The organism is Mycobacterium parascrofulaceum ATCC BAA-614 (assembly GCF_000164135.1).
GTDB lineage: Bacteria > Actinomycetota > Actinomycetes > Mycobacteriales > Mycobacteriaceae > Mycobacterium > Mycobacterium parascrofulaceum.
In genome coordinates this window covers 1031123-1088793 of sequence record NZ_GG770554.1, presented here as the reverse complement: position 1 = coordinate 1088793, position 57671 = coordinate 1031123, and the positions used below count along the sequence as shown (strand labels likewise).

Sequence of the window (57671 nt, the reverse complement as noted above, 5' to 3'; positions counted from 1 at the left end):
CCGCGCCATAGCCGACCAGGGTGGGGACCACCCCGCCCATCGCAGGGGTCTCCCCGTTCGCCGACGCGGTGTCGATGCGCACCAGCACCGCGCCGACCGCGAGCACGTCGCCTTCGGCGCCGTGTGTTTCGACGATCCGGCCCGCATACGGGCTGGGCAACTCCACCTCCGCCTTGGCGGTCTCCACCGAGCACAACACCTGGTTGAGTTCGACGTCGTCCCCCGCGGCGACGTTCCAGCGCGTCACCGTCACTTCCTGTAACCCCTCGCCGAGGTCGGGGACATGGAACGCCTTGACCCGCTCGTCGCCGCTCATGGCTGACCCAGCGCACGCTCGACGCAGTCGAGCAACCGGTCGGGCCCCGGTAGCCACAGTCGCTCCAGCCGCGCCGGGGGGTAGGGCGTGTCGAACCCGCAGGCGCGCAACACCGGCGCCTCCAGCTCGTAGAACATGTCTTCCTGGATCCGGGCGGCCAATCCGGCGCCATACCCCAGGCTGCGGGGCCCTTCGTGCATCACCACACAGCGTCCGGTCCGATGAATCGACGCCGCCACGGTGTCGAAGTCCAGCGGCACCAGTGACCGCAGGTCGATGACCTCCAGGCTCCAGTCATGTTGCCGCTGGGCATCTTCCGCGGCGCCCACCGCCGTGCCGACCAGGCTGCCGTAGGTGACGACGGTGACGTCGGTGCCGGGCCGGCGCACCACCGCCCGCCCGATCGGCGGCTCGGGCCGGCCGGTGTCGACCAGGCCGCGCTCCTGGTAGCGCCGCTTGGGTTCGAGGTACATCACCGGGTCCGGGCAGGCAATCGCGTGACGGAGTAGCCAGTACGCGTCCGCGGGGTTGGACGGAACGACCACCTTCAGGCCGGCGGTATGGGCCCAATACGATTCGGTCGAGTCCGAATGATGTTCGGCCGCACCGATTCCGCCGAACGATGGGATCCGCACCGTCACCGGCATGTTGATCTCGCCACGGGTGCGGGTGCGGTACTTCGCCAGATGGCTGACCACTTGATCGAAGGCCGGATAGGAAAACCCGTCGAACTGGATTTCCGGCACCGGCACGAATCCGCGTAGCGCCAGTCCCACCGCGATCCCGACGATCGCGGATTCGGCCAGCGGCGTGTCGAAACAGCGTTGTTCACCGAACTTACCGGCCAGACCCTCGGTTACCCGGAACACCCCGCCCTCGACCGAGACGTCCTCGCCGAACACCAGCACCCGCTCGTCGACGGTCATCGCGTCGTGCAGGGCGCGGTTGAGCGCCTGGACCATGGTCAGCGGCTGCGCGATCGGTTCCGAAGCGGCGGTGCGGGTTTCGTCGGGACTGGCGGCCCGGTCAGCGAGCTGAGTCATTCAGGCCTCCCGATCGCTTCGTTCGAGTTCGGCCCGCAGTTGTTGCAGCTGCGCCCGCAGCCCGGGCGTCATCTCGGCGTACACCGTGGTGAACACCTCCTCGATGTCGAAGTCGGGGGCGCCGAAGACGGCGTCGCGCAATTCGGCGCGCATCCGCTTCGCGCGGGCCGCGACGCGGTCCTCCAGGCGGTCCGACCACAGGCCCTGCGCCTGAAGGTAAGTGCGGTAGCGCGGGATCGGGTCGAGCGCCGCCCAGCGGTCCACTTCCTCCTGCGTCCGGTAGCGGCTGGGATCGTCGGAGGTGGTGTGCGGGCCCAGCCGGTAGGTGACGGCCTCGATCAGGGTCGGGCCGTCGCCGGCCCGGGCGCGGGCGGCGGCTTCGGCCATCACGGCGTAGCAGGCCAGCACATCGTTGCCGTCCACCCGGATCCCGGGCATGCCGTAGCCGATCGCCTTGTGCGCGATGGACGGCGCCTTGGTCTGTTTGTGGATGGGCACCGAGATGGCCCACTGGTTGTTCTGCACGAAGAACACACAAGGCGTGGCGAACACGGCCGCGAAGTTCAGCGCCTCATGCACGTCGCCCACGCTGGTGGCGCCGTCACCGAGGAAGGCCACCGTCACCGAGTCCTCGCCGAGACGTTGCGCGGCCATCGCCGCACCGACGGCGTGCAGGGCCTGGGTGCCGATCGGAATCGACGTCGGGGCGCAGCATTTCTTGGTGAATTCCAGTCCCCCGTGCCAGGTTCCGCGCCACACGGCGCCGACGTGCCCGGGTGGGATCCCGCGTACCAAATACGCGCCGAGCTCCCGGTATTGGGGGAACAGCCAATCCGTCTTGCGCAGACACGCCACCGCGCCCACCTGGGCGGCTTCCTGACCGCGGCACGACGCGAACAGGCCCAACTCCCCCTGGCGCTTCAGGTTGACGAATTCGGTGTCCAGCTCGCGGGTGACCACCATCATCTCGTAGAGCCAGCACAGCGTCTCCGCGCGAAGGTCGCGGCCATAGCGGTGTTCGGGCGTCGGCGTGCCGTCCGCGGCAACGAGTTGCACCGGCTCGAGGTCGACGGTCATCGGCAGTTGAGGCACCTTCGCCATACCGTCTCCCTACTTCGGTGCCGCAGGGGTCACAGCAAGAGCTCAGCCGGGACCTGCCGCGAGCCGAAGTCGATCGCCAGCTTCACGAAAGACTCCGCTCGCCGCGACACTGGCGTATCCCCATTATGCGCTCAGATGCGAAGAGACCGCGGTGATCGCGAACGTGTCGCGCCCACAGCTGTTCGAGCAAACCCCAGGCGCCGCCCGATTTCGATATCGCGGGTGATATCGCTTCCGCGGATGTCATCCGTCCGCGGACTGCCCCGCCCTGCGCACCAGCATCTCCGCGTGCTTGAGGACCGGGGAATCCACCATCTGTCCCTCGAACGCGAAAACGCCGCGCTCCGTGCGGGCGGCGGCCAATACCCTTCGCGCCCAGTCGACTTTCTCGTCGCTGGGGCGGTAGGCGTCGCGCACGACGGGGATCTGGGTGGGGTGGATGCAGACGGTCCCGTGGAAACCCACCGCGATCGCGTCGTAGGCTTCCGCCCGCAGACCTTCGATGTCGCGGATGTCCAGATGCACCGCGTCGAGCGCGATCCGGCCGAACGTGGACGCCGCCAGCAGCACCGTCGAGCGCACATGGCGGGCGACGTCGCGGTAGGTGCCGTCGGCCAGGCGGCTGGAGCTACCGCCGAGGCTGGCGACCAGGTCCTCGGCGCCCCACATCATCGCGACGGTCCCGTCGGCGGCGGCGATCTCGGTGGCGAAGACGGCGCCGCGGGGCGTCTCGATCAGCGCGATGACGTCGCGCGGCGCCAGCGCGGACACCTGGGCGGCCGATTCGGTCTTGGACAGCATCACCGTGGTGTAGGCCGTGTCGGCCAGGGCATCCAGGTCGCGGCCGTGCTCCTCGGTATCGGCCGCGTTCACGCGCACCACGGTGCGCGCGGGATCCAGCGGGGTTTCCCGTAACGCCTTGCGCGCCGCGGGCTTGTCGGCTTCGGCCACGCCGTCCTCGAGGTCGAGGATCACCACGTCTGCCGCGGCGGCGGCCTTCGCGAAACGCTCGGGACGGTCGGCCGGGCAGAACAACCAACCCGGGCCGGCGGTGTGCAAGTTCACTTGGCCTCCTGGTCGCTGGGGCGCTTCTGGACCAGAGTCGTGCGCACGGCCCGGGCCACGATCTCGCCGTGCTGGTTGCGGCCGGTGTGCCCGAGGGTGACGATCCCTTCGCCCGGCCTGCTCTTCGACTCGCGCTTGGCGGTGCACACCGTCTCCGCGTAGAGGGTGTCGCCGTGGAACACCGGCTTGGGGAACGAGACCTCGGAGAAGCCCAGGTTGGCGACGATGGTGCCCAGCGTCAGCTGCGAGACCGATAGCCCGACCAGCGTGGACAGGGTGAACATCGAGTTGACCAACCGCTCACCCCGAAAGCCCGGCTGTTCGGCGGCCCACGCCGCGTCCAGGTGCAGCGACTGGGTGTTCATCGTCAGCGTGGTGAACAAGACGTTGTCGGCCTCGGTGATGGTGCGGCCCGGCCGGTGCAGATAGGTCGTGCCGATCTCGAACTCCTCGAACCACAGGCCGCGCTGGACAACCGATTTGTCTTCAGCCACGGGCGCCACTCCTCATCGATTCACTCTGCGTTGTCGCGGCGCGGCTCATGACAGCCCCAGTGATCGCGCGATGAGCATCAGCTGGACCTCGGTGGTCCCCTCACCGATCTCCAGGATCTTGCTGTCGCGGTAGTGCCGGGCCACAGGGTACTCGTTCATGAAGCCGTACCCGCCGTGGATCTGGGTGGCGTCACGCGCGTTGTCCATGGCCGCTTCCGACGCGATCATCTTCGCGATGGCGGCCTCCTTCTTGAACGGCTTGTCGGCCAACATCTTTGCGGCCGCATCGTAGTAGGCGGTGCGCGCGACGTGTGCGCGCGCCTCCATCCGCGCGATCTTGAAGCTGATCGCCTGGTAGGAGCCGATCGGCTGACCGAACGACTGCCGTTCCTTCGCGTACTTGACGCTCTCGTCGACGCAGCCCTGCGCGGCGCCGGTCGCCAGCGCGGCGATCGCGATGCGGCCCTCGTCGAGGATCGACAGGAAGTTCGCATAGCCGGTGCCGCGGGGCCCCAGCAGGTGCTCCTCCGGGACGCGGGCGTCGGCGAAGCTCAGCGGGTGGGTGTCCGAGGCGTTCCAGCCGACCTTGCTGTAGACCGGCTCGACGGTGAATCCCGGTGTGCCGTTGGGCACGATGATCGTCGAGATCTCCTTCTTGTCGCCGACCGTGCCGGTGACCGCGGTGACGGTGACCAGCTTCGTGATGTCGGTGCCGGAGTTGGTGATGAACTGCTTGCTGCCGTTGATCACCCACTCGCCGTTGTCGAGCCGGGCCGTGGTCCGGGTGGCGCCCGCGTCGGACCCGGCGCCCGGCTCGGTGAGCCCGAAACCGGCCAGGGCCCGGCCGGCGGTCAGGTCGGGCAGCCACTTGGCTTTCTGTTCCTCGGAACCGAAGCGGTAGATCGGCATGGCGCCCAGGCTGACGCCGGCCTCCAGCGTGATCGCCACCGACTGGTCGACCTTGCCGAGTTCCTCGAGCGCCAGGGACAGCGCGAAGTAGTCGCCGCCCATGCCGCCGTGCTCCTCCGGGAACGGCAGGCCGAACAGCCCCATCTCGCCCATCTTGGCGACGACTTCGTACGGGAAGCTGTGTTCTTCGTCGTGTTTGGCCGATACCGGCGCGACCACGGTGCGCGCGAACTCGGCCACCGTGTCGCGGAGGTCCTGGTATTCCTTGGGTAGCGTTCCCGCGGTGATGGATGTCGTCATGTCTCGTCCTTACTCGAATCTGCTTCTGCGTCAGGCTCTTCGGGCACCAGCCGGGCCAGCACCTGGTCGACCGTGACCTGATCGCCGACGGACACCAAGAGCTCCACTCGTCCCGAAATCGGTGCGGAGAGCGAATGTTCCATCTTCATCGCCTCCACGACCACGACCACGTCACCCTCGGATACCTCGGCGCCGGCGGCGGCCTGGACGGCGATCACGCTGCCGGGCATGGGGCTGAGGATCTCGGCCTGCTGAGCGCCGGCCGCGCGCTGGATCTTGTGCTCCTCGGCCTCGCGCAGGTGCCAGGCTCCCCGGTCGTCGGCGATCCACAGGTGGCGGTCGGCTTCCGCCCATAGGTATTCGCGGCGCACCCCGTCCAGCGTGGCATCCATGCGGGCACCGTCGACTTGCACACTCGCGGTCTGGATCTCGCCCGTGCCGACCTGTACGCGGGCGGCGTCCGGCGGTCCCCACACCGATACGGTCTCGCTGCGCAGGGGGGTCTGCATCTCGGTTCGCACCGGTGCGGGCGCCCCCCCGACCCGCCATCCGGTGGGCACCGCCCAGGGGTTGCCCGCGGCCCGGCGGCCCAGGGCCCATTGGCGGTAGAGGCCCCCGGCGGCGAGCACGTCGTCGGGCGCGGGCAGCGGCGCGAAGTCCGCCACCCGCTCGTCGAGGAGCGCCGTGTCGAGGTCACCGGCTTGCACTCGCTCGTCGGCCAGCAGGAACCGGAGGAATTCGATGTTGTTCTGCACGCCGAGTATTGCGGTGTGTGCCAGCGCTTCGTCGAGTTTCGCCAGCGCCTCGGCGCGGTCCTCGCCGTGCGCGATCACCTTGCTCAACATCGGGTCGTAATCGCTGCCGACCAGCGTGCCCGCCAGCAGCGACGAGTCGACCCGCACACCGGCGCCGGCGGGTTCGGCCACCCGCAGGACGAGGCCGCCGGTGGGCAGGAATCCGCGCGCGGGGTCCTCGGCGTACACCCGCGCCTCGATCGCGTGGCCGTGCAGTTCCACGTCGTCCTGCGCGAAGCCCAGTTTCTCTCCGGCGGCCACGCGGAGCTGCCACTCCACCAGGTCCAGGCCGGTGACCGCCTCGGTGACCGGATGTTCCACCTGTAACCGCGTGTTCATCTCCATGAAGAAGAATTCGTCCGGCCGGTCCGCGGAGACGATGAACTCCACCGTGCCCGCGCCGACGTAATCGACGCTGCGGGCGGTGTTGCACGCGGCCGCACCGATGCGGGCGCGCGTCTGCGGGTCGAGCAACGGCGAGGGCGCCTCCTCGATCACCTTCTGGTGCCGCCGCTGCAGGCTGCACTCGCGCTCGCCGAGATGCACCACGTTGCCGTGGGTGTCGGCGAGCACTTGCACTTCGATGTGCCTGGGACGCAACACGAACCGTTCGAGGAACAGGGTGTCGTCGCCGAACGACGAGGCGGCCTCGCGCCGGGCGCTCAGCAGGGCGTCGCGCAGCCGGCTCGGGTCATCCACCAGGCGCATGCCCTTGCCGCCGCCACCCGCGGACGGCTTGATCAACACCGGATATCCGACCTCGTCGGCGGCCGCAACCAGTTCGTCGTCGCTCAGTCCCGGCTTGGCCACCCCGGGCACCACCGGCACGTCGAAGGCGGCGACGGCGTTCTTGGCGGTGATCTTGTCTCCCATCACCTGGATCGCCCGCGCCGACGGGCCCAGGAACGCCACGCCGGCGCGCTCGCAGGCCGCGGCGAATTCGGCGTTCTCGGAGAGGAATCCGTAGCCCGGATGGATCGCCTGGGCTCCGGTGCGGGCCGCCGCATCGAGTACTTTGCCGATGTCCAGGTAGCTCTCGCGGGCCGCGGCGGGGCCGAGGCGCACGGCGGTGTCTGCCTCCAGGACGTGATGGGCGTTGGCGTCGGGGTCGCTGTACACCGCGACCGACCGGATGCGCAGCCTGCGCAGGGTGCGCATCACCCGGACCGCGATCTCGCCGCGGTTGGCCACCAATACGGTCTCGAACATGGTCATCACATCCGGAAGACGCCGTAGGAGACCGATTCCAGCGGGGCGTGGGCACACACCGAAAGGGCCAGCCCGACAACCGTTCTGGTGTCGGCCGGATCGATGATGCCGTCGTCCCACAGCCGCGCGGTCGAATAGTACGGGTTGCCCTGGTCCTCGTATTGCGCGCGGATGGGCGCCTTGAACGCCTCCTCTTCGTCGGGCGGCCACGGTTTGCCGGCCGCGGCGAGCTGCTCGCCGCGCACCGTGGCCAGCACCGAGGCCGCCTGCTCGCCGCCCATGACCGAGATCCGCGCATTCGGCCACATCCACAGGAAGCGCGGCGAGTACGCCCGCCCGCACATCGAATAGTTGCCGGCCCCATAGGATCCGCCGATCACCACCGTCAGCTTGGGCACCCGGGCACAGGCCACGGCGGTCACCATCTTGGCGCCATGCTTGGCGATGCCGCCGGCCTCGTAATCGCGACCGACCATGAACCCGGCGATGTTCTGCAGAAACAGCAGCGGAATCTTGCGCTTGTCGCAGAGCTCGATGAAATGGGCGCCCTTCAAAGCGGATTCGCTGAACAGGACGCCGTTGTTGGCGACGATCCCGACCGGGTGGCCGTGGATGCGGGCGAAGGCGGTCACCAGCGTCTTGCCGTAATTGGCCTTGAACTCGCTGAATTCGCCGCCGTCGACCAAGCGCACGACGACGTCGTGCACGTCGTAGGGTACCCGCGGATCGGGCGGCACCACATCGTAGAGCTCGCTCTGCGGGTGGTTGGGCTCGACCGTGGGCAACACGTCCCACTGGCTGGGCTCGCGCGGGCCGAAGGTGGCCGCGATGGCGCGCACGATGCGCAGCGCGTGCTCGTCGTCGTCGGCGAGGTGGTCGGTGACACCGGAGACCTTGGAGTGCAGGTCACCGCCGCCGAGGTCCTCGGCCGTGACGATCTCGCCGGTGGCCGCCTTCACCAGCGGCGGGCCGCCGAGGAAGATCGTGCCCTGCTCGCGCACGATGACGGCCTCGTCGCTCATGGCCGGCACGTAGGCGCCGCCCGCCGTGCAGGAACCGAGAACGGCGGCCACCTGAGGAATCTCCCTGGCGCTCATGGTCGCCTGGTTGTAGAAAATCCGGCCGAAATGCTCGCGGTCGGGAAACACCTCGTCCTGACGCGGCAGGAAGGCGCCGCCGGAGTCCACCAGATAGATGCAGGGCAGGCGATTCTGCAGGGCGACTTCCTGTGCGCGCAGGTGCTTCTTGACGGTCATCGGGTAGTAGGTGCCGCCCTTGACGGTGGCGTCGTTGGCGACGACCACGCACTCGCGCCCGGACACCCGGCCGATCCCGGTGATGATCCCGGCCCCCGGGGACTCGTCGTCGTACATGCCGTTGGCGGCCAGCGGGGCGAGCTCCAGGAACGGACTGCCGGGGTCGAGCAGCCGATCCACCCGCTCGCGCGGCAGCAGCTTGCCGCGGCTGACGTGGCGTTCGCGCGCGCGTTCGTTGCCGCCCAGCGCCGCGGCGGCCAGCTTGGCGTTCAACTCGGCTACCAGCCGGCGGTGCTCGTCGGCGAACGACGGCGCGGTCATCAGGGATGAATTCACGAATGCCTCCCGGTTGTCGCCGGCGCAAGCGGCGGTTCGGTCTTGTCGCGAACCTCGTCGACCGAGACGCCGGGGGCGGTCTCGACCAAGTGCAAACCATCGTCGTGAACGTCGATGACGGCCAGGTCGGTGATGATGCGGTCGACACACCCCGCGCCGGTGAGCGGAAGCGAGCATTGCGCAACGATTTTCGGGCTGCCATCGCGCGCGGTGTGTTCCATCATTGCGATCACCTTGCGGGCGCCGTGGACCAGGTCCATCGCACCGCCCATGCCCTTCACCAGCTTGCCGGGAATCACCCAGTTGGCGAGGTCGCCGGCGGCCGAGACCTGCATCGCCCCCAACACGGCGACGTCGAGGTGTCCGCCACGGATGATCCCGAAGGAGGTCGAGGAGCTGAAGAAGGCCGCCCCCGGCATCGTGGTGACCGTCTCCTTGCCCGCGTTGATCAGATCGGCGTCGACCCCCCCGGGCCGGGGATACGGTCCCACGCCCAGGATTCCGTTCTCCGAATGCACGACCACGGTGACGCCGGCCGGGATGTGGTTGGGGACGAGCGTGGGCATCCCGATGCCGAGGTTGACGTACTGGCCGTCCTCGAACTCGGCGGCGACCCGGGCGGCCAAACCGTCTCTGCTCCACGCCATCAGGCGCAACTCTCCCCCGCAAGCGGGTGGGGCCCCCACCTCATCACTTCGTTTCGCATCGTCGTGGCGCGCATCAGCTGACCGTCACCTTCTCGATGGGCTTGACCGGGTCGGGCGCATGCACGACCCGTTGCACGAAGACGCCCGGGGTGTGCACCGCGGCGGGGTCGATCTCGCCCGGCTCGACGAGGTGCTCCACCTCGGCGATGGTGACCCGGCCGGCTTGCGCGCAGTCCGGGTTGAAGTTGGCGGCGGCCCGGCGATAGACGAGGTTGCCATGCCGGTCGCCCTTCCACGCGTGCACGAGCGCGAAGTCCGTGCGGATCGCCCGTTCCAGCACGTAGGTGACGCCGTCGAAATCACGGGTCTCCTTCGGCGGTGACACGACGGCCACCGCGCCCGAGGCGTCGTAGCGCCACGGGAGCCCACCGTTGGCGACGGCGGTCCCGACCCCCGCCGGGGTGTAGAACGCCGGGATCCCCATCCCGCCGGCGCGCAGCCGCTCCGCCAAAGTGCCCTGCGGCGTGAGCTCGACTTCGAGCTCACCGGCGAGAAACTGGCGGGCGAATTCCTTGTTGTCGCCAACGTAGGAGGCGACGGCGCGGCGAATTCGCTTGTGTTCCAGGAGGTGAACCAGCCCGACACCGTTCCCCCCGCAATTGTTGGAGACGGTTTCCAAGTCACGGACCCCGGTGTTCACGAGTGCGGCGATCAACGCCTCGGGGATGCCGCAGAACCCGAAACCCCCGACCGCCAGGGATGACCCGTCGGTTATGTCGGCAATCGCCTCGGCGGCCGTCGCCACCACCTTGTCCATCGCCGCAGCAGCCTCCTTGCCGTCGGGCGGGGCGTTTTGAGTTAATGCTCATTAACTCAGGGCGAGGATACCATCGTCGATCCCGCCGGTCCAGGGACGACGACACCCGGCCGTGGGCCTCCGTCGAGCAAGTTAACTGCGACTAACTCATGCTAAGTTAGTGGCGATTAACCAACCGGACGGGGGTTCGTCATGACAACGTCCACCTCCGACGGCCGGCCCGGCCCCGCCGACACCCCAAATCGCCGCAGCCAGTTGAAGTCCGACCGGCGCCTGCAGCTGCTGTCGGCCGCCGAGCGGCTGTTCGCCGAGCGCGGCTTTCTCGCCGTGCGCCTGGAAGACATCGGCGCCGCCGCCGGTGTCAGCGGTCCGGCGATCTACCGGCACTTCCCCAACAAAGAATCGCTGTTGGTCGAATTGCTCGTCGGCATCAGCGCCCGCCTGCTGGCCGGCGCCCGCGACGTGCGGGCGCACAGCTCCGACGACGCGGCCGCCGCGCTGGACGGCCTGATCGATTTTCACCTGGACTTCGCGCTCGGCGAACCGGACCTGATCCGCATCCAGGATCGTGACCTCGCGCACCTGCCCGAGGCGGCCGAGAAGCAGGTGCGCAAGGCGCAACGCCAATACGTCGAGGTGTGGGTCGGGGTGCTGCGCGAGCTCAACCCCGACCTGGCCGAGGCCGACGCCCGGCTGACCGCCCACGCGGTGTTCGGCCTGCTCAATTCGACGCCGTACAGCATGAAATCCCCCGACACGTCGCGCAGCAAGTCCGCCCGCGCCGCACGATCGCGCGCCGTCATGCGGGCGATGACGGTCGCCGCGCTCGCAGCCGGCAACGAGTGCCCCTGAGCCGCCGCCCTGAGGTGATTCGCCGTTCGGGCCTCCGACGCAGGTACTCTGCAACCCATGAGGTGGACATGAACGATTCACGTCCCACCGACCGGTTCAGTCCCCCGTTGCCGGGCTCGGGGCCGCAGGGTTCGTGGTACCCGCCGGCCGACCCGGCGTACGCGGATCAGGCGGCGTACGCGCCTACCTACGGGAGCCAGCCGCCGCCGTGGGCGCCCGGCATGACCGACGCCAACACGACCAAGGAGCTGCCGGCGTACTGGCAGCACGAGCTTCCAGCGTCGGGCCAGCTGCATCCCCAAGCGGCCCCGCCGCCGCGCGGCCCGAAGCCGCCGCCGCGCTGGCTGTGGATCGTCGCCGGCGCCGCCGTCTTGCTGGTGGTGGCGTTGGTCGTCGCTCTGGTACTGGTGAACGACGCGATCAAGACGCAGACCGCCGTCCCGCCGTTGCCCGCCATGCCCGAGACCACCCCGACCATGCCGACCCCGTCGACACGCACGTCACCGCCGCGCATCCCGGCGCCGGTGCCGCCGACGGGCGGCTCACCGACGCCCACCGAGTCGACCGGCCCGGCCGCGATGCAGGACATCGTCTACAGCGTGGCCGGCGAAGGCCGCGCGATCAGCATCATGTACATCGACACCGGCGGTCTGATCCAAACCGAATTCAACGTCGCGCTGCCCTGGAGCAAAGAGGTCAGCCTGTCCAAATCGGCCACCCACCCGGCCAATGTCACCATCGTCAACATCGGTCACAACGTCACCTGCTCGGTCACCGTCGACGGCGTTCAGATGACCAAGCGCGTCGGCGTGGGCCTGACGATCTGCGACGCGAGGGGTTAGGCGCCTACGACGGTTCGGCCGCCAGGGCGCCCCGCGCCGGGACCCGGACCGCCAGCATGGCCAGCAGCCCGGCGAGCAGCACCAGCGTGATACCGCCCAGCCCGGCGCGCACGGCGCCGAAGATGTCGACGAAAACCGAGAACAGCCAGGGCGCGACGAACGCCACCGCCCGCCCGGTCATCGTGTACAGGCCGAACGCGACGCCTTCCCGGCCGTGCTTGGCCATCTGCAGCAGCAGCGCCCGCGAGGAAGATTGCGACGGCCCGATGAACATGCACAGCAGCAGACCGCAGATCCAGAAGGCCACCGAGCCGGACAGCAGCATCAGGGTGATCCCCAACACGAGGATGGCGGCCAGCGAGCCCACGATGACGGGTTTGGACCCGACCCGGTGATCGACGAAGCCGCCCAGCACCGCACCCACCGCCGCCACCACGCTGGCCACCACCCCGAAGATGAGCACGTCGCCCTGCGAGATGCCGTACACGTTGACGCCGAGGACGGCGCCGAAAGCGAAGATGGCCGCCAGCCCGTCGCGGAAAAGCGCGCTGGCGAACAGGAAGTAGACGAGGTTGCGGTCGCGCCGCCATTCGGCGGAGACCTCCGTCCACAGCTTGCGATACCCGCCGAGCATGCTGGTCGGCGCGTGCACCTCGCCCGAGTCGGGGAGCCGGTGCGCGACGAACAGCAGTGGCAGCGCGAAGATCGCCAGCCACGCGGCCGCGACCAGCATCGCCTCCCGGACGTAGAGGCCGTCGTGAAGGGGCGCCCGGAACCATCCACGCGTCGCGTCCGGCCCGGAGCCCTTGCCGGATATGAATCCGGTATAGACCACGAGCAGGAGCAGCACGCTGCCGACGTAGCCGGCCGCCCAGCCCAGACCGGAAATCCGCCCGGCCGTCTGGGGCGTCGAAAGTTGGCGCAGCATAGCGTTATACGGGACGCTGGCCAGGTCACCGCAGGCCGCCGTGGCGCCCATCAGCACCAGTCCCGCCCACAGGTAGCCGGGGCGGTCGTGGATGAAGAACATCCCGCACGTCAACGCGACGGCCAAGGCGGTCAGCACGCTCAGGGCCACCCGCCTGCGATGCGGTGACTCCACCCAGACGCCGACGGCCGGCGCCAGCAGGGCGACTGTCAATCCGGCGATGGCCGCGGCGCGCCCCAACCAACTCGCCGGGGTGGTGCCGCCCGAGATGCCCACCCCGACGCTGCTCGTCAGGTACACGGCGAAGACGAAGGTCGCCACGATCGCGTTGAGGCCGGTGGAGCCGCAGTCCCACAGCGCCCATGCCACCACCCGGGATGGCACCGGCGTGAGTGAACTCGACGGCTGCCCCATGCCCGGCAGCCTATTTGTTCGGCAGCCGACCCGCCGCGCCCGGCTGCGCCGCGCTCGCGATCGCTGCAGTTTGTTCGGCAGCCGACCCGCCGCGCCCGGCTGCGCCGCGCTCGCGATCGCTGCAGTTTGTTCGGCAGCCGACCCGCCGCGCCCGGCTGCGCCGCGCTCGCGATCGCTGCAGTTTGTTCGGCAGCCGACCCGCCGCGCCCGGCTTCGCCACGCCGGCTGTCTACGATTGGCTCATGCCGATCCCCGCTCCCAGCCCGGACGCGCGCGCCGTCGTGACCGGGGCTTCGCAGAACATCGGTGAAGCTCTGGCCACCGAACTGGCCGCCCGCGGGCACAGCCTGATCGTCACCGCCCGGCGCGAAGACCTGCTCAACCAGCTGGCCGCCCGCCTGACCGACAAGTACCGCGTGGCGGTCGACGTGCGGCCCGCCGACCTCGCCGACCCCGGCGAACGGGCAAAACTGTGCGACGAACTGGTCGCCCGCCCGATCTCGATCCTGTGCGCCAACGCGGGCACCGCGACCTTCGGTCCCGTGGCGACCCTGGACCCGGCCGGCGAGAAGGCCCAGCTCCAACTGAATGTGCTCGGCGTGCACGACCTGACGTTGGCGGTGTTGCCGGGCATGGTCGAGCGCGGGGCCGGTGGCATCCTGATTTCCGGTTCGGCCGCGGGCAATTCGCCGATCCCCTACAACGCGACCTATGCGGCCAGCAAGGCGTTCGCGAATACCTTCAGCGAATCGCTGCGCGGCGAGCTGCGCGGCTCGGGTGTGCACGTCACCCTGCTGGCGCCGGGCCCGGTCCGCACCGACCTCCCCGACGACGCCGAGCGATCGCTGGTCGAACGGCTGGTGCCGGACTTCCTTTGGATCTCCACCGAACACACCGCCCAGGTGTCGCTGGATGCGTTGGCGCGCAACAAGATGCGGGTGGTTCCGGGCCTGACGTCGAAGGCGATGTCGGTGGCCAGCGGGTACGCGCCGCGCGCCATCGTCGCGCCCATCGTGGGCAGCTTCTACAAGAAGCTCGGCGGCAGTTAGCCCTTACTTCCGGCGCCGCCGGCCGGTACCGAAAATGCCTTTCACCGCTTCGCGTATGGCCGTGTTGATTCCACTTTTCACGGTGGGGTTGTTCAGCAGCTCTTCCCACATCGCCGGACCCTTCGGCTCCGCCGGCTCCGGCATCGGCGGCACCGGCTCGTTCGCGGGGACCGGCGGGTAGCCGGGCTGGGCCTGCGGCGGCGAACCGGCTTGTCCGCCGGCGCGGGCGGCCGGCGGCTGCACCGGCCGCTGAACGGTTTGGCCGTACTTGCCCTGCAGCGGACTGGCTTTCGCCGCCTTCGCGATCTCGTCGTCACCGATCGAGGCCATCAGCGAGCGCGGCACCCGCATGCGGGTCCAGGCGACGGGCGTGGGGGCGCCCTTCTCGGACAGCACGGTGACCACGGCCTCCCCGATCCCCAGCGACGTCAACGCCGACTCCAGGTCGTACACATCGGTTTTCGGGTAGGTGCGGACGGTCTTGCTCAGCGCCTGCTGATCGTCGGGGGTGAACGCCCGCAGCGCGTGCTGAATCCGGGCGCCCAGCTGGGAGAGCACGTCGTTGGGCACGTCGGTGGGGAGCTGGGTGCAGAAGAACACCCCGACGCCCTTGGAGCGGATCAGCTTGACGGTCTGTTCGACCTGCTCGAGGAAGGCCTTGGATGCGTCGGCGAACAAGAGGTGCGCCTCGTCGAAAAAGAAGACCAGCTTGGGCTTGTCGACGTCGCCCACCTCCGGCAGCACCGCGAACAGATCGGCCAGCAACCACATCAGGAAGGTGGAGAAGATCACGGGACGCAACGACTGACCGCTGAACTCCAGCAGCGAAACGATTCCGCGGCCCTGGTCGTCGACGCGCAGCAGGTCGTTCGGGTCGAGCTTCGGCTCGCCGAAGAACGTATCCCCGCCCTCGCCCCCCAGGTTCACCAGCGCCCGCAGAATCACACCCGCCGTCGTCGAGGACACCCCGCCCAGGTCTTTGAGGTCGGCCTTGCCCTCGTCGCTCGTCAGGTGGCTGATGACGCCGCGCAGATCCTCCAGCGTCACCAATGGACGGCTATTCTCCTTGGCCCAGTGGAAGATCAGCCCCAGCGTCGACTCCTGAGTGGCGTTGAGCCCCAACACCTTCGACAGCAGAACCGGGCCGAAGCTGGCGACGGTGGCGCGCACCGGCACGCCCACTCCGCCGGTGCCGAGCGACAGGAACTCGACCGGGAATCCGGTCGCCACCCAGTCGTCGCCCGTGTCCTTGATCCGCGCGGCGGTCTTGTCGCCGGCTTCCCCCGGCCGGGCCAGGCCCGACAGGTCGCCCTTGACGTCGGCCATCATCACCGGAACGCCCGCCGCGCTGAGTTGTTCGGCGATCAGCTGCAGCGTCTTGGTTTTGCCGGTTCCGGTCGCACCGGCCACCAGCCCGTGCCGGTTGATGGTGGCGAGCGGGATGCGAATCTGTGCCGTCGGATCTGCCGCGCCGTCGACGACCACCGTGCCCAGTTCGAGTGCCCGCCCGTCGACGGCATACCCACCGGCGATCCGGCGTGCGGGCGTCTCGGCCGATTCGGTGCTCATTGTGCTGCGCCCCCCTGTTCTCCAGTGGTCCGGCAACGCTCACCCTACTTCTCCCGCCGACTCGGGGGCGACGGGCAGCGTGCGCGCCACGTGGGCCTAGTCTGAGCGCTGTGCGAGACGAGTTGGTGTGGATCGACTGCGAGATGACCGGGCTGGACCTCGGCACGGACAAGTTGATCGAGATCGCGGCCCTGGTCACCGACGCCGATTTGAACATTCTCGGCGACGGCGTCGACGTGGTGATCCACGCCGACGACGCGGCGCTGTCGTCGATGATCGACGTGGTCACCGAAATGCATTCGCGTTCAGGGCTGATCGACGAGGTACGGGCGTCCACCGTCGACCTGGCGACCGCCGAGGCCATGGTGCTCGATTACGTCGGCCAGCACGTCAAGCAACCCAAGACGGCGCCGCTGGCGGGCAATTCCATCGCCACCGATCGGGCTTTCATCGCCCGCGACATGCCGGCGCTCGATTCGTTCCTGCACTACCGGATGATCGATGTGAGCTCGATCAAGGAGCTCTGCCGGCGCTGGTACCCGCGGATCTATTTCGGCCAGCCGGTCAAGGGGCTCGCGCACCGGGCGTTGGCCGACATCCACGAATCGATCCGCGAGCTGCAGTTTTACCGCCGCACCGCGTTCGTCCCCCCGCCGGGGCCCGCCACCAGCGAGATCGAGGCCGTCGTCGCCGACCTGGACGGCGGACCGGGCACACCCGGACCAATCGATTCGGTCCCCGAGCCACCGACCGGCTAGTATCGACGACGCCGCTCGTTGGCCTCCCGGCCGGCCGGCGGCGATGGTGGCTGTAGTTCAGTTGGTAGAGCACCAGGTTGTGATCCTGGGTGTCGCGGGTTCGAGTCCCGTCAGCCACCCCAATCGGCGGGAAGGCGTCGCCGCTTCCCGACCGCCCAGGTCGGTGACGACCAGGCAACGCGACTACGCCCGTCAACCGACGGGACGACGGGCGCGCGGCATCAGGCCGACCGGCCGCGCGTCAGGCGTTGGCGTTGCCCGCTTTCCACTCCGCCCAGGGGATGTTCCAGTCGCCGAGCCCCTCGGTGCCCGGCAGCGTCGGTCCCACGGTGTTGATGACCTCGACGATGTCGCCGCTCTTGCTGTGGTCGTAGAACCACTCCGCGTTGCTCGGGCTGACGTTCAGGCACCCATGGCTGGTGTTGGTGTGCCCCTGGGCACCGACCGACCAGGGCGCGGAGTGCACGAAGACGCCGCTGTAGGACATCTGGGTGGCCCAGTCCACTTCGGTGCGATATCCGTTGGGCGAGTTGACCGGAACGCCGTAGGTCGACGAATCCATGATGATGTGCTTGAAGCGGCCGCCGACGATGTAGAAACCGTTGTCCGTCGGCGTGCTGTCCTTGCCCATCGACGTGGGCATCGTCTTGACCACTTCACCGTTGACGCGCACGGTCACCGTCTTGGTGGTGTCGTCGGCCGTCGAAATGACCTCGTCGCCAATGGTGAAGTGCGTCTTGACGTTGTCCTCGCCGAACATCCCGTCACCGAGGTCGACGCCGTAGGTGTTGACGGCCACATCGATGGCCGTCCCCGACTTCCAGAAATGCTCTGGGCGCCAACGCACTTCGCGGTTGTTGAGCCAGTAGAACGCGCCTTCGACGGGCGGGTTGGTGGTGATCTTGATGGCCTTCTGCGCGGCGGCGCGGTCCGCGATGTTTTCGTCGAACCGGATGGCCACCGGCTCACCGATGCCGACGACCTCGCCGTCGCCGGGGGCGACATAAGGCATGGTCAGGTGGGCGGGTGAGCTGGTCTGAAAGGTCATTTGCCGACTCGCCGCGCCGCCCATGCCCAGCGCCTTGACGCTCAGCGTGTAGCGCCTGTTGTAGCCGAGTTGCTCGGTGGTCGACCAGCGCAGTCCGTCGGGGCTGAGTTGGCCGCCGATCGACTTGCCGTTCTCGTTGACCATGCTGACGGACGCCAGAACGCCGTCGGCGACGCTGACGGTCACCGGTGCATCGACGGTGACGCCGACGGCGCCGTCGGTCACCGATGCGGTGAGCTTCGGGACGAGCAGGTCGGCGAACGGGGTGCCCTTGTCGACGATGACCTTCGCCGGTGCCGCGGTGGGGCCGCCGCCGCAGCCGACGCCCAACACAGCAACCGAAGCGATCGCGGCAACCAGCCACGACCGTCTTCTGCGCAAAGGCGTCATCGAGTGACCTTCCGTGAAGCGTGATGCAGTTGGTCACCGCTGACCAGAACAGTGCAAGCATTGTAATGCGTTTTGTGGTGCACGGACGCCGACCTTGACAGGACCGTGATCAGGTGTCACGCCGTTCCGTCCGCGGGCCCACCGAACGGCGCATTCAGACCGGTTGGCCGACCCTGGCGCGGTGCTCGGCCTCGACCCGATCGCGGGTCGTGGCGGCCTCGACACGCGCGAGCTTGACGATGGCCGCCGTCATCACCAGGACCGCCGCCGCCAGGGCGACCATCCCGGCCCGGCCCGCGTCCAACGTCTCGTCCAGCACGAGGACCCCGAGCACCGACCCCACGACCGGCTGCGCTACCTGCAGCGTGGGCATCGACGCGGTGAGGGACCCGGCCCGGAACGCCGCCTGGCTCCACACCACGCCTCCCACCGCGACCACAACGGCGGCATACAGCTCCGGGGCTCGGATCACCGCCCCCCCGCCGTCCGCGACCCGGGCGACGACCTCCTTGGCGAGCACCGCGAACGCCCCCCACAGCGAACCGGAAACGAGGGCGAACATCACCGCGGCCGCCGCGCCGCCCCAGATCCGGCCCGCCGCCACGCAGCCAATCAACACCGGCCCCAGCACGACGGCGACCACGGCCCAGGTCCCAAGCGATGCGGAGGCGCGCCCGGCCTGTGGATTGCCGACGACGACGACCACGACCACCGCCGCGGTGAGCACGCCGGCCCACCTCCACTCGGTCCCGGTCACCCTGCGACGGAACAACCGGGCGTTGATCGGCAACGCGAACAACAGCGAGCACATGAGCAGCGCCTGAACCAGCAACACCGAGCCGTGACCCAACGCGGCGGCCTGCAACGCGATGCTCGCCGCGAGCAACAGCGCGCCCGCCCACCACCGCTTATTGCGCAGCAGGCCGGCGATCAGTTCGACGTTGCCGATCGACCGGTCCTCGATGCAGTGCGCCGCCCGTTGCTGCAGCACGTCGCCGATCGCGACGCAGAGCGCGGAACCGAGTGCGAGCACAATGGCGATATGCGTCATGGGCATGAGCGTTCTCCGTCGATGTCAGACACCGAATTCGAGGCGAATACCGTTGGACGGCAGGTCAACCCGGCGGCTAGCCACGGTATGTCGCCGTTTTGGTCGGCCACCTCCTGATCATGGGCCGCAGCGCCTTCGGCGCATCATCCGCCCAGCGGCGCCGCCCCACCGCCGCAGCCGCGTTTTCACCGGTGACGGAACGATTCCGCAACCGCTCCAACGGTTTCGGCGCCCACCAGGTCCACCGGCCGAGCCAGTGGATGAAGGCGGGAACCAAAACCATCCGGACCAGGGTAGCGTCGGCCAGCACCGCAAGCGTCAGGCCGAGACCGAGCATCCGCATGAACGACACGTGCGCCGGAATCAACGCGGCGAAGGAAATCGACATCACCAGCGCCGCCGTGGTGACCACGCGGCCGATACCGGCGATACCCAGGGCGGTGCTCTCGTCGGTGGCGGCGCGCGCCTCGGCGGCGGTCAGCGGGGTTTCCTCGACGGCCTGCGAGGCCAGCCAGTACTCGTGGATGCGGGATACCAGGAAGACCTCGTAGTCCATCGCCAGCCCGAAGGCGATGCAGAACAACAGCACCGGGATGTTGGCGTTCAGCGTCCCGTTGGGCGTGGTTCCCAGCGCATTGAGGTGTCCGTCCTGGAAGATCCACACCATCGCGCCGAATGCGGCCGTCAGCGACAGCACGTTGCACACCAGCGCCTGCAGCGGCAGCACCGCACTGCCGGTGAGCAGGAACAGCAACGCGAACGTGACGAGGGCGATCAGCACAAGCACCGTGGGCAGCCGCTGGGTGATCGCGTTCACGCTGTCGCGGTTGATTTGGGCCAGCCCGGTCATTTCGACCGACCGCCCCGCCGGTCCGGGAACCTTGTGCAGTCGGTCGAGCTGGACATTCGACGCGTGTGAATACAAGGGCGCGGTGCTGGCCACGCTGAGGAACGCGGCGCCGTTGGCCAGGGCGGTGGCCGCGGCCGGCGGTCCCACCCGATTCCCGGCGACGAACGTTCCGGTCGGCGCGGTCACGGCGGACACGTCGGGCACGCGCGACAGGCTGGACGCGTAGCGCTCCAGGTCGACGGGGGTGACGCCGCGGGCATTCGGGACGACGACGGTCACCCCCGTTCCCAACCCGTTGGCGAAGTCGGTGTCCAACATGTCGGCGACTTGCCGCGCCGACGCCGACCGCGGCAGCACCCGCTCGTCGGGGAAGCCCCACCTCACCCCCAGGAACGGGACCCCGAGCAACAGCAGCAACGCGATGACGCTCAGGCCGACCGGCAGGGAGTGACGCAACACGTACCGGGTCGACCGGTACCAGAACTGCTCCTCGAGCGGCTTGTGCGCGTGGTCGCGAAAAGACCGCTGCCCGTGCAGGATCCGATGCAGGATCGGGCGGGCGTCCAGCGCGTCCAGCCGGGGGCCCAGCAGCGCGATCGCCGCCGGCGTGATGACCACCGCGGCGACCGCCACGATGGCCGCGGTGGCCACGATGGTGTAGGCCGACGATTTCAGGAAGTACATCGGGAAGACGGCCATCACCGCCATCGACAGCCCCACGGTGGTCGCGGAGAACAGCACCGTCCGGCCGGCGGTGGCCATGGTGCGCATCAGCGCCCGCTCGCGGTCACCGCTGCGTGCCAGCTCCTCGCGGTAGCGGCTGATGATCAGCAGGTTGTAGTCGATCGCAAGCGCGAGGCCCATCGCGATGCTCAGGTCCAGCGCGTACGTCGACACGTCGGTGGCGAAGCTGATCAGCCGCAACACCGACATGGTGCAGACGATGGCGAGGGTGCCCAGCACGATCGGCAGCGCCGCCGCCACCACACCGCCCAGCACCCACACCAGGACCGCGAAGCTCAGCGGGATCGCGATCGACTCCATCAACAGCAGGTCGCGCTCGTTCTGGTCGTTGATCTGGGCGTACGCCACGGCCATGCCGCCGGCGCGCACGGTGACACCGTCGCGGTCGTGCACCAGTTGGTCGGTGAGGGTGCTGGCGTACTTCTGGGCGTCGTTCTCGCCGCCTTTCAGGCCGGCCACGATCATCCCGGACTTGTGGTCCTTGCTGACCAGCTGGGCGGCGGCCTGCGGGGACGACGTCCACGCCGAGGACACATTCAAGACCCACGGCGAGGCTTTCAGGCGGTCGACGATGTCGGTTCCGACGTCGCGGGCTCGCTGGCTCTGGACGCCGGCCGGGGCGGTGACGACGATCATCATTTGCTGATCGGTCTGGTTGAACTTGTCGCGAAGCACGCTGGTGGTCCGGGCCGACTCCGAGGTCGGATCCTGAAACCCGCCGCCGGAAAGGTCGTTGATCACCGGCAACCCGAACACCGCGGCGCCGACCAGCAACAAAACCGCGATCGCGATGATGCGCCGCGGCGCCGCGATGGCAAGTCGGGTGAGCGCTTGCAGCATCTTTGGTCCCTCCCTGGCTAGTCCCCGGCGGTATCCCTATACCCGCACGGGGCCGCCCGACCCACATCCCGCCGGACGGGCGAGGACGTTTGGCAATCTGCCACTCGGGTATCGGACGAAGAGGCGCCTCAGTACGCCATTCGTTGCGCGGAGCGCCGGTTTGGCTGGGCTATAAGCGGATTGGATGGGCGATGAACTCGACGGACAACGCCATCAACATGAGGCATCCCACCGACGACGAGCTGCAGGCGGTTTACCTGAATCAGGCACGCACTTTCGGGGATCCGGTCGACCCACGCGGTATCGAAGCCTGGAAACGCCGCGTCGACGTCGAGGACATCCTGGTGGCCGAGGACGTATCCGACCCGCAAGAGCCCTTCCTGGTGGGAACGTCCATCATCTATCCCACGCGGTTGACGGTGCCGGGTGCCGCCGGCCTGCGAGCCGCGTGGCTGACGATGATCGCGGTCGCGTCAACGCATCAAGGATTGGGTGTGTGGGGGCAGCTCAGCGCGAAGGGGCTGGGAATTCTCATCGAACGCGGCTATCCGATCGTCTTCGGGGTGCCGACCCAAACCGCGATGTACGACGGCTTCGGCGCGGGTGTGGCGAGTTACCTCCGCGGTTACTCCATTGACCGGCGCTTCGCGAAGCTGCGGTCCGCGCCGCGCGAGTTACGGGCGCGTGAGGTGACCGCCGCCGAAGCCAGGCCGCGTCTGCCCGAAATCTACGAACGGTGGTGCGCCACAACGGCTGGCGCGGTGACCCGCAACGACGCCTGGTGGGCAGACCATCTGGAAGACCGCCCCACCCAGCGCGGCAGCGGGACCCCGCTCAACTACACGATCCACCCCGAGGGGTTCCTGACCTACCGCGTCGTCGGGGAGTCGGATCACGGCTACCGGCCACCGCTGGGCACCGTGGTGGTTGAGGACTTCTGCCCCATCACGGACGAGGCGCACACCGAGCTCCTGCAGACGCTGTTGGCCCTCGAAATGTTCGACACCATCGAGATCGACGTGCCGGTCGACGACCCCCTGCCGCTCAAGCTCACCGACCTGCGGGCCGCCGAGACCACCGGCGTGAGCGACTTCCTCTGGGTGCGGATCAACGACGTGCCCGAAGTGCTCGGTGTCCGCTCCTACGCCGCCGATATCGAGGTCGCGCTGGACGTCACCGACCCGCTGGGTCTCGCGGGCGGACGGTTCCTCCTGCAGGCCCGCGATGGCGTGGGGAAATGCACCCCGCACGACGGGCAGGTCGACGTCGAGATCGGCCTGGCCGACCTCGCCACGATCTACATGGGCGCGCACGGTGCCTCCGAGCTGCAGCGGGCGGGCCGGATCGCGGAAGTGCGGCCGGGTGCGCTGCGCGGCCTGGATGCCGCCTTCGCCACCGACCGGGCACCGTTCTGCGGGACGCTGTTCTGAGTGCCCTGCGCTGCAGCCCATTTCGTGAGCAGCAGCGCCGATGCGAGCGGGGCGGGTCTGTCGTCCCGCCCGGTCGCTATCCTGGAGGGGATTCCGGGATTTCACTCCGCGGCAGGACGCCTGTTATTGTCGCGTACGCGGTCTCGGCCGTCGAAAGCGCCGTTAGCTCAGTTGGTAGAGCAGCTGACTCTTAATCAGCGGGTCCGGGGTTCGAAACCCTGACGGCGCACCACAGACGTCAACGTTGGCGCCCACATCGTCCCTGACCAGGGGCGACGTTCATCATCGGCGCCCCTCCGGCAGGTCTCGAACCCCCTAACCCCCTCCCGTCGCGGGACGCCGGCCCGCCGCGTTCGGCGCGGGGGCGGCCGGTTGAGCCCAGCTCAGCGGCAACGACTTGAGCGCAAAGCTCTTCGAGGGAAACTTGATCTCCGGGACGTAACCTTGCGGCAGGTCGAAGTCGGGGATCTGCTTGAGCCACTCTTCGACGATCATCGTCAGTTCGATTCGCGCCAAGTGCGAGCCTATGCAGCGGTGCGGTCCGCCGCCGAATCCCCAGTGCCGGTGCACCTTTCCGTCCATCACCAGGTCGTCAGTCGATATCTCATCGCTCCCGTCGCGGTTGATCGCGGCCGTGCACAGCCGTACCGGCGTGCCCGGTGGAAGCGTCATGCCGCCCACTTTGACGAAGTCCGTGGTGACCCGCGCCGCCAGCGGGGCGGCCGGCTCGAGACGGACGATTTCTTCGATGAAGACCCTGATCTGCTCCGGATCGTCGCGCAGTTCCCTGCGAAGCTGCGGCCTGCGCGCCAACTCGAACAGGGAGAACCCGATCGCCGCGGCCACGGTGTCCAGCCCGGACAACACCAGCAGGTGGCTCATCCCGAGGAGCTCGAGGTCGGTCAGGTCCCCGGGCCCGGTCATCACTCCGGACAGCATGTCCGAGCCCGGGTTCTGCCGTCGTTGCACGATGGCGTCGGTGAAATAACCCAGCAGCTCGTTGCCCTCGGGCCCGCCGTCCACCGCGGCGTCCTTCCAGGCGATCACGCGGTCGCGGTCTTCCAGCGGCAGACCGTAGAGGTCCATGAAGACCTGGTAGGGGTAGAGGCGCGCGAAGTCGGCCATCACCTCGCATGCGCCCCGACCGGCAAGGTCGGTGATCATGTCGACGGCGTGGCGCTCCATCACGGGCCGGGATTTGCTCAGGGCGTGCGGGCTGAAGTGCGGCTGCAGGATCTTGCGGTAGCGGGTGTGCTCGGGAGGGTCGAACGCCGACGGCAGCACCGGCACCGGGCTGCCCGGGGGCTGAAGCGCCAAATGCGCCGAGAAGAGGTTGGGCTGGCACAGCGCCGCCAGCACGTCCTCGCGACGGGTCAGGTAGTAGGCACCGTTCATGAAGACGACCGGCCCGGCGTCCCGCAACGCCTTCCATCCGACGCCCCGATCGGCGGCCAGCGGCAGGGTGGAATGCTCCAGGCGCGGTAGATGGAACTTCGCTGACCCCGTCGCGCCGGACGCACCCGCGTGGGCGTGACTGGGATTGCCCTGTTGGGTGCGCGAATTCATCGCCGAACCGCCTGACATATGAGGCCGGGACGGGTGGTGAATGCAAACATGACTGTTCCTCGAGAAGGGGAGGGAGGATGGCGTGCGCTGGGCGTCGCAACGACCGAAAGGCCTGAGTCGCCGCTTTGGTCGCCTTCGCCGTGGCAAGGCAGGCTGTTGCGCGCGTTGACTTCCGGGCCGTGAAGCGGGCACGAATGTCCGGCGCCGGCCTCTCAGCAGCGGATTAGGCAGAGCTCCGTCAGGATGTCTCGGTCGTCGCAACCGAAGGGGTCCACTACCCGCTGGGCGCGACCTGTTGGAAGATGTTGCGGGGCAAATGAAGTCGGCAAAGCAAACCAGTCAGATGGCGGCGACAACGAGGGCCAGCTGGTTGGCCGGTCGCGCGTCATCCACATGCTGTGGAATGGCTTCTTGTCCGTGGTTGTCGAGCCCGCTTCGAGCTCGTGGCCCGGACGGCTGATGACCTGCACCGCGTCGGGGCGCTCCAGGCCGCCGGGCGCCTGCACATTTTGGGTTTGGTGGGTCCACGACGCCGGCTCGGGGAGCGCGTTTGCCGCGAATTGCGGGCGCAGAGAGGATCCCGCGATCAAGGCGATGAACAGGCTGAGCGCGGTGACGACAGCGACGATCGACTCCCGCGGAGTCATAGCGCTCTCACGGCCCACAATGGCAGGACTGTACAAGAAGATACTTGTGCGCTAGCCGTCAGTGAGCTGTGAAAGCGATCAAAGTTGGGAGTGTGTCGCGCTATCTGGGGGGGCGGCGGCCGGCCCTCGCTCGGGCCGCGACGGCGGGCTGATAGCCACCCTGCGCCCGGGCCCTTTGCCAGGTCCGCCAGCCCGGGCGCGATAGTTCCCGCTGGGCGACCGGAATCGGTCCGCGCGCTTGCGGATTCGACCGCATTGACGTCGCCGACGGAACCGCCCGAAATACGTCCATACCGTTGACATGGACTGCGCCGCAGCTTGTTTGGGCCGGCGTCCGGCCCGAGCCTCGGCCCGCCTAGGGGAAATCCACAACTTGATGCCGTCGTATCCGCCCGCGGTAGCTGTCCCTCCAGGTACTTTTTGCTGGCACCATTGGTGCCACGGGCGTCACCGGCGCCCCTGGAACGAGCTGCGTCGAAGGAGCCGCAATGGGGTTCATCCAGCCGAATCTGCCCGTCGTCGACGTGGCCGAATGGAGCAAGTTGAACCGCGCCGAACGGATCGTGCCGATGGTGCGCCACATCGCCGAGAACGGGTTCGGCACGCCGCTGGTGATGCATGTGATGTATGGCGTGAAGATCGCGCTGTACGTCCTCGGCGGCTGGGTGTTCGGTTGGTGTACCACGGGCATCGGCCGCTTCACCGGCGTCGCCGGGTGGTGGTCGGAACCGATCGTGTTCGAGAAGGCCGTTCTGTACACGATGCTGTTCGAAGTCGTCGGCCTGGGTTGCTGCTTCGGACCGCTGGCCGGGCGCTACTTCCCCCCGATGGGCTCCGTCCTGTACTGGCTGCGGCCCGGCACCATCCGGTTGCCGCCGTGGCCCGACCGGGTGCCGCTGACCCAGGGCACCGTCCGAAGCCCGATCGATGCGGCGCTCTACGCCGCGCTGCTGGTGTTGCTCGCGATCGCGCTGGTGTCCGATGGCAGCGGGCCGATTCCGGCCCTCCACACCGAGATCGGTGTGCTGGCACCCTGGCACACCGTCACGATCCTGGCGGTGCTGGCCGTCATGGGCCTGCGTGACAAAGTCATTTTCCTGGCCGCTCGCGGCGAGGTCTACGCGCCGCTGGCGCTGGTCTTTCTGTTCACCGGGGCCGACTCCATCATCGGGGCCAAGGTGGTCTTCATGGTGATCTGGCTCGGCGCCGCCACCTCAAAGCTGAACAGGCACTTCCCGTTCGTGATCTCGACGATGCTGGCGAACAACCCGTTCATCCCGTCGGGTGCGCTCAAACGGTCCATGTTCAAGCGCTATCCCGACGACCTGCGGCCGAGCGCGCTTGCGGGTTTCATCGCACACTTCTCCACCGCCGTGGAAGGCCTGGTGCCGCTGGCGCTGCTGTTCTCCCACGGCGGCTGGCCGACGGCCATCGCCGCGTTCGTGATGGTCGTCTTCCACCTCAACATCCTGCTGGCCTTCCCGATGGGAGTCCCGTTGGAGTGGAACGTGTTCATGATCTTCGGGGTGCTGTCGTTATTCGTCGCGCACGCGGGGCTCGGCTTGTCCGATGTGGCCAACCCGTGGCCGATCGCCATCCTGTTCGCCGTCATGGCCGGCGTGGTGGCCGTCGGGAATCTCTACCCACGCAAGGTGTCCTTCCTGCCGGGCATGCGCTACTACGCGGGCAACTGGGACACCACGGTCTGGTGCGTCAAGCCGTCCGTCGACGAGAAGTTCCGCACCGGCTCCCGCGCGCTCGGGCCGATGCAACACCTGCAGCTCGAGCGGCTCTACGGCTCCAAAGAGCAAACGCTGGTGCCGCTGCACCTCGCCATGGCGTTTCGCGGGATGAACACCCACGGCCGCGCGCTGTTCACGCTGGTGCATCGCGCGCTGGCCGGCTACGACGAGGACGACTACAACCTCTGCGAGGGCGAGGTGCTGTGCTCGATGGTGCTCGGCTGGAACTTCGGCGACGGGCACATGCACAACGAATGCCTCATCGAGGCGCTGCAGCAGCGCTGCGATTTCCAGCCCGGCGAGGTGCGCGTCGTGATCTTGGACGCCCAGCCCATCCACATCCAGCGGCAGGAGTACCGGTTGGTCGACGCGGCTACCGGCGAATTCGAGCGCGGCTACGTCGACGTCGACGACATGGTCACGTCGCAGCCGTGGGCCGACGACATCCCGGTGCACGTCCAGAGCGGCACGGGCGCCGGCATGACCTGAGGCGTCAGCGGTTCCTCACCCGGTGCACCACCACCACGACGACCAGCACACCGACGCCGGCCAGCGACACCGTCACCGCGGGCTTCTTGACGAACTCGATCGCCTTCGCTTTCAGGTCGTCGGCGAGGCGTCGCGGGTTGGCCCGCACGGCGAGCGAGTCGACGGTGGCCGCCAACTGGTCGCGGGCGACGTCGATGTCCCGCTTGATCGCCTCGGGGTCCCGGTCCGCCACGTGTCTGTCCTCCCAGTCGGCCTGATGCACCTGACGCACTACCCTAGATCAGCTGGTGATCACCCCAGCGCTCCGGTGAACAGAAAGGGGCCCCGAAATTGGCCGAGACCACGCGGCTTGCGCCGGGCGACCAAGCCCCCTCCTTCAGCCTGCCCGACGCCGACGGCAAAAAGGTGTCGCTGGCCGACTACAAGGGGCGTCGCGTCATCGTCTACTTCTACCCGGCGGCGTCGACCCCGGGCTGTACCAAACAGGCCTGCGACTTCCGCGACAACCTGCACGAACTCGGTGACGCCGGCCTCGACGTCATCGGCATCTCCCCCGACAAACCGGAGAAATTGGCCAAGTTCCGCGACGCCGAGAAGCTGACGTTCCCGCTGCTGTCGGACCCCGACCGCAAAGTGTTGACGGCCTGGGGCGCCTATGGCGAAAAGCAGATGTACGGCAAGACCGTGCAGGGCGTGATCCGCTCGACCTTCGTGGTCGACGAGAAGGGCAAGATCGCCGTCGCGCAGTACAACGTGAAGGCCACCGGCCACGTCGCCAAGCTGCGCCGCGACCTCTCGGTCTGACGCCTCACACCGCCAGATTCGCCAGCAGCAGCGCCTCGGCGATCGCGGCGCGTTCCAGCACACCCAGGTGCAGGCTCTCGTTGACGCTGTGCGCCTGGGTGCCGGGGTCCTCGACGCCGGTGACCAGGATTTTGGCCTGCGGAAAGGCGGCGGCGAACTCGGCGATGAACGGGATGGAACCGCCCATGCCCATGTCGATCGGGTCGGTGCCCCACGCCCGCCGAAACGCCGCCCGCGCGGCGTCGTACACCGGGCCGCTGGCGTCGATCGCGTACGCCTCGCCGACGTCGCCAGGGCTGACGCTGAGGTGGGCGCCCCACGGGACGTGCTTGTGCAGATGCGCGGTCAACGCATCCAGGTGCGCCTTGGCGTCGCCGCCCGGCGCGACGCGCATGCTGATCTTCGCGCGGGCCCGCGGGATCAGCGTGTTCGACGCCTTGTCGATCGGCGTGGTGTCGATGCCGATCACCGTGATCGCGGGTTTGGCCCACAGTCGCTGCGGTGCCGAGCCCGAACCGATCTCGGACACCCCGTCCAGCAGCCCCGAGTCGGCGCGCACCCGCTCGGGCGGGTAATCCACTGCGGCGGCGGCACTTTCGTGCAACCCGGCCACCGCGACGTTGCCGTCGTCGTCGTGCAGGCTCGCCAGCAGCCGCACCAGGACGCTGAGGGCATCCGGCACCACGCCGCCCCAGATGCCGGAGTGCAGCCCGTGGTCCAGCGTGGCGACCTCGACCACGCAGTCCACCAGGCCCCGCAGCGAAACGGTGAGCGCCGGAACGTCGGTGCTCCAGTTGTCCGAGTCGGCGATGACGATCACGTCGGCCGCCAGGGCGTCGCGGTGGGCGGCCAGCAACCGGCCCAGCGATGGCGAGCCGGATTCCTCCTCGCCCTCGACGAAGACCGTCACGCCGATCGGCGGCTGGCCGCCGTGCGCCCTGAATGCGGCCAAATGCGTTGCGATGCCGGCCTTGTCGTCGGCACTGCCGCGCCCGTAGAGCCGCCCGCCGCTTTCGGTGGGTTCGAAGGGCGGCGAGGCCCACTGGCCGGCGTCGCCTTCGGGCTGCACGTCGTGGTGGGCGTAGAGCAGCACGGTCGGCGCGCCCGGGGGCGCGGGATGGTGTGCGATGACCGCCGGCGCACCGCCCTCGCTGACGATCTGCACGTCGCCAAAACCGGCGTGGGACAACAGGTCCGCCACCGCGCGGGCGCTGCGGTGCACCTGGTCGCGCCGACCGGGGTCGGCCCACACCGATTGGATGCGCACCAGATCCTCGAGGTCGCGGCGCACCGACGGCAACACGTCGCGGACGCGCTCCACAAGATCGCTCATGGCCTCGAGGCTAGTCGGCGGGGCGCCGGGCCGGCGCACCCCCGGCTCGCGCCGAGCGGGCCCCCGGGCTCGCGAGCGTCACGCCAGCGTGGCCCCGAGCGTCGACAGCCACGCTGGCGTGTCCCCCGCAAGCGGGGGTGCCCCCAGCTCGGCGCGGGCGGTTGCTCGGCAACGCTCAGGTCGTCTCCAGGATCGCCACCGCGGCGGCGGTATCCCCCTCGTGCGTCAGGGACACGTGAATCGTGACGTCGGCCAGGTGTTTGGCGATGTCGCCGCTCAGCCGCACCCGGGGCCGCCCCCACATGTCGGTGACCACCTCGATGTCACGGTGAATGTCCTCGGGCAGCACCGGGCGTTGCGCGAAGCGGGAGCCCGACCACGCCTTGATCACCGCCTCCTTCGCCGCCCACCGGGCGGCCAGGTGGCGCGCGGCCGAGGAGCTCTTGTCCGAGGCGTCGCGGCGCTCACCCGGCGTGAACGTCTCGGCGAAGACGGTTCCCGGCTGGTCGACCTGCTCGGCGAAATCGGGGATGGAGACGACGTCGATCCCCACACCGACAATTCCCATGGACGGCCAGGCTAACGGACGGTCGAAGAGGTCATCCGGCCGAGACCTCGTAGGCCTCGCCCTCACCCAGCCGCGACGCCGGGTTCAGCAGCATCGCCGCCTCCTGGCGCTTCTCCGGCGCGTCGTGGTCGAAGCGGCGGTCCGATGGCCGCTCGTACATCGGCGCGCCGCCGGCGATGGCCGACACCAACCGGCGCTGACCGGCCAGCAGCCGGGCCTCCGCGCGCTGCCGGTAGTCCGCGCGCTGCTCGGCGTCCAGCGCGGCGATGAACGCCTGCGGGTGCACCAGCGCCACCAGCCCGGACACGTGGCCGAACCCGAGGCTGGTCAGCATGCCGGCCTTGAGCGGGAACTTCTCGCCCAGGCGCAGCGTCTCACGCACCCACACGAAGTGCGCCGAGGAGGCCAGTTCGTCGTCGACGCAGTCGAGGCTGCGGTTGGGCGGGATCACGCCGTCCCGCAGCATCTGGCACAGGCCCATCATCTGGAAGACGGCCGCGCCGCCCTTGGCGTGCCCGGTCAGGCTCTTCTGCGACACCACGAACAGCGGGGCGCCCTCGGAGCGGCCCAACGAGTCCGCCAGCCGCTCGTGCAGCTCGGTCTCGTTGGGGTCGTTGGCCAGCGTGGAGGTGTCGTGCTTGGAGATGACGGCGATGTCGTCGGCGCCGACACCCAGCTTGGCCAGCGAACGCGCCAACGCCGAGTCCTTGCCGCCACGCCCGGCGCCCAGCGCGCCCAGCCCGGGGGCCGGGATCGAGGAGTGCACCCCGTCGGCGAACGACTGCGCGTAGGCCACCACGGCGAGGACCGGCAGGCCCATCTTGAGCGCCAGGTCGCCGCGCGCGAGCAGGATGGTGCCGCCGCCCTGCGCCTCGACGAAGCCGAGCCGGCGCCGGTCGTTGGGCCGGGAGAACTTCGAGTCGTGGATGCCGCGGCCCCGCATCATGGACGTGTCGGCCGTGGCCGCCATGTCACCGAAGCCGATGATGGCTTCCAGCGTCAGGTCGTCGAATCCGCCGGCCACCACCAGTTCGGCCTTGCCGAGGCGGATCTTGTCGACGCCCTCCTCGACCGACACCGCCGCGGTCGCGCAGGCGCCGACCGGGTGGATCATCGCGCCGTAGCTGCCCACGTAGCTCTGAATGACGTGGGCGGCAACCACATTCGGCAGCACTTCCTGCAGGATGTCGTTCGGCTTGCTGCGGCCCAGCAGGTTGCCGTGATACATCGTCTGCATCGACGTCATCCCGCCCATGCCGGTGCCCTGCGTGCTGGCCACCAGGCCCGGGTGCACCCAGCGCATCAGTTCGGTCGGGGTGAATCCCGATGACAGGAACGCGTCGACGGTCGCGACGATGTTCCACAGCGCCACCCGGTCGGTGGAGCTGGCCATGTCCTGGCTGATGCCGTACACGGTCGGATCGAACCCGGTGGGGATCTGCGCGCCGACGACCCGCGACAGCTTCGTCTTGCGCGGCACCCGGATCTCGGTGCCCGCCTTGCGCGTGACTTGCCAATCGCTCGAATCGGGGACCGGTCGGATCACCGTGTGCTCGGGGTCGAATTCGACGAACCCGCGGGCGTCGGCCTCCGACGAGACGACGAAGGTGAAGTCCTTGTCCAGGAACACCGACACCAGCAGCGGCGACGCGTGATCGGGATCGATGGCGCCGTCGTCGACGAACTCGCGGATGCCGACCCGCTCCACCACCGTGTCGTGGTAGCGCTCGACCAGCTCGGTCTCGTCGACCAGGTCACCGGATTCCGTGTCGTACCAACCCGGGTGGGGGGCGTCCTCCCACCGGATCAGTCCCGTGGTCCAGGCCAGCTCGAGGACACCCGCCGCCGACAGTTCGTTGTCGACCTCCATCTCGAACCGGGTGCGCGAGGAGCCGTACGGCCCGATCTCGGCGCCACCGACGATGACCACCAGGTCGGCCGGGTCGACGTCCAGGTCGTCCCATTCCGGCGGCGGCGCCGGGGTGACGGGGCGCGGGGGCGACGGCAGCGCGGCGATGGTGCCCTCGGCCGCAACGTCTTCCGTGGCGTGCTCGCCCGAAGTGGCTTGCTCGCGCGCCTTGGCGGCCAGTTCGGCCATGTCGAGGTTGGCCTCGGCGAGGCCGCCGGTCAGGTCCGCCTTGATCGGCGTGCTCGCCGCCGCGACCTTGGACTCGACGTCGCAGAGGCCCAGCAGCATGGCCGCCATCTCGTCGGTGGAGTAGGTGGTGACACCGGCCTCCTCGACGGCGTCGACGATGGCGTCGTTGTGGCCCATCAGCCCGGTGCCGCGGGTCCAGCCGATCAGCGCGTGCGCCAGGCTGACCCGGGCGGCCCAGGAGGATTCGGCATGCCAACGGCTCACCAACGCGTCGAGCGCCGACTTGGCCTCACCGTACGCACCGTCGCCGCCGAACATTCCGCGGTTGGGTGAGCCGGGCAACACCACGTGCAGCCGGGAGGCGATGTCGCGCTCGGCGCCGATCTTCGACAGCCCGCCGATCAACCGCTGCACCGCCCAGAGCAGCACCTTCATCTCCATCTCGGAGCGCGAACCGGCCTCCGACAGGTCGCCGGCGACGCGGGGCGCCGCGAACGGGAACAGCAGCGTGGGCGTCTGCGCGTCTTTGATGTGAATGGATTGCGGCCCAAGGCTTTCGGTCTGCTCGGTACCGATCCATTCGCTCAATGCGTCGATGTCGGAGTAGGACGCCATGTTGGCGGCGACCACCCAGAGCGCCGCGCCGTACCGGGCGTGGTCCCGATACAGCCCGCGGTAGAACGCCAGCCGCTCGTCGTCGAGCCTCGACGTCGTGGCGATGACGGTGGCCCCGCCGTCGAGCAGGCGCGCGACCACCGACGCCGCGATCGAACCCTTCGACGCGCCCGTCACCACGGCGACTTCGTTGCTGTAGTGGCCGGGGTCGGGGTTCTCGGCGCCGGCGGCGATGCGGCCGTAGAGCGACGCGTGAATCTGGCGACCCGCGGCCAGTGCCCTGCCCTGCCACCAGGTGGCCTGCGTGGCGACGACATGGCCCGCGCCCTCGAACCTTTCGGACAGGCTCGTCCACCGGGCGTCGATGTCACCCTCGTCGGTCAGCCACAGCTTGACCAGGTCCTCGCGGGCGCTGGCCCAGCGGTCGTCGAACACGACGGCCTTCTTGGCATCGAAGACGGGCGCCACCAAACGCGGCCAGTCCGCGCCGAGTTCGGCGGTGACCAGGTCGATGAGCTCGGCGTCGGTGGCGGCCGGCGCCGCGCTGACCGGGTCGTCGTGTCCCAACTGGTTCAGGATCAGGCGCGCCGCCGACGCGAGCACGCCGTCGCGGCCGGTGATCTGGTCGGTGAATTCGCTGAGCGCGGCCGCGTCGACGGTCGCGCCGCCACCGCCGCCCGACGACGGCAGCGCCACCGCGATGCCCCGGCGCGCCGCGACGGACGTGACGGCGGCGTCGATGACCTTGTCGACCGAGGCGGCGTCGGCCAGGGCACCCTCGTGCAGGTGGCCCATGGCGCCGCCGCGCACGCTGGTGCCCTCGCGGGTACCCAGCGCCACCTCGACCGTGACGTGCTTGGCCCAGCCGTCGCCCAGCTCCCACGTCTTCTTGACCCGCTCGGCGATCGCGCCGGGCCGCTTGCCCGACGGCCCCAGCACCGTGCGCAGCTGGTCGTTGATCGCGTCGGAAAGCACTGGGCCGAACGGCTTGTAGGTGCGCGCCAGCTTGGTCACCTGCGACCGCAACCCGGCCAGGTCGGCCTCGGCCGCGCCGTCGATGGCGCCCAGGTTCAACTCCGAACCGAGGTCCACCAGCAACTGGTTGCGCCGCGACGAGGCGCCGTCGGTGATGGACTCGATGGAGTCCAGTTCCTCGATCTGGTCGATGCGCATCTTGGCCGACAGCGCGATCAGGGCCAAGGTGGCGTCGGCGGCGTCGAACCCGATGTCGTCGGGGCGGGGTCCGGTCGACGGAGCGGCCGACGGCGCGGGCGCCGGTGCGGCCTCCAGCGCGGCGGCACCCTGCGGTGCGGCCGGCTCGTCCGCGACCTCTTCGGGCTCCGGCTCCGGATCGGTGTCGGTGGCGAACAGCACCGCCGCGTCGCGCTCGGCGTTGAGCACTTCGACTGTGCTGTGGGCGTATTCGGGCAGCTTGAGGGTGTTGGTGGCCAGCCCGGCGACGGTCGGTGCCGACTTCACGCCGATCTCGACGAACCGCTCCACCCCCAGACCGCCCGCGGCCTCTTCGGTGAACAGCAGGTCCTGGGTTTCGATCCAGCGCACCGGGCTGGCGAACTGCCACGCCAGCAGCTCGATCAGGACGATGCGCGCCATCTCGTTGCGGCGCTCGGCGAGCCAGGTGTCGTAGTCGGCCAGGATCGCATCGAGCGGCTCGGCGGGCACCAGGTCACGGATCTCCTGGATGAAGTCACGGTCCAGGGTGAACGGGCGCGGCACCAGGTTGGGGATGTAGCGCCCGATGATGACGTCGGGATTCTTGTCGCGCGGCATGACGCGCTCCAGCGAGCGGCGGAATTCGGCCACCCCCACGCGCAGCACCCGCGAGTGGAACGGCACGTCGATGCCGGGCACCAGGATGAACGAGCGCTTGCCGCCGGTGAGTTCGCGGCGGCGCTCCACCTCGGCTTCCAGCTCTTCCAGGCCGCGGACCGTGCCGGCGATCGCGTACTGCGAACCGCGCAGGTTGAAGTTCACGATCTCCAGGAATTCACCGGTGCGCTCGGCGATTTCGGCCACAAATCCGGGGACCTCGTCGTCCGGCAGGTCGATCTGCGACGGCCGGATGGCCGCCAGCCGGTAGTTGGAGCGGCCCAGCTCGTCGCGCGGCACGATGTCGTGCATCTTGGAGCCGCGGTGGAACACCGTCTCCAGCAACGCTTCCAACTCGTAGATTCCGGTGACGCAGGCCAGCGCGGTGTACTCCCCGACGGAGTGGCCGCAGGCGATGGCGCCCTCGACGAACGCGCCCTGCTCACGCATCTCGGCGACCTGCGCCGCCGCCACCGTCGCCATGGCGACCTGGGTGAACTGCGTCAGGTACAGCACACCCTCGGGGTGGTTGTAGTGCACGCCGCTGGCGATGATGCTGGTCGGGTTGTCGCGCACCACGTGCAGCACCGAGAAGCCCAGCGTCTCGCGGGTGAACTTGTCCGCCTTGTCCCACACCTTGCGGGCGGCCTTGGACCGGGCGCGGACGTCCATGCCCATGCCCTTGTGCTGGATTCCCTGCCCGGGGAACGCGTACACCGTGTGCGGGGCGGCCAGGCGCGCCGTCGCCGACATCACCAGATCGGACCCGATGCGGGCGGCGACCTCCAAAACCTCTGCGCCCTGGTCGATTCCGACGCGCTCGACGCGGAAGTCGACCTCGTCGCCGGGACGCACCATGCCCAGGAACCGGGCGGTCCAACCGACCAGCCGGGCCGGGGGCCGCGCCTGTCCGTCGGTGGCGGTCACCGCGTGCTGCGCGGCGGCCGACAACCACATCCCGTGCACGATGGGCGATTCGAGGCCGGCCAGCAGCGCGGCGGCCCGGTCGGTGTGGATCGGGTTGTGGTCGCCGGACACCACGGCGAACGGCCGCATGTCGACCGGTGCGGTCAGCCGGACGTCGCGGCGGCGCCGGCGCGGGGTGTCGGTCGCGTTCTCCGAGACGGCACCGCCGGCCCGCACCGGATCGGCGAGCTCGGCCGTGCCGGTGCGACCGAGAATCGCGAACCGCTCATCGAGGCTGGCGAGCGTCGCGCCGTCGGCGTCGGCGATCGTCACCGACACCCGCACGACGCGGCCCAAATCCGTGTCGATCGCCGGCGAAGCCGTTGCCGTGACCGCCAATTCGGCCGGAACTTTCGGCAGCACGCCGACGACGCGGGCGGCGTGGTCGAGGTGCACGAGGCTCAGCAGACCCTCGACGACCGGGACGCCGGTGTCGGTGACCGCCGAGCCGATCGCCGCGAACACGGCCGGCCAGCACAGGCCGACGAGCGCGTCGGGCACGGTGGTGAGTCCCGGCGCCAGCGGCTCGCCGAAGGTGGCCGTGACACCGGTGTGGTCGGCCACCCGCTCCGGATCCCAGTGCACCGTCACGTTGGCGGTCCCGTCGACCACCGCGGGCAGCGAGTCCGGCCCATCCACTCCGGCGGCGATCGCCAGCACCGCACGCATGGCGGTGGCGGCGTCTTCGGTGGACACCACCGGTGTGCCGCCGTCAATGGTGTTGGGGGGCAGGGTGAACGGGATGTCGATCCACGTTGCCGACACCGGAACGCTCAACACCACCCGGTCGCCGTCGACTTCCAGCCGCGCGCCGGTGAACGAGTGCGTGGCGCGGCGGCTTTGGGGGCCGTCGGAGCCGTCGTGCACGAGCCAGTCCGCGGGGTCGGCGATGCGGTGGACCGGGTTTTTCGCGGTGCGGCCGGCCCACTGCACGTCGGGGGCGTCGAGCACGACGGCCAGCGGTCCGGTCACGTCGGCGCGACCCAGCCGGCGCGCCGCCACGTCCCGCGGCTGACCGTTGGACGACAGCACCTCGTCGACGGCGGCCTGCTCGAACCGGTCCAGCAGTTCACCGACGGGCTCGTCCATCCGGGTGATGCCGGCGACGGCCGCGGTACCCGGGATGATGCACACCTGGTCGGCGTCGTAGCGGGCATCGTGCGCCTGCCACAGCGAGTCGCTGCGCCACCAGCGGCGCACGTCCTTGTCGATGACCGGGACGAAGTTGACCGGCTTGCCCAGCGTCTTGCACAGCGTGACGAAGAACGGGACGTCGGCCGGGTGCAGCTGCACCGTCTCCGCGTCCGGGTACCGCGCGATCAGCGCCGCGATGGCCCGCTCGGGGTCCTCCAGCAGGGCGGAGTCGTCGAACAGTGTCTCGATCGGACCGAAATCCCTTGGGTGCAAACGTGCTTCGGCGCGCTGTAGCATCTGCTGGAACCGGTCGCGCCAGGTGTCGGCCAGCCACGGGCTGCCCGGTGCGGCGGTGTCTGCGGTGGAGTTGCCGTCGCCGATGGTGAGCTCGACGTAGCGCTGCAGCCATTGCAGGTAGGTCATGTCGGCGACGTCGCCGAAGTACGGCTTGGCGGTGTTGGCCATCGCGGCGATGATCTCGTCGCGCCGCTCGGCGACGGCTTCCGCATCACCGGCGACCTCGTCGAGCAGCCGCCCGCAGCGCGAGGCGCTGTTGTCGATCTCGTGGATGTCGGCGCCGAGCTGGCTGCGGCTGGATGCCATGCCGTTCACGGCTTTTCCTGCGCCGACCCACTGGTCGGTGCCCTGCGTCTCGACCAGCATCCGCTTGACCGACGGCGAGGTGGTGGCCTCCTTGGTCGCCATCGCCGCGGTGCCCACGAGGATGCCGTCGATCGGCATCAGCGGGAAGCCGTACGCCCGCGCCCAGCGACCGGACAGGTACTCGGCGGCCCGCTCGGGCGTCCCGATGCCACCGCCGACGCAGACGGTGATGTTGGGCCGCGAGCGCAACTCCGAATACGTTGCCAGCAGCAGGTCGTCGAGGTCTTCCCACGAGTGGTGGCCGCCGGCGCGGCCGCCCTCGATGTGCATGATGACCGGCTTGGTGGGCACCTCGGTCGCGATGCGGATCACCGAACGGATCTGCTCGACCGTGCCGGGCTTGAACACGACGTGGCTGATACCGACGTCGCCCAGTTCCTCGATCAGGTCGACGGCGTCCTCCAGGTCGGGGATGCCGGCGCTGATCACCAGGCCGTCGATCGCCGCGCCTGACTGGCGCGCCTTCTGCACCAACCGCTTGCCGCCGACCTGCAGCTTCCACAGATACGGGTCGAGGAAAAGGGCGTTGAACTGATAGGTGCGGCCGGGTTCGAGCAGCGTGGCGAGCTCCTCGATGCGGCCGGCGAAGATCTCCTCGGTGACCTGTCCGCCGCCGGCCAGCTCGGCCCAGTGCCCCGCGTTGGCCGCAGCGGCGACGATCTTGGCGTCGACGGTGGTCGGCGTCATGCCCGCGAGCAGGATCGGCGAGCGGCCGGTCAACCGGGTGAACTTCGTCGACAGCTTGACCCTGCCGTCGGGCAGGCGCACGACGGTCGGCGCGTAGGTCGACCACGCCCGCGCCACCTCCGGGACGGCGCCGACGGTGAACAGGTTGCGCTGCCCGCCGCGGGTCGCCGCGGGCACGATGCCGATGCCCAGGCCGCGGATCACCGGGGCGGTCAGCCGGGTCAGGATGTCGCCGGGGCCCAGGTCGAGGATCCAGCGCGCACCGGACGCGTGCACGCTGCTGATCTCCTCGACCCAGTCGACGCGTCGCACCAGGATGGCTTCGGTCAGCTCGCGGGCCAGCGCGACGTCGAGGCCGACCTTCCCGGCCCAGCCGCCGACGATGTCGATGCCGTCGGCCAGCCGGGGCGTGTGGAAGCCGACCTCCACCTGGACCGGATCGAAGACGGGTGCGAAGACGTCGCCACCGCGGAGTTTGTTCTTGCGGTCGGCCTCTTCCTTCTCCGAGATCTGCTGGCAGTAGAGCTCGAACCGGGACAGCTGTTCGGGTGTACCGGTGATGACGACCGAGCGCCGGCCGTTGCGGATCGACAGCACCGGGGGCAGCACGGTGCGGACATCCTGCGCGAACTCGTCGAGGAGCCGGCTGATGCGTTCGGGGTCGGCGTTGGTCACCGACACCATCGGCGGCCGGTCGCCGAGCACGGAGATCCCGCGCCGGCGGGCCACCAGCGTCCCGGCCGCGCCGATCAGCTGGGCCATCGCCAGCAGTTCGGCGTCGCGGGCGCCGGCGGCCTTGAGCGCCTCGACGGCCAGCACCCCTTGCGAGTGGCCGGCGACCGCCACGGGCGGGGTGGCGCCCAGGTCCATGCCCTGGCGCGCCAGCGCCCGCACGGCCGCGATCTGGGTGAGCAGCACGCCGGGAATGGACACCGCGGCCGAGGTCAGGTGCTTGTCCGACGGGACCGGGTCCTCGGCCGCCAGCGCCCGCACCCAGGCGAGCGGCTCGAAACCGATCGGGCGGACCACCACCAGCTCCCTGGCCACCGGTTCGAGCAGCAGCTCGACCTCACCGACCAGCGTTGCCAGGTCGGATTCGATGCCGGCCGACGAGACCAGTTCCTCGAGGGTTTCCAGCCAGGCACTGCCCTGCCCGCCGAACGCGACGGCGTACGGCTCGCCGGCCGTCAGACGGTCGACGAGAGCGTGGGTCTCCCCGGCCGCCGCGTGGGGGCCGTTTCCATCGCGATCGGCGGACGATTCCCCGCGCTTCGCTGGGGGATTCCAGTCGTGCCTCTCGTGGATCGTCACTCTCTATGTCTCCCTGTATGCGTCTTTATGTATCGGTTCGTTCGGCCGGTCACCACCGGCGGGCGGGCTCGGCGATTCCGCGTCGAATCAAAGCCGGGAAACTGCTCGCCGGTGTGTTCTCGACGAGCCGCCCGAGTGGGGTTGAGCGGCGCGGCGGACTGCATCGGCTGCACTAAGAGTGTCATAAGGATCGACCCCCGTTTGGCGTGGTGATCGGTTACTGATGAGTTCTACGCATGGGTAACCGTGTCGTGGGTAACACCGCCTTTCATCGGCGGCGCGGGCGCGGCGAACAAACCCGCTGCATGTAGGTGGTTACGGTCGAGTAGCTATAACTGCGCAGATCAAAGCAGTTTTGTTATGTAATCGTTATGTAAAAATTTCGAGCCGTGAAGCGGTGCCGGCTGGGTTTTCGCCGCGTCCGGCGCGGGAGCTTCACGCCCACCTGGCGCGCAAATCAGCGAACGAGTGTTTGCTGGGATCTCTAAGAGTCGCGGCCGTCCGGCCGCCGTTTCGCGAGCCGGCGGGCTAGGCCCACTGACCGAATTGCGGCTTGAGGATTTCGTTGACGTCCACGCCGACCCCGCCGACGCTGCGTTTGTCGATCTCGACCTGGTGCAGATGGGCCGCCGGATGGGCGTATCCCTTCGGCGAGCCCCAGTTGTGCTGCCAGAAATAGGAGCCCAAACCGTCGTGCAAGGCCCAGTCGATGGTCTTGGAGTTGGCGTACACACCTGTGCGCTGATGTCCGATCACCGACTCCCAGGACCTCAGGTATGGCGCAATCAGCTGCTTGTACTGCTCATACGAGGGATCGTCGTCGATCGAGGCGTAGATCGGGGCGCCGGCGGGTCCGCCCGCCGCGGCGTGCAGCTGCATCCCGCGCTGCGCGTGCTGCAACCCGGCGTTGGCTCCGCCGAGCCAGTCGGCGGTGTTGCCCTTGCCGTACTGGTAGCAGGAAACGATCTTCAGTCCATTGCTGTTGAGGTCACGCGCCTCGGCGATCTGGATCGGCTTGCCCAGCATCCAATTGCCGCCGGGGCGCCGGTCGGACACATACCTGATCGAGCCCACGGCACCCGCGGCCCTGATCTGGCTCGCGGGGATCACCCCGGCCGCGTAGTCCAGCAGCGTGCCGAGCGACGCCGACGCCGGCGCCGGGCGCAACGATGCGCCCGCGAAGCCCAGGCCGAGAAGAGCGGGGGTCGCGGCCGCCAATTTGAGCACGTCGCGTCGCGAAACCGAGGGCACAAGCGACAGGGTACGACAGGAACACCATCTGGCACATTGACCACACGGGTCACATCTGCATCACAGTGCCGCATTCTCGGTTTGGGCGGGCGGCAGCGCGGGCAGGACGATGACGCTCACCGCCTCGAGGCCGCGGCGAGCGGCCTGGCGGGCGACCTCGTCCAGGAAGTGGGCCGCGGCCGCGTTGATCGACCCCGCCCACGTCCGGAAGCCCTGGACGATCACCGGGTCACGCTCCAACGACGGCTGCACGCCCCGCAGCACGCCGACCACGTCGTCGGGGAGCGGATCCGCCACTTGGCGGTCGATCCAGCTGTGGGCGAGTTTGGTTGCGGCCGCGAGATCGTCACCCAACCCGACGACGTCGCCGGCCAGGCCGCGCAACCGATCGAACAGCACCTGCCGACCCGGCGTCTCGGCGAGCTCCCCCAGCAGCGTGCTGGCGGCCGGCGGCAGCACCATCTGCCCGAACAAGGCCGGAACCGGCAGTTTCCACTCGTCGAACAGGTCGGCGTACATGGCAGCGACGGGCTCGGACAGCGGCGCGCTGAGCCGACCGATGACACCGATGCTGTCGCGGTGTGTGGTCGCCAGCCTCCGCAGGATGTCCTCGTTGACGTCGGCATCGGCGCAGTCGGTGGCGGCGCGCGATCGGTCGATCGCCGCGATCAACTGGTCCAGCCGGTCGCGCTGCCGCACCAACAAAGTCCGGTGCTCGTCGAGAACACCCGCCAACGTGGTGCGGCCACCCGCGACCAAGCGCTGAATGTCGTTGATGCCGACGCCGAGACTTCTCATCAGGTCGATGCGCAGCAGATCGAGCACCTGCTCCGCATCGAAGACCCGATAGCCGTTGGACAGATGTTCGGCGCGCAGCAGGCCGATTTTCTCGTAGTGGCGAATGCGACCGGAGGCGATCCCCGTCAGGGCCGTGACGTCGCCAATCAGCAACTGCTCAGCCACGCCTTGACCTTACAACTGTGACAAGGTCTGTACTGGGCGGATGGAACGCGACCAGCTGATCGACCTCACCCGCCGCGCGTTGAAGCTGGCGCGGGACAAGACCACCGACCTCGCCCCGACGGAACACCGGGTCGAGGCACGGAGCTACACGTCGGCCGAACGCCACGACCGGGACCGGGCCATGGTGATGGCCAGCCCGCAGTTGGTCGGTTACGTCTCGGAACTGCCCGCCCCCGGCGCGTACTGCACGAAGACGGTGATGGGCCGCTCGATCCTGTTGACCCGGACGGCCGACGGGTCGGTCAGGGCCTTCAACAACGTCTGTCTGCACCGCCAGTCCCGGGTCGCGACGGGCTGCGGCAGCGCGAAGCGGTTCACCTGCCCGTATCACGCGTGGACGTACGACAACACCGGCCGGTTGGTCGGCTTGCCCGGCCGCGAGGGCTTTCCCGGCGCGGCGATCGCAAGCGCGGCGAAGCCGGGCGCAGCGGGTCGCCGCATCGACAGCGCAGCCGTCAAGTCCGACGGTCTGACCGAGCTTCCGGCCACCGAGTTCGCCGGATTCCTCTGGGTCGCACTGGATCCCGGGGCCGAGCTGGACGTCGCCGCACATCTGGGCCCGCTGGCCGACGAGCTCGATTCCTGGGGCATCGGGCGGTGGTCGCCGCTGGGTGAGAAGGTGCTCGACTGCCCGATCAACTGGAAGCTCGCGGTCGACACGTTCTCCGAGAACTACCACTTCGCCACCGTGCACCAGCAGACCTTCGCCACCATCGCCCGCAGCAACTGCACGGTCTTCGACGCGTTCGGACCGCACCACCGGTTGATCTTCCCGCTCAACACCATCCTGGCGCTGGACGACGCCCCGGAAGAGCAGTGGGATCCGTTCCAGAACATGGTCGTCATCTACGCGCTGTTCCCCAACATCGTGCTGTCGGTGACCATCGCCAACGGCGAGCTGTTCCGGATCTACCCTGGCGACCGGCCGGGAAGATCGATCACCGTGCACCAGAACTCGACACCGCTGGACGTTTCCGACGAATCGGTGGCCGCCGGCGCGCAGGCCGTGTTCGAGTACGCCCACGCCACCGTTCGCGACGAGGACTACCGGCTGGTCGAGGCCCTGCAGGCCAATCTCGAGTCGGGCGTCAGCGACCACCTGCGGTTCGGTCGCAACGAGCCCGGGCTGCAGCATCGCCACAACGCATGGGACCGTGCACTTGCCGCGGACCCCACCTCGCCGAGACCGTAGATTCGCGGCGCCAACGTCGAGTAGACCCTCGCTGATCTTCCGTCTCGGCGGGCCGCTCCGCCCTCAATCGGCCGCGGACAGCACGGCGATCAGGTCCTCGAGAAGGGTTGTCAGCGAGCCGCTTTCGACGGGCTTCACCCCGGCCAGCAGCTCGGCCGCTTCGCGTCGCCGGCCGGCGGCCAGCAGCTGGCCCAACACATCCGCCACCGATTGCAGGTCCCGGCCGGCCGGCTCCATGTCGGTGACGGTGGTGGCCAGCACCTCGACCAACTCCCAGTCCCGGTACAGGGCCAGCGAGCGCTCGTTGAAGGCGAAGCCGGTCACGGGTTTACCCCACAGCGTTCCGCTGTAGCGGTACGGACCCTCCATGTATTCGATCGGCAGGCCGTGCGCCGGGGCGGGCACCAGCGGCTCCCCGACGATGTCGAGTTGCAAGGTGCGACAGGTGATCCGGTGCCGGTCCGGCAGGTAGCGGGCGGGCGCCTGCGGCCGCACCAGCGGTCGCACGGCTTCGGGCCATCGCACATAGCTGCTGACCGTCACCTCGACGTCTTCGGCGCATTCCGGCGGTATCGCCGGGTCGGGATGACTGGTCGTCACGCCGGTAAACGGTTGCAGCGCATTGCCGTTGGTGCGGTCGAACTGCCGCCAGATGCTCAGGTCCACCCCGTTGTCGAAGTTGATGGTGCGCCATTCATGGGACCGGGCGCGCGGGTCTCCCCCGGTCCCGCCGCCGCCGGCGTATTTCGGGAACCACTGCCGGTCGATGTGCCCGCTGCTGCCCGAAACCTGCTGGACCAGATCGCCCCAGCGCAACGTGCCGGTCATCGCCATGCCGGTCTGGAAATACGAATAGGTTTCGTCCTGACCGAAGCAGCAGATCTTCCCGTTGTACGTCGAGGCGCCCACCGGCGTCGGCGCACGCGTGGGGGTGACGGCCAGGTCCAGCCGCATGGGGCGACCCGCCTGGTCCTCCCCGACCAGGCTGACGCGGTAGGTGTACGGCAGCAGTCCCCCGTCGGCGTCGCGGCACGTGGTCCACGACGCGGTGCCGACCCCGCTGGAGTAGTGGATGTCGAGATACCCCGGGACCAGCGCCAGCTTGCGCGGGGCCCCCGGTTCCAGGCTGGCCGGCGGCATGTCGTAATCGGTATAGGTGCCGTAATCGCCGGAATCCAGGTCGAACAGCGCCATCGTGTAGAAGTCGGCGACCACCGTGCCGCCGGGACGGTTTTTGTTGAAGATGGTCAGGAAGGCGAACGACCGCCCGGTCTCGGCGGCGTCCAGCTGTCCGGCGATGAACCAGGTGTCCGACTCCTGATCCGGATGCTCGCCCTCGGCGGCGGGAAAATCCAGCTGGCTGTCGCCGGGCACCAACTGGAAGGGGTAACTGCGCCAATCGCTGTTCATATCGGGCCTCGCTGCTTTTTTCGCTATGTTAGCGTCAATAGCGAAATTCCCGGTCACTGGCTCTCTGCGCCCAACCCCCTCGAGGAAGTGCCCGATGACAGACAACACCGGCCACCGGTATTACGACGAACTCTTCATTGGCGGTCAGTGGCGCAAACCCGCCAGCCCCCAACAGCTCGCCGTCATCTCCCCGCACTCCGAAGAACCGGTCGGCCACGTCCAAGTGGCCGGGCCCGAGGACGTCGACGCCGCCGTCGCCGCCGCGCGTCAGGCCTTCGACCGCGGCCCGTGGCCCCGGATGACCCACGCCGAGCGGATGGCCAAGGTCGAACAGCTCGCCGCGATCTACGCCGGCCACATCGAGGAGATGGCCGACCTGATCACCGACGAGATGGGTTCGCCGCGCAGTTTCAGCCGAATGGGCCAGGGGGCGGCCGCGGCGTCGCTCATCCATCTGGCCCTGGCCGCCGCGCGCGAGTTTCCGTGGGAGGAACGGCGCCAGGGCGTGCTCGGCGAGGTGCACCTGCGCAGGGCACCCGTCGGGGTGGTCGGCGCCATCGTGCCGTGGAACGTTCCGCAATTTTTGATCATGCCCAAGCTGATCCCGGCGTTGATCGCGGGCTGCGCGGTCATCATCAAACCCGCGCCCGAAACCCCTTTGGACGCTTTGTGGTTGGCTGAAATGATCGAGCAGCTGGACCTGCCCGACGGGGTGGTTTCGGTGTTGCCCGGCGGGCCCGAGATCGGCGAGGCGCTGGTGCGCCACCCCGGGGTGGACAAGATCGCGTTCACCGGGTCGAGCACCGTCGGGCGCCGCATCGCCGCGCTGTGCGGCGAGCAGCTCAAACGCGTGAGTCTCGAACTGGGCGGCAAGTCCGCGGCGATCATCCTCGACGACGCCGACATCGGCAAGACCGTCGCCGGGCTGAAGACCGCGGGCCTGATGAACAACGGCCAGGCCTGCGTCGCGCAGACCCGGATCCTGGTCAGTGACCGCCGGCACGACGAGGTGGTCGAGGCTCTCGCCGACATGATGTCGGCCCTCAATGTCGGCGATCCGGCCGACGACACCACCGACATCGGACCCCTTGTCGCGCAACGACAACAACGCCGCGTCCAGGACTACATCAAGTCCGGTCAGGCCGAAGGCGCCCGCGTCGTCCTCGGCGGCCAGGACAGCCCGTCGACACGGGGCTGGTACGTGCGGCCGACCCTGTTCGCCGACGCGACCAACGACATGCGCATCGCCCGTGAGGAGATCTTCGGCCCGGTGCTGACGGTGCTGCGCTACCGCGACGAGGACGATGCGATCCGCATCGCCAACGAGAGCGACTACGGTCTGGCCGGGTCGGTGTGGACCTCCGACGTCGCACACGGCCTGGAGATCGCGGCGGGCGTGCGCACCGGCACCTACGGGATCAACATGTACACGCTGGACATCGGCGCCCCGTTCGGCGGCTTCAAGCAGTCGGGCATCGGACGCGAATTCGGCCCCGAGGGCCTGCACGAATACGTCGAGCTTCAGACGCTGGTGTGCAAGGGGCAGCTGCCGCCGCTCTAACCGCCGTCCGTGACGCCCTTCGCCTAGGTCGCCCGCCCGCTCTCCGGCACCTGCAGCGTGAGCTCGACCGGGCAGCACAGCACGCCGCGCTGATTCGTCACGTGGATTTCGATGTCGACGAGGCAACGCGGCGGGTCCACCGAGGTGTCGCGCCGCTTGGCGACGGCGCGTCCCCGGCCGATCATGGTGTCACCGGCATACACCGAGCCCGTCAGCCGCAACGAGCGGCGCACCACGCGACTGCTCGGCCCCGCCCAGTCGGTGGCGATGCGGTCGGCGAAGCCGGCGAGATGCATCGTGTTGACATAGATCGTCGGATTACCCTGGCGCCGAGCGTATTCCGGGTCGAAATGGCCCGGGAAGTAGTCCCACGTCGCTCCGGCGTTCTCCACCACGCGCTGGTAGCTGATCTCGTCGACGATCTCGGGCAGGTCGACCGGGACGGCGATCTGGTCGAAGTCCAGGCCGCCGTCGCTCACGCGCCCGCTCCGGGCGTGAAGCGGAACAAGGTGTTTCGGGACGTGGCGACCACCGCCCCGTCCTGGCGGCGATAGGTCTCGAGCGTCTCGACGAAGTGTCCGACCCCCAGGCGCGTACGCTTCTCGGGTGACACCGAAACCAGCTCCTCGACGACGGTGAGCACGTCGCCCTCCACGATGGGCTGGAGGAACTCAACGTCGTTGGCGGCGTTGATGAATGTGGTCCCCGGCAGCGGCACCCGCAGCACCAGGGATGCCACCGGCGGCCTGCCTTGCGGCTCCCATGGCGGTGGGATCAGCCATCCCATCAGCAGGGCCGGCGGCGCCAGCAGACCGCCCCACCTCCGGCGGGCGAACTCGGTGTCCCAGTAGGAACGATTGCCGTCGTGAACCATCGCCGCGAACAACTGGATGCGCGCCCCGCTCACTGCGGTGGCCGCGGTGCGCGGCTCGCTCGTCGCACCGACCATCCGCAGCGCGTCTTCGTAGGTGCCGAAGGCCAGCCGGTAGCTGAGGTCCGGGTCCACGCCGCTCACATGACGAGCGGGTGCCGGCTGGGCACCGAATCCCACTGCAGCGCGCGGGAAGTGAAGTACCAGCCGCCACGCTCGTAGATCAGGGTGTCCCTGAACATCCCGGTGGCCCGCAGCGTGGTGTCGCCGTACATGGCGGCGTAAAGCACCGCGATGCAGCGCTGTGTCGCGTTGACGCCGTCGACGCGGATCTCGTGGTCTACGGTGACCAGCCGTTGCCCGTCGCCGCCGTCGAACGCCGCACGCAGATCGTCGAACGTCTCGCCGTCACGTTGATAGGTGGCGCCGGAGTGCCGGAACGTTGCGATCCAGCGCTCGCGGTCGCCCTCGGAGTACGCCCGGTTGTGCCGCGCGTTCAGGTTGAGGATGGCGCCGCGACCCATGGCGGCCTGCAGCATTTGCTGTTCCTGGTAGGACATGGTCATTTTGGTCTCCAGCCTCTCCCGGATGGCCGCCAACAAGGGAAATGGTGCAACACTAAATTGACTAACCGAAGATTACGTAACATTAACGTAACTCACCGGCTAACGATATAGCCCTGAGCTTCACGATCCCACGCCTCCCGAGTCACCCCCCGCTCGCGCAACAAGTCTTTGCGGGTTCGCCCGATGACATTCTTCGGGAGTTCGCCGACGACCTCCACGAACCGGGGCACGCAGAAGTACGGCATTCGGGCCGCGCAGAAATCCAGCAGCTCGGTGAAATTCATTGTGGCCCCGGGCCGCAACGTCACAACCATCAGGATGTCGTCTTCGCCCAAGGCGCTCGGCACCCCGACCGCGGCGGCTTCGGCCACGGCGGGATGGCCCATGACAACGGCCTCCACTTCGACCGAGGAGACGTTTTCCCCGCGGCGGCGCAACGAATCTTTTCGGCGGTCGACGTAGGCCAGGTTTCCCTCGGCGTCGAGCCGACCGAGGTCGCCGGTGCGAAACCAGTGCGGGTGCTGGATCACCCGCATGCCGTGGTCGACATACCCTTCGCTCATGACGTGCGGATGCCGAGGGCGGCAGGCGATCTCGCCGACCGCACCGGCGGGCAGCGCGTCGCCGCTTTCGTCGACGATGCGCACCTCGAAAAGTGGATTGGGCCTGCCCGACGTGCCGGGCACCCCCTCGTCGGCCAGGCCCTTGACGGCGATCGGAAACGCCTCGGTCATCCCGTACATCGTGACGATGCGGCAGCCGTAACGGTTTTCGATGGCGCGATAGGACTTCGGGTCGATCGGCGCCGCGGAAACGAACCGCAGCGCGAGTTGCGCGTCGCGCGGATCCGCGGGCAGGTTCTGCAGCATCGACACCATCGCGCCGGCCCCGGCGAAGCCGATCGCGTTGCGGGCGCGGATGTCGTCCCACACCGTCCCGGGGTGAAACGCCTGCGCCAGCGCCGTCGTCGCCCCCAGCAGCATCGGGGCCAGCACGCTGGGCGCCGCGCTCAGGTGAAACAGCGGCATCGCCGTCCACAGCACCTCCCCGGCGCGCAGCTCCCAGGCCGATGCGACCGTCGCGGCCACCGTGAACAGGTAATGCCAGGTCGTGGCGACCGCTTTCGACGGCCCGGTGGTGCCCGAGGTGTAGAAGAGGCAGCCCAGGTCGCCCGCGGCCGCACCGACGTCCACGACCGGTCCGCCGGTGCCCCGGTCCAACTCCGCGTCCAGCGAATCGCCTTGCTGCACAACGGCCGGCACGAGGTCCAGCGCGCCGGCGACCTCGTCGAGCCGGGGCCGGCGCTCGGCGTCGGTCAGGATCACTTTGGCCTGTGACAGCCGCACGGCCTGCAGCAGGAAGTCCCCCTTGTTCGCCGCGTTGACGGCCGCGCTCACCGCGCCGATGCGTGCCGCACCCAGCCAGAAGTAGACCCATGCCGGGCACGTACCGCTGAACAGTGCCACACCGTCACCGCGGCCAACACCCAAGTCCGCGAGCATCTTCGCCGCGGCGCAGGACCGCCGCCGCATCTGCTCGAAGGTCACGTCGACGCCGCCGATCGACATCATCACCCGGTCGGGATGCTGCTCGGCACGCCGATCGAGGACGGCCGGCACGGTGAAACTCTCGACGCCGAAATCGGCGGGCCGGGGAGGTCCGCTCCGGTCGGGACACATCCTGCGGCCGATCAGGCTTTCGCGGCCGCCGGGTCGGGTTCACCGTCGGGGGTGTAGCCGAAGTCGGACGGCGCGGGCTGCGTGTCCGGGTAGAAGCGGTGGGCCCAGCGGCGCAGGGCGGCGTAGTCGTGCGCCTCTTCGGGGGCCAGGTTCGGCTTCTCCAGGTACTTCATGTTCTCCCAGGTGAAGAAGTCCTGCTTGATCACCTCTTGTTGCAGCGCCAGGAATTTGGCCGCGCGGCCGGTCGGCACGTCGCCCGTGTCGCCCGGTTCGCGGACGGAAGCCTGCGTATAGAAGTAATCGGTGTAGTCCTCGTCGACCGGCGTCTGCCCGGTGACCTGAACCGTGGCCACCAGCTCGCTGGGGAACCGGACCACGCCCAGTCCCAGCGAGTAGTTGTCGTAGATGATCTTCGCGTCGACCGGCCCGTTGGGGGTGAGCCACGTCGACGCGCGGCCACCGCCGAAATGGGCGTTGACGGTCGCGTGCAAGTGGTAGCCGGACACCTCGAACGACGCGGTCGTGGCGGGATTGGCGGCCTTGTGCACGTATTGCACGTGGTACGGGTCGGCGGCGTTTTCGATGATCATCTGCGGGTGAACCTTCACCCGGTTGAGCATCTGGGTGTGCGGGTGCAGCGGGTAATATTCGCCCGTTTCGAGTTCGGGCAGCACCGGGGGCTGCCAGTAGGGCGCCCTGCCGTGCCGCTCGTGCCACGCGAGGACGAAGCCGTACCACTCCATGCTCGGGTAGGTGCGGATGCGCACGTTGTTCTTGCACCCGATTTTGCTGTAGGGGATCAGCGCATTGGTGCCGTCGCCGCGCCAGCGCCAGCCGTGCCAGGGACAGACGATGTTCTCGCCTTCCACGGTGCCGCCGACGGCCAGGTTGGCGCCGAGGTGCTGACAATAGGCGTCCATCACGTGCACCTGGCCCGACTCGGTGCGGAAGATGACGAGTTCCTCGCCGAAGTAGTGGGCGCGCTTGACCTGACCGGCGGCCAGGTCGGAGCCGAAGGCAACGATGAACCAGCCCGTCGGGAACCGGTAGGTCGACAGCGCGATGCCCGCCTGCCCGAACTCGCGTTCCGAGGGATCTCCGGCCGAATCCGGCGCCGGATCAGAAACTGTATGCGTCACGAGCTCTCCATATCCCGCCCAGACCAAGGCGAGCCGAGCAACTGGGCCGCCCTAGACTCACCGCGGTTCGACGACAAGGTCTATTTTTACTATCTTAAGCATTGAACGTCAACGCGACACCAGCAACGTCCGGACAGAGCGGGGTTACAGATGACGGCTGCGGCAGTGGACCTTTCCGATTTCGCGCTGTGGCGCAACGGGTTTCCCGACGAGCTGTTCGCGGAGCTGCGACGTAACCGGCCTCTTTTCCGCCACGACCTGACCCCCGGTGTCGCCAAGACCGTCCAGCGCCAGTTCTGGGTGACCACCAAGCACCGGCACGCGGTGCGGCTGCACCGCGATGTGGACTCGTTCACCGCGGTCGACGGCCCGCTCATCCAGCCGGTCGGGATGTTCTCGTCGTATCCCACCATCATCAACATGGACCCGCCCGGGCTGAACAAGCGCCGCAAGCTGATCTCGAACGCGTTCAATCCGCGGGCGATCGCCAAGCTCGAGGACGGCATCCGGGCCAGGGCCGCGCGCATGGTCGACGGCCTGCTCGCCGAGGGCGGCGGCGATTGGATCGAGGACGTCGCCGACGCGCTGCCGATGACGGTCATCGGCGACATCATCGGCATACCGGAGGGCGACCGGCCCCGCATCTTCGACGGCCTGGACCGCATATTGAAGGCCAATTCGCCGGAAGCGCAGCTGAGCCGCCAGGACGAAACCGACCTGTACGCCAACATCTTCGGGTATGCGATGGAACTCACCGCGGAAAAGCGGCGCAATCCCACCGACGACATCTGGAGCACGCTGGCGACCGCGGTGATCACCGGGGAGGACGGCGATCACTTCAGCTTGCCCCCGCACGAACTCGAGTTCTTCTTCTTCGTGCTGGCGTTCGCCGGCAGCGACACCACCAAGAATGCGCTGGCCATCGGGCTGCAGGCGTTCGTGGCGAACCCGGAGCAGATCGAGCGCTATCGCGAGCAGGAAGCGCTGCGGCCCAGCGCCGTCGAGGAGGTGTTGCGCTGGGCGTCGCCGGTCGCCTACTGGACGCGCACCGCGAAGGTCGACGTGGAGATGGACGGACAGCGCATTGCGAAGGGCGAGCGGGTGGTGTCGATGCTGCGTTCGGCGAACCGTGACGAGGAGGTCTTCGAGTCGCCGTTCGTCTTCGACATCGGTCGTCAACCGAACCCGCAGGTGGCGTTCGGGGGCGGTGGACCGCATCACTGCCTGGGCGCCATGCTGGCGCGCGCGGAACTGCGTGCGGTGTTCGACGAACTGTTGCTGCGCTGCGACGACATCGCCCTCGGCCCGCCCAAGGTGGCTCACCCGAACCTGACCACGAACATGTCGATCTACGACGAAATGTCGATCTCGCTCACCGGGCGACGCTAGGTCGTCGCCGCCGGGGCGGGTGGGTGCCCAACCCGGGCCGTCCCGGCGCTCTCCGTCGCCGGGTGCGTCAGTCGACCAGCCGCAGCGCGGCCTTGGGGCACTGGTCCACCGCGGCCCGGACGTCGATCTCCAGCCGAGCCGGCACGGGGCCGTCCGCGATCTGCACGACGTCCTCGTCCCCCAGTTCGAAGACTTCCGGCGCCAGTGATTCGCAGAACCCGTTGGCTTCACAAAGGTTTTCGTCAACTGTCACGCGCATCAGATGCCCTCCACTTCTCTAGAGGCCCTTGGGCCGGGTCCCGATCACCCCGCTGGTTGCGAGGCGTGCCAGTTCGTCGTCGGTCAGCCCGCAGCGATCGCTCAGTACGTCTTCATTGTGCTCCCCCAGTAACGGGGGCGGCCGCAGCAGCCACTTGTCCTGCCCGGCCAGCCGGGCGAACGGCGGACAGGGATACAGGCCCGGACCGGTGCTCGCGTGGTGCAGTGTCTCCAGGAATCCGCGATGGCGCAGTTGGGGATTCTCCACGACCAGCGACGGCGAAACCACCGGCGCGGCGGGAATGCCGGCGGCCGCCAATCGCTCCACGGTGGCGTCGCGGGGCTGACCCGCGAACCATTCCGCGAGCCGGCGGTCGACGTCGTCGGCCCGGCGCCGCCGTCCTGTCACCGTGGACAGCGCCTCGCCGCACCACGCCGGCCGGTCCATCAGCTCGACCAGGGCGCACCACTGCCCGTCGTCGCGCACGGCGACCGCAATCCAGTCGTCGTCGTCGCCGGCGCAGCGGTAGATGTTCTGGATCGCGTCGCCGTCACCGCGGTTGCCCCGCCGCGTCAGCGTGGTCCCGAAGACCTCGGACTCGATCGCCTGGATCGCGGTGGCGTTCAGCACCGTTTCGAGCATCGGCAGCTCGACCAGCTGCCCGGACCCGGTCCGTTCGGCGAAGTTCAGCGCGGCCAGGACGGCGAACGCGGCGTGCACGCCGGCCAGCGGATCGCACGCCCCGCGCGGCGTGACCGGCGGAGTCTCGGGCAGTCCGGTCACCCAGGCCAGACCGGCGATCTGCTCCATGGTGGGGGCGAAGCCGACCCGGTCCCGCCACGGGCCGTCCAGCCCGAACGCGGGCATCCGGGCGACGACGAGCCCGGGATTGATGTTCAGCAGCACGTCGGCGGTGAGGCCGAAGTGGTCCATCACCCGCGGTGAGAAGTTCTCGACCACCACGTCGGCGCCCGCGGCCAGCTCGGTGAACAGGCGACGCCCGTCTTCGGATCCCAAATCCAGTGTGACGGAACGCTTGTTCGTGTTCATGGCGTGGAAGACCCAGCCGTATTCCCACCAATCGTCGACGTCGGTGCGCATGCCGCCCGAATACCGGATGCCGTCGGGCCGCTGTATCGACTCCACCTTGACCACGTCGGCGCCGAACGCGGCCAGCAGGTGGGTCGCCGCGGGGCCGGCCCAGAAGGCCGTCAGGTCGACGATGCGGACACCGGCCAGCGGCAGTCCGTCCGTCGCCGATCCGTGCGCAGACTGTCTTCGGGGCCAAGGGTTCTCGCCATTCGCCTCCCCGAGGACGGGACTGACCCCAGGCGCGGCGGGCGCGCACGCCGACATCAGCCAGGGCGCCCGGGGCTGGTGGAAGCCGGCGGGGTTGCGGACGAACGCCCCGCGCTCGCGCACGTACTCCATCTCCCGGATCGTGGAGCCGTTGCCCAGCGCCGCGATGGGCAGCCGGAAAAGCTGGCCGAGCTCGACGATCTCCTCGACGGTCCGCTCCGCCAGCCACGGGCCGATCTGCTCGCGGATCAGGTCACGGTAGGCCCACCGGCCGATCTGGAACCGCAGCTGCTCGATCTCCCCGAGCTGCGGACACTCCACCATCGCGACGAAGTCGAGCCATTGCTGGCCGGTGACCATCGTGATGCCCACGTAGCCGTCCTTGGCCGGCTCGATCGACGGCACTTCCAGGGTGCGGCGGATCGGCGGCACCCGCAGCAGCTGGGAGTGCAGCCATTCGCTGCTCTGCATCGCGGTCAGCGCCTCGAGCATGGACAGGTCGAGGTGCTCACCGGGCCCACCGCGTTCGACGCGGCGGCGCACGGCCAGCGCGCCGAACGCGGCATATACGCCGCCCATGTACTCCCCCAGGTCGCCGCCGATGGAGATGGGCGGCCCGGCGGGGTCGCCGCGAAAGCCCGGCGAGCCCGCCCAGGCTTGCAGGGTGAATTCGCTGGCCGCGCGGCCGGCGTACGGTCCGGTCCAGCCGAAGTCGGAGATGGTGACGATGACGGCGCCCGGAGAGGCGGCCAGCAGCCGCTGCGGGTCGACGCCCAGCGCCACGGCCCGCGCGTGACCGGCGGTGATCACCACCACGTCGGCGGCGGCCAGTTCCGCGGAGAGACCCTGCGCACCCGGCGGATAAGTCACGCTGCGCTTGCCGGCGTTGAGGTAAGCGAAAAACGGCGAGCTCTGTGCGTCCGGCACCGGCGATTGGGTCGCGGAGTACCGGCGGAGCCAATCCCCTTGTGGCGGCTCGACTTTGCGTACCTGGGCGCCGGCGTCGACCAACAGCTTGCCGCAGTAGCTGCCGGCTATCCGGTCACTGATCTCGACGACGCGCAGGTCGTGCAGCGGCGTGGGCCGGCTGTCGGACCGCTCGCTCACTTTTCCCGCCCTCCCGATCGGCACGCGATCGAAGAAGCTATTTATACCATTACTGCTAAAATAGCTAAGCCAGCGAGTGCTTTGTATCGAGGATCGGATGACCGCCTTGGGAATTGGGCGCGACGCCCGTCGCCGCTTGTCGGCGCCGCGGATCGCAGAAATCGTAGCCGACGAGTTGCGCCGTCAGATCATCAACGGTGAGCTAGCCGACGGCGATCTCCTGCCGCGACAAGAGGTGCTCGTCGAACAGTTCAACGTGAGCTTGGTTTCCCTGCGCGAAGCGCTGCGGATTCTGGAGACCGAGGGGCTGGTTTCAGTCCGGCGGGGCAATCGTGGGGGCGCCGTCGTGCACGCCCCGGCCAAAACCAGCGCCGCGTACATGCTCGGGCTCCTCCTGCAGAGCGAGTCGGTGGCCGTTGCCGACCTCGGCATGGCGCTGCAGGAGCTCGAGCCCGCGTGTGCCGCGCTGGCCGCGCGGCGACCGGACCGTGCGGACACCTTGGTTCCCGAACTCAACCGCGTCAACGACGCCATGGCCGAGAACATCGAGGACGGCGGGCTGTTCACCGAAATCGGCCGGGAATTCCATGATCTGGTGGTCCGCGGGTGCGGAAACCACACCATCATCGCGGTCGTCGGCAGCCTGGAAACGCTGTGGACCAGCCATGAACAGCAGTGGGCGGACGAGAGCGCGGCGCGCGGCACCTATCCCTCGTTGGCGCAACGCCGCGCGGTGCTGAGCACCCACGTCAAGCTGACCGAGACCATCGCCGAGGGCGACGTCGACCGGGCCCGCCGCATCGCCGGTCGTCATCTCGCCGACACCCAGACCTACGTGCTCTCCGGTCGGCACGATCAACGAATCCACGCGCTGTCGCCGCAAGCATTGTCGCGGACGCGGGATTTCCGGCAACCCTAAGAGGCGGCCATGAGAACCGCGTTGGTCACCGGCGGCAGCGGCGGGATCGGAAAGGCGTGCGGTCGCAAGCTGGCCGAGCTGGGTTACGACGTGGTGCTGGCGGCGCGGCGCGCGGCGCCGCTGCGCGCGGCCGCCGAGGAGATCGGCGCGCGCCATGTCGTGGCCGATGCGTCCGATCCCGACGGGTTCGCGCCCGCCACAAGCGCATTGGAGAGGATCGACCTCGTCGTCCATGCCGCCGGCACGCTGGGCGGGACGTACGCGCGCAAGCAGACGTTCGAGCAGTGGCGGACCATCATCTCGGCCAACCTGGACTCGTGCTTCGTGGTGACCGCCGCGGCGCTGCCGAGGATGCACCCGGGTTCGCGCTTCGTGTTCATCTCGTCGTCGGCGGCGCACGAACCGATGATGGCCCGGACGGCCTACTCGGCGTCGAAGGCCGGCATGAACGCGTTCGCACGGGCCTTGGCGCTGGAGGTGGACCGCGACGGCATCGCCGTACACATCGTGACGCCCGGCCCGGTAGAAACCGAGATGCTGCAGGACGTTCCCTTCGAGATGTACGCGATCCAGGTCTCCGATGTGGCCGACGCGGTCGCCTGGCTCGACACCGTCGACCCGTCGGTCGACCTGCCGGAGATCCGGCTCAGCGCGGTGCAGCGGGGCCCGTTCGCGCGGCCGCCGGTGGTGCCTACGGAAGCCCGCCGCCGGCGGCAGCGAACGCCTTGATCACCGTCTCGCCGAACTCGTGCAGGGATTCGGGGACGGCGAAGTCGGCGAACCAGACATAGAACCGCTCGACGCGCTGGGCGTCCAGCCCGTTGAAGTGCCGGATCAATTCGTCGGCATCGCCGCAGACCAGGCCCGATCCCAGGTTGCCGAACCGCCTCTGGCTCACCTCGCGCACCTGGTCCGGGTCGCTGCCCGCCCGGACAAATCCGACCATCTGCTGCACCGACACCCGGGCCGTCCCCGCGGCGGGGGCCAGCTTGGGCAACTTGTCCAGGTGATTGGCCGGCACATTCCACCAATCCGCATAGCTGCGAACGAGTTCCATCATCCGGGGACCGGTGCCGCCCAGGACGAGCGGGATCGGGTGAGACCTTCGCGGCGCCTGCGCGGGCACGCCGGATTGCTTGTCGTCGCCCCAGTACTGCCTGATCGAGACGAGGTGGCGCCCGAGCTGCTCGACCCTGGCCACCGGATCTTGCAGGCCGACATCGAATCTGGTGAACTCCGCGGGCCAGGACCCCGCCCCCAGCCCCAGATCGAATCTGCCCCCCGACGCCTCCGACAAGGTGACGGCCTGTTTGGCCAGCACGGCGGGATGGCGAAACGCGTCGCAAAGCACCAGGTGGCCGATCCTGAGCCGCTCGGTCTTGGCCGCCACCCAGGTGGCAATGCCCATTGCCTCCCAGATGCTTTCATCGGGCAGGCCCGGCGCCTCGAGGTGATCGATGAACGCCATGCCGTCGAAGCCGCTGGCCTCGGCGTGGCGTGCACGCTCGGCGATCTCGGCCGCCGACAGCCGCACCTGCGGCAGGAACAAATACCACTCGACCATGCGCCCACCTATGCGTATCTTCCGGTGCGATTGCGAACCGGGCCGCTAGTTTACTATTTTTATTATGTTAGGGGTCTTATGGATGTCGGACTGAATTCGGAGCAGCTGTCGCTGCGCGCCACGGTGCGCGACATCCTCCGCACGGAGTGCCCGCCCGACGCCGCCCGGCAAGCGATGACGGACCCGGAGCGGTGGCGGACCCTGTGGAAGACGGTCGTCGATCTCGGTTGGACGGAGCTGGCCCACCCCGGGGCCGGCGACTACGGGCCCGTCGAGTTGGCCTTGGTTCTCGAGGAATGCGGCGCCGCCGTCGCGCCGATCCCGCTGCTCTGCAGCGTCGGTCTGGCCGCGGGGGCGTTGCGGGGCGCCGGCCTCGACGCGGTCCTCACCGACATCGCGGGCGGTGTGGTGGCCACTCTGGCGGTGCACGCGCCGGGCTCGCGGCTGCCGGGGGTGCCGATGAGCCTGACCGGTGGGCGCCTGCGCGGGCACGCCGTCGCCGTCCCCCACGTGGCACGCGCCGAGCTCATCGTCACGCTGGCCCGTATCGACGACGGTGGCGTGGTGGCGGCCGTCGCGCGCTGCGGCGATGGGGTCAGCGTGGAACCGGCGGGTGAATCCACCGATCCCGCGCACCCACTTGCCGACATCGAGGTCGACGCCGAGGCGGTGGCGACCGCGCCCGTCGACGTCGAGGAGGCGTTGACCGCACCACTGGTGGCCGCCGCCGCCGACCTGGTCGGCGTGGCCGGCGCGGCCCTGCACCGCTCCGTCGAGCACGCCAAATCGCGCCGCCAGTTCGGCACGCCCATCGGCGCGTTTCAGGGCGTCAAGCACGCGCTGGCGGACAACTACGTCGGCATCGAGCGCGCGCGCAGCCTGACCTATGCCGCGGCCGCCCGGCTGGCCGATCCGGCCACGGCACCCGCGCAGGCCT

The 57671-nt window shown here is 68.9% G+C and carries 45 protein-coding genes and 2 tRNA genes (1 of these 47 cut by a window edge); 15 read left to right on the top strand and 32 right to left on the bottom strand.

The window, feature by feature from the left end; all coding sequences use genetic code 11:
• The 10 genes from HMPREF0591_RS15090 to HMPREF0591_RS15045 all read right to left on the bottom strand — a co-directional run.
• A protein-coding gene (locus tag HMPREF0591_RS15090) for a dihydrolipoamide acetyltransferase family protein (protein ID WP_007169452.1) crosses the window boundary here: on the bottom strand, positions 1-316 show its 5' portion. The gene continues 848 nt to the left of window position 1, outside the view; 316 of the gene's 1164 nt are visible here — the first part of the coding sequence; it begins with the start codon at positions 314-316; its stop codon lies beyond the left edge, outside the window.
• Complete coding sequence (gene bkdB, locus HMPREF0591_RS15085; protein ID WP_007169451.1) at positions 313-1359, bottom strand: 3-methyl-2-oxobutanoate dehydrogenase subunit beta; 1047 nt, start codon at positions 1357-1359, stop codon at positions 313-315. Before bkdB ends, HMPREF0591_RS15090 begins: the two co-directional genes overlap by 4 nt.
• The gene (gene pdhA / locus HMPREF0591_RS15080) at positions 1360-2460 is read right to left on the bottom strand and encodes a pyruvate dehydrogenase (acetyl-transferring) E1 component subunit alpha (protein WP_007169450.1); all 1101 of its coding nucleotides are present in this window, start codon (positions 2458-2460) and stop codon (positions 1360-1362) included.
• A gap of 243 nt (positions 2461-2703) precedes the next feature.
• Positions 2704-3525, bottom strand: a complete 822-nt coding sequence (locus HMPREF0591_RS15075; RefSeq protein ID WP_007169449.1) for an HpcH/HpaI aldolase/citrate lyase family protein — start codon at positions 3523-3525, stop codon at positions 2704-2706.
• Positions 3522-4028 carry a MaoC family dehydratase gene (locus HMPREF0591_RS15070; protein WP_007169448.1) on the bottom strand — a complete coding sequence of 169 codons (507 nt, stop codon included), beginning with the start codon at positions 4026-4028 and terminating at the stop codon, positions 3522-3524. Before HMPREF0591_RS15070 ends, HMPREF0591_RS15075 begins: the two co-directional genes overlap by 4 nt.
• A gap of 36 nt (positions 4029-4064) precedes the next feature.
• Entirely contained in the window at positions 4065-5228 is a 1164-nt protein-coding gene (locus tag HMPREF0591_RS15065) for an acyl-CoA dehydrogenase family protein (protein WP_007169447.1), read from the bottom strand.
• On the bottom strand, positions 5225-7231 hold the full coding sequence (locus tag HMPREF0591_RS15060) for an acetyl/propionyl/methylcrotonyl-CoA carboxylase subunit alpha (RefSeq protein ID WP_040622884.1): 2007 nt from the start codon (positions 7229-7231) through the stop codon (positions 5225-5227). The genes HMPREF0591_RS15065 and HMPREF0591_RS15060 overlap by 4 nt, the downstream gene beginning before the upstream one ends.
• 5 nt (positions 7232-7236) lie before the next feature.
• Entirely contained in the window at positions 7237-8808 is a 1572-nt protein-coding gene (locus HMPREF0591_RS15055) for a carboxyl transferase domain-containing protein (RefSeq protein ID WP_007169445.1), read from the bottom strand.
• 11 nt (positions 8809-8819) lie between these two features.
• On the bottom strand, positions 8820-9470 hold the full coding sequence (locus HMPREF0591_RS15050) for a CoA transferase subunit B (RefSeq protein WP_007169444.1): 651 nt from the start codon (positions 9468-9470) through the stop codon (positions 8820-8822).
• A 73-nt stretch (positions 9471-9543) separates the two neighbouring features.
• Positions 9544-10287 (bottom strand): CoA transferase subunit A, encoded by a 744-nt coding sequence (locus HMPREF0591_RS15045; RefSeq protein WP_007169443.1) that lies wholly within the window; start codon positions 10285-10287, stop codon positions 9544-9546.
• Between the two features lie 192 nt (positions 10288-10479).
• Between HMPREF0591_RS15045 and HMPREF0591_RS15040 the strand changes: the two genes are divergently transcribed.
• Entirely contained in the window at positions 10480-11139 is a 660-nt protein-coding gene (locus HMPREF0591_RS15040) for an SACE_7040 family transcriptional regulator (protein ID WP_007169442.1), read from the top strand.
• A 62-nt stretch (positions 11140-11201) separates the two neighbouring features.
• Positions 11202-11981: an MmpS family transport accessory protein gene (locus tag HMPREF0591_RS15035; protein ID WP_007169441.1), complete on the top strand. Its 780-nt coding sequence runs from the start codon at positions 11202-11204 to the stop codon at positions 11979-11981.
• A gap of 4 nt (positions 11982-11985) precedes the next feature.
• Here the strand turns inward: HMPREF0591_RS15035 and HMPREF0591_RS15030 are convergent, their stop codons facing one another.
• Positions 11986-13323, bottom strand: a complete 1338-nt coding sequence (locus tag HMPREF0591_RS15030) for an MFS transporter (protein ID WP_007169440.1) — start codon at positions 13321-13323, stop codon at positions 11986-11988.
• Between the two features lie 242 nt (positions 13324-13565).
• On the opposite strand from HMPREF0591_RS15030, the gene cmrA reads away from it, so the two are divergent.
• Entirely contained in the window at positions 13566-14372 is an 807-nt protein-coding gene (gene cmrA / locus HMPREF0591_RS15025; RefSeq protein WP_040622882.1) for a mycolate reductase, read from the top strand.
• A 3-nt stretch (positions 14373-14375) separates the two neighbouring features.
• Here the strand turns inward: cmrA and HMPREF0591_RS15020 are convergent, their stop codons facing one another.
• Positions 14376-15941: a helicase HerA-like domain-containing protein gene (locus tag HMPREF0591_RS15020; protein WP_007169438.1), complete on the bottom strand. Its 1566-nt coding sequence runs from the start codon at positions 15939-15941 to the stop codon at positions 14376-14378.
• Between the two features lie 110 nt (positions 15942-16051).
• On the opposite strand from HMPREF0591_RS15020, the gene orn reads away from it, so the two are divergent.
• Together orn and HMPREF0591_RS15010 are read left to right on the top strand one after the other, a co-directional pair.
• On the top strand, positions 16052-16699 hold the full coding sequence (orn, locus tag HMPREF0591_RS15015; protein ID WP_007169437.1) for an oligoribonuclease: 648 nt from the start codon (positions 16052-16054) through the stop codon (positions 16697-16699).
• Between the two features lie 46 nt (positions 16700-16745).
• A tRNA-His gene (locus HMPREF0591_RS15010) sits at positions 16746-16821 on the top strand.
• A gap of 119 nt (positions 16822-16940) precedes the next feature.
• Here the strand turns inward: HMPREF0591_RS15010 and HMPREF0591_RS15005 are convergent.
• The 3 genes from HMPREF0591_RS15005 to HMPREF0591_RS14995 form a co-directional block, all read right to left on the bottom strand.
• Positions 16941-18137 carry a L,D-transpeptidase gene (locus HMPREF0591_RS15005; protein WP_007169436.1) on the bottom strand — a complete coding sequence of 399 codons (1197 nt, stop codon included), beginning with the start codon at positions 18135-18137 and terminating at the stop codon, positions 16941-16943.
• 154 nt (positions 18138-18291) lie between these two features.
• Positions 18292-19194, bottom strand: a complete 903-nt coding sequence (locus HMPREF0591_RS15000; protein ID WP_007169435.1) for a DMT family transporter — start codon at positions 19192-19194, stop codon at positions 18292-18294.
• A gap of 70 nt (positions 19195-19264) precedes the next feature.
• Complete coding sequence (locus HMPREF0591_RS14995) at positions 19265-21622, bottom strand: MMPL family transporter (RefSeq protein ID WP_007169434.1); 2358 nt, start codon at positions 21620-21622, stop codon at positions 19265-19267.
• Between the two features lie 191 nt (positions 21623-21813).
• Here HMPREF0591_RS14995 and HMPREF0591_RS14990 point away from each other — a divergent pair, with 191 nt between their 5' ends.
• Both HMPREF0591_RS14990 and HMPREF0591_RS14985 read left to right on the top strand, forming a co-directional pair.
• Positions 21814-23052, top strand: coding sequence for a GNAT family N-acetyltransferase (locus tag HMPREF0591_RS14990; RefSeq protein WP_007169433.1), 1239 nt, complete (start codon positions 21814-21816; stop codon positions 23050-23052).
• A 156-nt stretch (positions 23053-23208) separates the two neighbouring features.
• Positions 23209-23284 (top strand) — tRNA-Lys (locus HMPREF0591_RS14985).
• Between the two features lie 83 nt (positions 23285-23367).
• Here HMPREF0591_RS14985 and HMPREF0591_RS14980 read toward each other — a convergent pair.
• Both HMPREF0591_RS14980 and HMPREF0591_RS14975 read right to left on the bottom strand, forming a co-directional pair.
• Positions 23368-24618 (bottom strand): cytochrome P450, encoded by a 1251-nt coding sequence (locus HMPREF0591_RS14980; protein WP_007169432.1) that lies wholly within the window; start codon positions 24616-24618, stop codon positions 23368-23370.
• Between the two features lie 212 nt (positions 24619-24830).
• A complete protein-coding gene (locus HMPREF0591_RS14975) occupies positions 24831-25265 on the bottom strand; it encodes a hypothetical protein (RefSeq protein WP_007169431.1) in 435 nt (144 codons plus the stop codon).
• A gap of 488 nt (positions 25266-25753) precedes the next feature.
• Here HMPREF0591_RS14975 and HMPREF0591_RS14970 point away from each other — a divergent pair, with 488 nt between their 5' ends.
• A complete protein-coding gene (locus HMPREF0591_RS14970; RefSeq protein ID WP_007169430.1) occupies positions 25754-27496 on the top strand; it encodes a DUF3556 domain-containing protein in 1743 nt (580 codons plus the stop codon).
• A gap of 4 nt (positions 27497-27500) precedes the next feature.
• Here the strand turns inward: HMPREF0591_RS14970 and HMPREF0591_RS14965 are convergent, their stop codons facing one another.
• Complete coding sequence (locus HMPREF0591_RS14965; RefSeq protein ID WP_040622880.1) at positions 27501-27728, bottom strand: DUF3618 domain-containing protein; 228 nt, start codon at positions 27726-27728, stop codon at positions 27501-27503.
• Between the two features lie 98 nt (positions 27729-27826).
• Between HMPREF0591_RS14965 and bcp the strand changes: the two genes are divergently transcribed.
• Positions 27827-28300, top strand: coding sequence for a thioredoxin-dependent thiol peroxidase (bcp, locus tag HMPREF0591_RS14960; RefSeq protein WP_007169428.1), 474 nt, complete (start codon positions 27827-27829; stop codon positions 28298-28300).
• A 4-nt stretch (positions 28301-28304) separates the two neighbouring features.
• On the opposite strand, the gene HMPREF0591_RS14955 is transcribed toward bcp, so the two are convergent.
• The 5 genes from HMPREF0591_RS14955 to HMPREF0591_RS14935 all read right to left on the bottom strand — a co-directional run bounded on the left by HMPREF0591_RS14955 (position 28305) and on the right by HMPREF0591_RS14935 (position 41719).
• On the bottom strand, positions 28305-29633 hold the full coding sequence (locus tag HMPREF0591_RS14955) for a dipeptidase (RefSeq protein WP_007169427.1): 1329 nt from the start codon (positions 29631-29633) through the stop codon (positions 28305-28307).
• Positions 29634-29808: 175 nt separating this feature from the next.
• Entirely contained in the window at positions 29809-30201 is a 393-nt protein-coding gene (gene acpS, locus HMPREF0591_RS14950) for a holo-ACP synthase AcpS (protein ID WP_007169426.1), read from the bottom strand.
• A gap of 31 nt (positions 30202-30232) precedes the next feature.
• Complete coding sequence (locus tag HMPREF0591_RS14945) at positions 30233-39505, bottom strand: type I polyketide synthase (protein WP_007169425.1); 9273 nt, start codon at positions 39503-39505, stop codon at positions 30233-30235.
• Positions 39506-40033: 528 nt separating this feature from the next.
• Complete coding sequence (locus HMPREF0591_RS14940; RefSeq protein WP_040622571.1) at positions 40034-40756, bottom strand: DUF1906 domain-containing protein; 723 nt, start codon at positions 40754-40756, stop codon at positions 40034-40036.
• Positions 40757-40816: 60 nt separating this feature from the next.
• Positions 40817-41719 carry a MerR family transcriptional regulator gene (locus HMPREF0591_RS14935; RefSeq protein WP_007169423.1) on the bottom strand — a complete coding sequence of 301 codons (903 nt, stop codon included), beginning with the start codon at positions 41717-41719 and terminating at the stop codon, positions 40817-40819.
• Positions 41720-41759: 40 nt separating this feature from the next.
• On the opposite strand from HMPREF0591_RS14935, the gene HMPREF0591_RS14930 reads away from it, so the two are divergent.
• Entirely contained in the window at positions 41760-42971 is a 1212-nt protein-coding gene (locus tag HMPREF0591_RS14930) for an aromatic ring-hydroxylating oxygenase subunit alpha (protein ID WP_007169422.1), read from the top strand.
• A gap of 63 nt (positions 42972-43034) precedes the next feature.
• On the opposite strand, the gene HMPREF0591_RS14925 is transcribed toward HMPREF0591_RS14930, so the two are convergent.
• Positions 43035-44381, bottom strand: coding sequence for a lipocalin-like domain-containing protein (locus HMPREF0591_RS14925; protein ID WP_007169421.1), 1347 nt, complete (start codon positions 44379-44381; stop codon positions 43035-43037).
• Positions 44382-44475: 94 nt separating this feature from the next.
• Here HMPREF0591_RS14925 and HMPREF0591_RS14920 point away from each other — a divergent pair, with 94 nt between their 5' ends.
• A complete protein-coding gene (locus HMPREF0591_RS14920; protein WP_007169420.1) occupies positions 44476-45942 on the top strand; it encodes an aldehyde dehydrogenase in 1467 nt (488 codons plus the stop codon).
• Between the two features lie 23 nt (positions 45943-45965).
• On the opposite strand, the gene HMPREF0591_RS14915 is transcribed toward HMPREF0591_RS14920, so the two are convergent.
• The 5 genes from HMPREF0591_RS14915 to HMPREF0591_RS14895 form a co-directional block, all read right to left on the bottom strand.
• Positions 45966-46421 carry a MaoC family dehydratase gene (locus HMPREF0591_RS14915; protein WP_007169419.1) on the bottom strand — a complete coding sequence of 152 codons (456 nt, stop codon included), beginning with the start codon at positions 46419-46421 and terminating at the stop codon, positions 45966-45968.
• The gene (locus HMPREF0591_RS14910; RefSeq protein WP_085981643.1) at positions 46418-46891 is read right to left on the bottom strand and encodes an FAS1-like dehydratase domain-containing protein; all 474 of its coding nucleotides are present in this window, start codon (positions 46889-46891) and stop codon (positions 46418-46420) included. Before HMPREF0591_RS14910 ends, HMPREF0591_RS14915 begins: the two co-directional genes overlap by 4 nt.
• 62 nt (positions 46892-46953) lie before the next feature.
• Entirely contained in the window at positions 46954-47379 is a 426-nt protein-coding gene (locus HMPREF0591_RS14905; RefSeq protein ID WP_040622878.1) for a nuclear transport factor 2 family protein, read from the bottom strand.
• Between the two features lie 92 nt (positions 47380-47471).
• Positions 47472-49058 (bottom strand): AMP-binding protein, encoded by a 1587-nt coding sequence (locus tag HMPREF0591_RS14900; protein ID WP_007169416.1) that lies wholly within the window; start codon positions 49056-49058, stop codon positions 47472-47474.
• Positions 49059-49069: 11 nt separating this feature from the next.
• Positions 49070-50197 carry an aromatic ring-hydroxylating oxygenase subunit alpha gene (locus HMPREF0591_RS14895; RefSeq protein ID WP_040622567.1) on the bottom strand — a complete coding sequence of 376 codons (1128 nt, stop codon included), beginning with the start codon at positions 50195-50197 and terminating at the stop codon, positions 49070-49072.
• Between the two features lie 150 nt (positions 50198-50347).
• Here HMPREF0591_RS14895 and HMPREF0591_RS14890 point away from each other — a divergent pair, with 150 nt between their 5' ends.
• Entirely contained in the window at positions 50348-51586 is a 1239-nt protein-coding gene (locus HMPREF0591_RS14890; RefSeq protein WP_007169414.1) for a cytochrome P450, read from the top strand.
• Positions 51587-51653: 67 nt separating this feature from the next.
• On the opposite strand, the gene HMPREF0591_RS14885 is transcribed toward HMPREF0591_RS14890, so the two are convergent.
• Positions 51654-51845, bottom strand: a complete 192-nt coding sequence (locus HMPREF0591_RS14885) for a ferredoxin (protein WP_007169413.1) — start codon at positions 51843-51845, stop codon at positions 51654-51656.
• An 18-nt stretch (positions 51846-51863) separates the two neighbouring features.
• Positions 51864-54275, bottom strand: a complete 2412-nt coding sequence (locus HMPREF0591_RS14880; protein ID WP_007169412.1) for a CaiB/BaiF CoA-transferase family protein — start codon at positions 54273-54275, stop codon at positions 51864-51866.
• Between the two features lie 73 nt (positions 54276-54348).
• Between HMPREF0591_RS14880 and HMPREF0591_RS14875 the strand changes: the two genes are divergently transcribed.
• Positions 54349-55170 carry a FadR/GntR family transcriptional regulator gene (locus HMPREF0591_RS14875; RefSeq protein WP_040622566.1) on the top strand — a complete coding sequence of 274 codons (822 nt, stop codon included), beginning with the start codon at positions 54349-54351 and terminating at the stop codon, positions 55168-55170.
• 9 nt (positions 55171-55179) lie between these two features.
• The gene (locus HMPREF0591_RS14870) at positions 55180-55899 is read left to right on the top strand and encodes an SDR family oxidoreductase (RefSeq protein WP_007169410.1); all 720 of its coding nucleotides are present in this window, start codon (positions 55180-55182) and stop codon (positions 55897-55899) included.
• On the opposite strand, the gene HMPREF0591_RS14865 is transcribed toward HMPREF0591_RS14870, so the two are convergent.
• Entirely contained in the window at positions 55862-56734 is an 873-nt protein-coding gene (locus tag HMPREF0591_RS14865; protein WP_007169409.1) for an LLM class flavin-dependent oxidoreductase, read from the bottom strand. The two genes, HMPREF0591_RS14870 and HMPREF0591_RS14865, sit on opposite strands and share 38 nt — an antisense overlap.
• A gap of 78 nt (positions 56735-56812) precedes the next feature.
• Between HMPREF0591_RS14865 and HMPREF0591_RS14860 the strand changes: the two genes are divergently transcribed.
• Positions 56813-57671, top strand: an 859-nt coding sequence (locus tag HMPREF0591_RS14860; RefSeq protein ID WP_007169408.1) for an acyl-CoA dehydrogenase family protein, incomplete at its 3' end; no start/stop codon positions are given.

Bases quoted from the DNA above. Each gene is read 5' to 3' on its own strand.
- HMPREF0591_RS14980 (WP_007169432.1), bottom strand. From the start codon at position 24,618: ATGAATTCGCGCACCCAACAGGGCAATCCCAGTCACGCCCACGCGGGT.
- HMPREF0591_RS14975 (WP_007169431.1), bottom strand. From the start codon at position 25,265: ATGACTCCGCGGGAGTCGATCGTCGCTGTCGTCACCGCGCTCAGCCTG.
- HMPREF0591_RS14910 (WP_085981643.1), bottom strand. From the start codon at position 46,891: ATGGTCGGTGCGACGAGCGAGCCGCGCACCGCGGCCACCGCAGTGAGC.
- bkdB (WP_007169451.1), bottom strand. From the start codon at position 1,359: ATGACTCAGCTCGCTGACCGGGCCGCCAGTCCCGACGAAACCCGCACC.
- HMPREF0591_RS14970 (WP_007169430.1), top strand. From the start codon at position 25,754: ATGGGGTTCATCCAGCCGAATCTGCCCGTCGTCGACGTGGCCGAATGG.
- HMPREF0591_RS14925 (WP_007169421.1), bottom strand. From the start codon at position 44,381: ATGAACAGCGATTGGCGCAGTTACCCCTTCCAGTTGGTGCCCGGCGAC.
- HMPREF0591_RS14885 (WP_007169413.1), bottom strand. From the start codon at position 51,845: ATGCGCGTGACAGTTGACGAAAACCTTTGTGAAGCCAACGGGTTCTGC.
- HMPREF0591_RS14865 (WP_007169409.1), bottom strand. From the start codon at position 56,734: ATGGTCGAGTGGTATTTGTTCCTGCCGCAGGTGCGGCTGTCGGCGGCC.
- HMPREF0591_RS15055 (WP_007169445.1), bottom strand. From the start codon at position 8,808: ATGACCGCGCCGTCGTTCGCCGACGAGCACCGCCGGCTGGTAGCCGAG.
- HMPREF0591_RS14870 (WP_007169410.1), top strand. From the start codon at position 55,180: ATGAGAACCGCGTTGGTCACCGGCGGCAGCGGCGGGATCGGAAAGGCG.
- HMPREF0591_RS14955 (WP_007169427.1), bottom strand. From the start codon at position 29,633: ATGAGCGATCTTGTGGAGCGCGTCCGCGACGTGTTGCCGTCGGTGCGC.
- HMPREF0591_RS14875 (WP_040622566.1), top strand. From the start codon at position 54,349: ATGACCGCCTTGGGAATTGGGCGCGACGCCCGTCGCCGCTTGTCGGCG.
- HMPREF0591_RS15065 (WP_007169447.1), bottom strand. From the start codon at position 5,228: ATGACGACATCCATCACCGCGGGAACGCTACCCAAGGAATACCAGGAC.
- HMPREF0591_RS15030 (WP_007169440.1), bottom strand. From the start codon at position 13,323: ATGGGGCAGCCGTCGAGTTCACTCACGCCGGTGCCATCCCGGGTGGTG.
- HMPREF0591_RS15045 (WP_007169443.1), bottom strand. From the start codon at position 10,287: ATGGACAAGGTGGTGGCGACGGCCGCCGAGGCGATTGCCGACATAACC.
- HMPREF0591_RS15000 (WP_007169435.1), bottom strand. From the start codon at position 19,194: ATGCCCATGACGCATATCGCCATTGTGCTCGCACTCGGTTCCGCGCTC.
- HMPREF0591_RS14930 (WP_007169422.1), top strand. From the start codon at position 41,760: ATGGAACGCGACCAGCTGATCGACCTCACCCGCCGCGCGTTGAAGCTG.
- HMPREF0591_RS15050 (WP_007169444.1), bottom strand. From the start codon at position 9,470: ATGGCGTGGAGCAGAGACGGTTTGGCCGCCCGGGTCGCCGCCGAGTTC.
- HMPREF0591_RS15005 (WP_007169436.1), bottom strand. From the start codon at position 18,137: ATGACGCCTTTGCGCAGAAGACGGTCGTGGCTGGTTGCCGCGATCGCT.
- HMPREF0591_RS14990 (WP_007169433.1), top strand. From the start codon at position 21,814: ATGAACTCGACGGACAACGCCATCAACATGAGGCATCCCACCGACGAC.
- acpS (WP_007169426.1), bottom strand. From the start codon at position 30,201: ATGGGAATTGTCGGTGTGGGGATCGACGTCGTCTCCATCCCCGATTTC.
- HMPREF0591_RS15020 (WP_007169438.1), bottom strand. From the start codon at position 15,941: ATGAGCACCGAATCGGCCGAGACGCCCGCACGCCGGATCGCCGGTGGG.
- HMPREF0591_RS14900 (WP_007169416.1), bottom strand. From the start codon at position 49,058: ATGTGTCCCGACCGGAGCGGACCTCCCCGGCCCGCCGATTTCGGCGTC.
- HMPREF0591_RS14920 (WP_007169420.1), top strand. From the start codon at position 44,476: ATGACAGACAACACCGGCCACCGGTATTACGACGAACTCTTCATTGGC.
- pdhA (WP_007169450.1), bottom strand. From the start codon at position 2,460: ATGGCGAAGGTGCCTCAACTGCCGATGACCGTCGACCTCGAGCCGGTG.
- cmrA (WP_040622882.1), top strand. From the start codon at position 13,566: ATGCCGATCCCCGCTCCCAGCCCGGACGCGCGCGCCGTCGTGACCGGG.
- HMPREF0591_RS14905 (WP_040622878.1), bottom strand. From the start codon at position 47,379: ATGACCATGTCCTACCAGGAACAGCAAATGCTGCAGGCCGCCATGGGT.
- HMPREF0591_RS15040 (WP_007169442.1), top strand. From the start codon at position 10,480: ATGACAACGTCCACCTCCGACGGCCGGCCCGGCCCCGCCGACACCCCA.
- HMPREF0591_RS14890 (WP_007169414.1), top strand. From the start codon at position 50,348: ATGACGGCTGCGGCAGTGGACCTTTCCGATTTCGCGCTGTGGCGCAAC.
- HMPREF0591_RS15060 (WP_040622884.1), bottom strand. From the start codon at position 7,231: ATGTTCGAGACCGTATTGGTGGCCAACCGCGGCGAGATCGCGGTCCGG.
- HMPREF0591_RS14995 (WP_007169434.1), bottom strand. From the start codon at position 21,622: ATGCTGCAAGCGCTCACCCGACTTGCCATCGCGGCGCCGCGGCGCATC.